The organism is Nocardia sp. NPDC051911 (assembly GCF_040681035.1).
Classification (GTDB): domain Bacteria; phylum Actinomycetota; class Actinomycetes; order Mycobacteriales; family Mycobacteriaceae; genus Nocardia; species Nocardia sichangensis.
On record NZ_JBFAXY010000013.1, the window covers coordinates 142827 to 200063 of the forward strand.

General features: G+C 67.9%; 49 protein-coding genes and 2 pseudogenes (1 of these 51 cut by a window edge). 33 read left to right on the top strand and 18 right to left on the bottom strand.

Going from position 1 to position 57237, the window contains the following annotated elements; genetic code table 11:
- A pseudogene (locus tag AB0L97_RS18420) lies at window positions 1-1509 on the bottom strand (hypothetical protein); the annotation flags it as partial.
- Window positions 1510-2021: 512 nt separating this feature from the next.
- Between AB0L97_RS18420 and infA the strand changes: the two are divergent.
- The 8 genes from infA to truA all read left to right on the top strand — a co-directional run bounded on the left by infA (window position 2022) and on the right by truA (window position 6896).
- A complete protein-coding gene (gene infA, locus AB0L97_RS18425) occupies window positions 2022-2243 on the top strand; it encodes a translation initiation factor IF-1 (RefSeq protein WP_003418601.1) in 222 nt (73 codons plus the stop codon).
- Between the two features lie 150 nt (window positions 2244-2393).
- Window positions 2394-2507, top strand: a complete 114-nt coding sequence (gene rpmJ, locus AB0L97_RS18430) for a 50S ribosomal protein L36 (protein ID WP_011207363.1) — start codon at window positions 2394-2396, stop codon at window positions 2505-2507.
- Window positions 2508-2755: 248 nt separating this feature from the next.
- Window positions 2756-3127 carry a 30S ribosomal protein S13 gene (rpsM, locus tag AB0L97_RS18435; protein WP_039795645.1) on the top strand — a complete coding sequence of 124 codons (372 nt, stop codon included), beginning with the start codon at window positions 2756-2758 and terminating at the stop codon, window positions 3125-3127.
- A gap of 9 nt (window positions 3128-3136) precedes the next feature.
- Window positions 3137-3550 (top strand): 30S ribosomal protein S11, encoded by a 414-nt coding sequence (gene rpsK, locus AB0L97_RS18440; protein WP_039795647.1) that lies wholly within the window; start codon window positions 3137-3139, stop codon window positions 3548-3550.
- A gap of 20 nt (window positions 3551-3570) precedes the next feature.
- A complete protein-coding gene (gene rpsD, locus AB0L97_RS18445) occupies window positions 3571-4176 on the top strand; it encodes a 30S ribosomal protein S4 (protein WP_355076205.1) in 606 nt (201 codons plus the stop codon).
- 107 nt (window positions 4177-4283) lie between these two features.
- Window positions 4284-5342, top strand: coding sequence for a DNA-directed RNA polymerase subunit alpha (locus tag AB0L97_RS18450; RefSeq protein ID WP_039796155.1), 1059 nt, complete (start codon window positions 4284-4286; stop codon window positions 5340-5342).
- 50 nt (window positions 5343-5392) lie between these two features.
- On the top strand, window positions 5393-5914 hold the full coding sequence (gene rplQ / locus AB0L97_RS18455) for a 50S ribosomal protein L17 (RefSeq protein ID WP_355076207.1): 522 nt from the start codon (window positions 5393-5395) through the stop codon (window positions 5912-5914).
- 106 nt (window positions 5915-6020) lie between these two features.
- Entirely contained in the window at window positions 6021-6896 is an 876-nt protein-coding gene (gene truA / locus AB0L97_RS18460; protein ID WP_364430877.1) for a tRNA pseudouridine(38-40) synthase TruA, read from the top strand.
- A 148-nt stretch (window positions 6897-7044) separates the two neighbouring features.
- Here the strand turns inward: truA and AB0L97_RS18465 are convergent.
- Window positions 7045-7476, bottom strand: a pseudogene (locus tag AB0L97_RS18465) (Hsp20/alpha crystallin family protein); the annotation flags it as partial.
- 173 nt (window positions 7477-7649) lie between these two features.
- Between AB0L97_RS18465 and AB0L97_RS18470 the strand changes: the two are divergent.
- From AB0L97_RS18470 to AB0L97_RS18490, 5 genes are all read left to right on the top strand, one after another.
- A complete protein-coding gene (locus AB0L97_RS18470) occupies window positions 7650-8483 on the top strand; it encodes an LLM class F420-dependent oxidoreductase (protein ID WP_355076209.1) in 834 nt (277 codons plus the stop codon).
- A gap of 285 nt (window positions 8484-8768) precedes the next feature.
- Window positions 8769-10172: an MFS transporter gene (locus tag AB0L97_RS18475; protein WP_355076211.1), complete on the top strand. Its 1404-nt coding sequence runs from the start codon at window positions 8769-8771 to the stop codon at window positions 10170-10172.
- A 46-nt stretch (window positions 10173-10218) separates the two neighbouring features.
- Window positions 10219-10878 carry a response regulator transcription factor gene (locus AB0L97_RS18480; RefSeq protein WP_195084845.1) on the top strand — a complete coding sequence of 220 codons (660 nt, stop codon included), beginning with the start codon at window positions 10219-10221 and terminating at the stop codon, window positions 10876-10878.
- Between the two features lie 28 nt (window positions 10879-10906).
- Window positions 10907-12328 carry a HAMP domain-containing sensor histidine kinase gene (locus AB0L97_RS18485; RefSeq protein WP_364430882.1) on the top strand — a complete coding sequence of 474 codons (1422 nt, stop codon included), beginning with the start codon at window positions 10907-10909 and terminating at the stop codon, window positions 12326-12328.
- Window positions 12325-13260: a TAXI family TRAP transporter solute-binding subunit gene (locus AB0L97_RS18490; RefSeq protein WP_364430885.1), complete on the top strand. Its 936-nt coding sequence runs from the start codon at window positions 12325-12327 to the stop codon at window positions 13258-13260. Before AB0L97_RS18485 ends, AB0L97_RS18490 begins: the two co-directional genes overlap by 4 nt.
- A 5-nt stretch (window positions 13261-13265) precedes the next feature.
- Here AB0L97_RS18490 and AB0L97_RS18495 read toward each other — a convergent pair whose 3' ends face one another.
- Complete coding sequence (locus tag AB0L97_RS18495; protein ID WP_355076219.1) at window positions 13266-13589, bottom strand: metal-sensitive transcriptional regulator; 324 nt, start codon at window positions 13587-13589, stop codon at window positions 13266-13268.
- Window positions 13590-13786: 197 nt separating this feature from the next.
- On the opposite strand from AB0L97_RS18495, the gene AB0L97_RS18500 reads away from it, so the two are divergent.
- Together AB0L97_RS18500 and AB0L97_RS18505 are read left to right on the top strand one after the other, a co-directional pair.
- Window positions 13787-14596, top strand: a complete 810-nt coding sequence (locus AB0L97_RS18500) for an S-methyl-5'-thioadenosine phosphorylase (protein ID WP_364430889.1) — start codon at window positions 13787-13789, stop codon at window positions 14594-14596.
- A 5-nt stretch (window positions 14597-14601) separates the two neighbouring features.
- The gene (locus AB0L97_RS18505) at window positions 14602-15591 is read left to right on the top strand and encodes an NAD-dependent epimerase/dehydratase family protein (protein ID WP_364430892.1); all 990 of its coding nucleotides are present in this window, start codon (window positions 14602-14604) and stop codon (window positions 15589-15591) included.
- Window position 15592: 1 nt separating this feature from the next.
- On the opposite strand, the gene AB0L97_RS18510 is transcribed toward AB0L97_RS18505, so the two are convergent.
- A complete protein-coding gene (locus tag AB0L97_RS18510) occupies window positions 15593-15778 on the bottom strand; it encodes a hypothetical protein (RefSeq protein ID WP_364430895.1) in 186 nt (61 codons plus the stop codon).
- 201 nt (window positions 15779-15979) lie between these two features.
- Between AB0L97_RS18510 and AB0L97_RS18515 the strand changes: the two genes are divergently transcribed.
- Window positions 15980-16540 (top strand): NAD(P)H-dependent oxidoreductase, encoded by a 561-nt coding sequence (locus AB0L97_RS18515; RefSeq protein ID WP_355076227.1) that lies wholly within the window; start codon window positions 15980-15982, stop codon window positions 16538-16540.
- 15 nt (window positions 16541-16555) lie between these two features.
- Here the strand turns inward: AB0L97_RS18515 and eccE are convergent, their stop codons facing one another.
- Window positions 16556-18199: a type VII secretion protein EccE gene (gene eccE, locus AB0L97_RS18520; RefSeq protein ID WP_364430899.1), complete on the bottom strand. Its 1644-nt coding sequence runs from the start codon at window positions 18197-18199 to the stop codon at window positions 16556-16558.
- Window positions 18200-18311: 112 nt separating this feature from the next.
- Here eccE and eccB point away from each other — a divergent pair, with 112 nt between their 5' ends.
- Together eccB and AB0L97_RS18530 are read left to right on the top strand one after the other, a co-directional pair.
- On the top strand, window positions 18312-19808 hold the full coding sequence (gene eccB, locus AB0L97_RS18525) for a type VII secretion protein EccB (RefSeq protein ID WP_364430902.1): 1497 nt from the start codon (window positions 18312-18314) through the stop codon (window positions 19806-19808).
- A gap of 640 nt (window positions 19809-20448) precedes the next feature.
- Entirely contained in the window at window positions 20449-20778 is a 330-nt protein-coding gene (locus AB0L97_RS18530) for a hypothetical protein (RefSeq protein ID WP_364430905.1), read from the top strand.
- Between the two features lie 1353 nt (window positions 20779-22131).
- On the opposite strand, the gene mycP is transcribed toward AB0L97_RS18530, so the two are convergent.
- A complete protein-coding gene (gene mycP / locus AB0L97_RS18535; protein ID WP_364430908.1) occupies window positions 22132-23607 on the bottom strand; it encodes a type VII secretion-associated serine protease mycosin in 1476 nt (491 codons plus the stop codon).
- Window positions 23608-23617: 10 nt separating this feature from the next.
- Window positions 23618-25084: a type VII secretion integral membrane protein EccD gene (eccD, locus tag AB0L97_RS18540; protein ID WP_364430911.1), complete on the bottom strand. Its 1467-nt coding sequence runs from the start codon at window positions 25082-25084 to the stop codon at window positions 23618-23620.
- A gap of 170 nt (window positions 25085-25254) precedes the next feature.
- Between eccD and eccCa the strand changes: the two genes are divergently transcribed.
- A complete protein-coding gene (gene eccCa / locus AB0L97_RS18545) occupies window positions 25255-29286 on the top strand; it encodes a type VII secretion protein EccCa (RefSeq protein ID WP_355076241.1) in 4032 nt (1343 codons plus the stop codon).
- Entirely contained in the window at window positions 29286-30713 is a 1428-nt protein-coding gene (locus AB0L97_RS18550) for a type VII secretion-associated protein (RefSeq protein WP_364430915.1), read from the top strand. The genes eccCa and AB0L97_RS18550 overlap by 1 nt, the downstream gene beginning before the upstream one ends.
- Before the next feature lie 101 nt (window positions 30714-30814).
- Here AB0L97_RS18550 and AB0L97_RS18555 read toward each other — a convergent pair whose 3' ends face one another.
- The 6 genes from AB0L97_RS18555 to AB0L97_RS18580 form a co-directional block, all read right to left on the bottom strand.
- Entirely contained in the window at window positions 30815-31117 is a 303-nt protein-coding gene (locus AB0L97_RS18555) for a WXG100 family type VII secretion target (RefSeq protein WP_355076245.1), read from the bottom strand.
- Between the two features lie 36 nt (window positions 31118-31153).
- Window positions 31154-31471, bottom strand: coding sequence for a WXG100 family type VII secretion target (locus tag AB0L97_RS18560; RefSeq protein ID WP_039795679.1), 318 nt, complete (start codon window positions 31469-31471; stop codon window positions 31154-31156).
- A gap of 410 nt (window positions 31472-31881) precedes the next feature.
- Complete coding sequence (locus tag AB0L97_RS18565; protein ID WP_364430920.1) at window positions 31882-33414, bottom strand: serine/threonine-protein kinase; 1533 nt, start codon at window positions 33412-33414, stop codon at window positions 31882-31884.
- Between the two features lie 82 nt (window positions 33415-33496).
- Window positions 33497-34726, bottom strand: a complete 1230-nt coding sequence (locus AB0L97_RS18570; RefSeq protein ID WP_364430923.1) for a hypothetical protein — start codon at window positions 34724-34726, stop codon at window positions 33497-33499.
- Window positions 34723-35922, bottom strand: coding sequence for a hypothetical protein (locus tag AB0L97_RS18575; protein ID WP_364430926.1), 1200 nt, complete (start codon window positions 35920-35922; stop codon window positions 34723-34725). Before AB0L97_RS18575 ends, AB0L97_RS18570 begins: the two co-directional genes overlap by 4 nt.
- Before the next feature lie 112 nt (window positions 35923-36034).
- Entirely contained in the window at window positions 36035-37240 is a 1206-nt protein-coding gene (locus tag AB0L97_RS18580) for a hypothetical protein (protein ID WP_364430928.1), read from the bottom strand.
- Between the two features lie 145 nt (window positions 37241-37385).
- Between AB0L97_RS18580 and AB0L97_RS18585 the strand changes: the two genes are divergently transcribed.
- Window positions 37386-38705 carry an FHA domain-containing protein gene (locus tag AB0L97_RS18585; RefSeq protein WP_364430930.1) on the top strand — a complete coding sequence of 440 codons (1320 nt, stop codon included), beginning with the start codon at window positions 37386-37388 and terminating at the stop codon, window positions 38703-38705.
- 7 nt (window positions 38706-38712) lie between these two features.
- On the opposite strand, the gene AB0L97_RS18590 is transcribed toward AB0L97_RS18585, so the two are convergent.
- The gene (locus AB0L97_RS18590) at window positions 38713-40158 is read right to left on the bottom strand and encodes a metallopeptidase (protein WP_355076255.1); all 1446 of its coding nucleotides are present in this window, start codon (window positions 40156-40158) and stop codon (window positions 38713-38715) included.
- A gap of 107 nt (window positions 40159-40265) precedes the next feature.
- Here AB0L97_RS18590 and AB0L97_RS18595 point away from each other — a divergent pair, with 107 nt between their 5' ends.
- From AB0L97_RS18595 to glmM, 5 genes are all read left to right on the top strand, one after another.
- Entirely contained in the window at window positions 40266-42758 is a 2493-nt protein-coding gene (locus AB0L97_RS18595; protein WP_364430935.1) for an FHA domain-containing protein, read from the top strand.
- 100 nt (window positions 42759-42858) lie between these two features.
- Entirely contained in the window at window positions 42859-44490 is a 1632-nt protein-coding gene (locus AB0L97_RS18600; RefSeq protein ID WP_364430938.1) for a hypothetical protein, read from the top strand.
- A gap of 174 nt (window positions 44491-44664) precedes the next feature.
- Window positions 44665-45108 carry a 50S ribosomal protein L13 gene (rplM, locus tag AB0L97_RS18605; RefSeq protein WP_067803768.1) on the top strand — a complete coding sequence of 148 codons (444 nt, stop codon included), beginning with the start codon at window positions 44665-44667 and terminating at the stop codon, window positions 45106-45108.
- Window positions 45105-45614: a 30S ribosomal protein S9 gene (rpsI, locus tag AB0L97_RS18610; protein ID WP_195080437.1), complete on the top strand. Its 510-nt coding sequence runs from the start codon at window positions 45105-45107 to the stop codon at window positions 45612-45614. The genes rplM and rpsI overlap by 4 nt, the downstream gene beginning before the upstream one ends.
- A gap of 216 nt (window positions 45615-45830) precedes the next feature.
- Entirely contained in the window at window positions 45831-47207 is a 1377-nt protein-coding gene (glmM, locus tag AB0L97_RS18615; RefSeq protein ID WP_364430942.1) for a phosphoglucosamine mutase, read from the top strand.
- A 28-nt stretch (window positions 47208-47235) separates the two neighbouring features.
- Here the strand turns inward: glmM and AB0L97_RS18620 are convergent, their stop codons facing one another.
- On the bottom strand, window positions 47236-48891 hold the full coding sequence (locus AB0L97_RS18620) for an ABC-F family ATP-binding cassette domain-containing protein (protein WP_364430945.1): 1656 nt from the start codon (window positions 48889-48891) through the stop codon (window positions 47236-47238).
- 147 nt (window positions 48892-49038) lie between these two features.
- On the opposite strand from AB0L97_RS18620, the gene AB0L97_RS18625 reads away from it, so the two are divergent.
- From AB0L97_RS18625 to AB0L97_RS18645, 5 genes are all read left to right on the top strand, one after another.
- Entirely contained in the window at window positions 49039-49230 is a 192-nt protein-coding gene (locus AB0L97_RS18625; RefSeq protein WP_039795694.1) for a PspC domain-containing protein, read from the top strand.
- A gap of 98 nt (window positions 49231-49328) precedes the next feature.
- A complete protein-coding gene (locus tag AB0L97_RS18630; protein WP_364430950.1) occupies window positions 49329-49637 on the top strand; it encodes a DUF6802 family protein in 309 nt (102 codons plus the stop codon).
- 128 nt (window positions 49638-49765) lie between these two features.
- A complete protein-coding gene (locus AB0L97_RS18635) occupies window positions 49766-50077 on the top strand; it encodes a hypothetical protein (RefSeq protein ID WP_355076269.1) in 312 nt (103 codons plus the stop codon).
- A 58-nt stretch (window positions 50078-50135) separates the two neighbouring features.
- Complete coding sequence (locus AB0L97_RS18640) at window positions 50136-51935, top strand: hypothetical protein (protein ID WP_364430953.1); 1800 nt, start codon at window positions 50136-50138, stop codon at window positions 51933-51935.
- Between the two features lie 47 nt (window positions 51936-51982).
- On the top strand, window positions 51983-52333 hold the full coding sequence (locus AB0L97_RS18645) for a hypothetical protein (protein WP_355076272.1): 351 nt from the start codon (window positions 51983-51985) through the stop codon (window positions 52331-52333).
- A 27-nt stretch (window positions 52334-52360) separates the two neighbouring features.
- On the opposite strand, the gene AB0L97_RS18650 is transcribed toward AB0L97_RS18645, so the two are convergent.
- Window positions 52361-53218, bottom strand: coding sequence for a hypothetical protein (locus AB0L97_RS18650; RefSeq protein ID WP_355076274.1), 858 nt, complete (start codon window positions 53216-53218; stop codon window positions 52361-52363).
- 36 nt (window positions 53219-53254) lie between these two features.
- On the opposite strand from AB0L97_RS18650, the gene glmS reads away from it, so the two are divergent.
- Window positions 53255-55138: a glutamine--fructose-6-phosphate transaminase (isomerizing) gene (gene glmS, locus AB0L97_RS18655; protein ID WP_356964722.1), complete on the top strand. Its 1884-nt coding sequence runs from the start codon at window positions 53255-53257 to the stop codon at window positions 55136-55138.
- A 57-nt stretch (window positions 55139-55195) separates the two neighbouring features.
- On the opposite strand, the gene AB0L97_RS18660 is transcribed toward glmS, so the two are convergent.
- Entirely contained in the window at window positions 55196-56383 is a 1188-nt protein-coding gene (locus tag AB0L97_RS18660; protein WP_364430959.1) for an MFS transporter, read from the bottom strand.
- Window positions 56384-56523: 140 nt separating this feature from the next.
- Between AB0L97_RS18660 and AB0L97_RS18665 the strand changes: the two genes are divergently transcribed.
- Window positions 56524-57006, top strand: a complete 483-nt coding sequence (locus AB0L97_RS18665; RefSeq protein ID WP_355076279.1) for a MarR family transcriptional regulator — start codon at window positions 56524-56526, stop codon at window positions 57004-57006.
- Window positions 57007-57177: 171 nt separating this feature from the next.
- Here the strand turns inward: AB0L97_RS18665 and AB0L97_RS18670 are convergent, their stop codons facing one another.
- Window positions 57178-57237 carry the final stretch of a cupredoxin family copper-binding protein gene (locus tag AB0L97_RS18670; protein ID WP_355076281.1) on the bottom strand. It continues 366 nt past the right edge of the window, so the window shows 60 of its 426 coding nt (coding positions 367-426); the start codon falls outside the window, past its right edge — the gene reads right to left on this strand; it ends in the stop codon at window positions 57178-57180.

Sequence of the window (57237 nt, forward strand, 5' to 3'; positions counted from 1 at the left end):
GTCCGGAGCGGATGGCACGCCGGTCGGTGCCTGAGCGTTCTGCCGCGCGGTGTGGTCGGCCGTGCTTCGGTCGGGAGTCGACGTCGCCGGGTCGATGGGCTGCTGCGGTGCGGGCTGTGCGCTTGTCGGTGTCGAGGAGTGTCCGCCCTGCCGCGCCGCCTGCTCCGGAGCGGATGGCACGCCGGTCGGTGCCTGAGCGTTCTGCCGCGCGGTGTGGTCGGCCCTGCGTCGGTCGGGAGTCGGCGTCGCCGGGTCGATGGGTGGCTGCGGTGCGGGTTGTGTGCTTGTCGGTGTCGAGGAGTGTCCGCCCTGCCGCGCCGCCTGGTCCGGAGCGGACGGAGGCGCGGCGGGATATCCGGCTCGAGGCGATCGCGCGGCCGGTTCGCGGCCGGTCGATGTCGAGGTAGGCCAGGTCTGGTTCGGACCGGCGGGTGGGGTCTCGCGAGACTCGCCGCGCTGAGTCGCCTCGTTTCCGGTCGGGCTCGGGCCGATCGGTGGGGTGGTCCGATTGGGCGGAGCCGAGTTCGGCCACAGGCTCGGAGCCACGGCCGACAGGGCGGCATCGAGGCGAGGGTTGCCGGTGGACGGCCATCCACCGTGCTTCGGCCCGAGCGGAGGTCGGCCGCCGACGCCCTGGCCCGGCGTGCTCTGGCCGTGCGATGGCGGGGCATGCTCGTCGTTCCGGGGCGGAGCGGGCCGGTCGTCGGCTGGTTGCCGGGGCGGCGGCGGGAGCTCCGGCCGGTCCGCCTGCTGTTCGCTCGACGCGGGCGGGTTCGCGGACCTGCTGCCCAGTGGCTGGAAACCGGGTGAGGGCTGCGACGGATTGCGCGTGGGCAGGCTGTGCTGCGGAGCGCCGGTGCGCTCCGGCGGCGCTTGCCACGAATTGTCCTGCGCCGGTGGAGTGCGGTCGTAGCCGGGCTGCTGCCAGGACCCCTGCGGGTGCTGGGCCGCCTGTGGGTGGGGCCAAGACTCTTGCGGCTGCTGCCAGGCCTGGTATGGCTGTTGCCGAGACTCTTGCGGCTGCTGCCAGGCCTCTTGCGGCTGCTGCCAGGCCTCTTGCGGCTGCTGCCGGAGGGACTCTTGCGGAAGCTGCTGCCGGGACTCCTGTGGCTGCTGCAGAGAATCTTGCGGCTGTTGCAGAGAATCTTGCGGCTGTTGCCAGGACTCCTGTGGCTGCTGCCACGACTCGTGCGGGGCACGAGCCGGTGCGGGCTCCTCCGGAACCGGCGCGGGCGCGCGACTCGCGTCGCCCTGCCGCTGATCCTCCTCGGCATTCCCCTCGTGCTTGTCGCGGCGCCAGCCCTTACGGCGCTTCTCCGGCCGTGCGGCATCCGGGCGTTCCGCCTCGGGCGCGCGGCCGCGCAAACGGCCGCGCCTGCGGCTGGGGAAGTCCTCGATGAGGTCGTCGTGCGGAAGGTTCTGTACCGGCGCTTCGTAGCCGCTCTGGCTGACGTCGCTCTCCGACAGCCACGGCGGCAGCATGGGCAGGCCGTCATTGCTACGGCTCACGACTGCGCCTCGCCGATGTTCGGCGTGCCGATCTCTCGCTCGCTGCGCTCGGTCACGACTGCCCTCGCTGCCCGCTCGGCTCGGTCGTGGCCAGGGACGCTCTGCCGTTGACTCGCTCGCTACGATTACTCACGGCCTCGCCTCCCTGCCGCTCGCTTCGGCCGTGACCGAGAGCGCCCACGCCGGTGGCTCGCACGCTGCGCCGGCTCACGCGTCCCCCTCGATCCGTTCGACCCAAATACCTGGACAGCGGCCAGTTTACGCGACAACCCGGTGCCGTCGCGGCGCAGCGTCCGAGGCCCGCCACGAGTGGGAAGACGGCTGCGAAACCGCTGGCGACACGGGTATACAGGGAGGCATTTTTGCCCGATCCGGAACGGATCGGTAAGCTGGAGCGGCGGTGCACCTAGGCGCCGCCTGTTTGTGTGCGAGCGGTTCGCTCCGGCGATCGGTCCCATTCGAGCAGAACCAGCAAACAAACCAGGTTGAGCGTAACCGGGATCGCGGAGGACATGGCGAAGAAAGACGGGGCCATCGAGGTCGAGGGTCGAGTTGTCGAGCCGCTGCCCAATGCGATGTTCCGGATCGAGCTCGAGAACGGACACAAGGTTCTCGCGCACATCAGCGGGAAGATGCGGCAGCACTACATTCGCATCCTCCCCGAGGACCGTGTGGTCGTCGAGCTCTCGCCCTACGACCTGTCGCGTGGCCGGATCGTATACCGCTACAAGTGATCGTGCCCGGCGCGATCGGCGTCGGTTGCGAGCCGGCAGTCCCGGCGTGAGCCGGGGCCGAGTCGAAAGACTCACACCAGAGCTTCCCCAGTCGCCGACTGGGGAAAAACTGTGTTCACACCCCTGTGAACCACAACAGATTGGACGGACGTGAAGGTTCAGCCGAGCGTCAAGAAGATCTGCGAGAAGTGCAAGGTGATCCGCCGTCACGGCCGGGTCATGGTGATCTGCGACAACCTGCGCCACAAGCAGCGCCAGGGCTGAGCGGAGGCGAGGGAGACCTCGCACCACCCGCCCGAGGCTTGCCGACGGCGAACGCTCGACGCGACACCAGCCAAGCACCGAACCGCAGTTCGGATTGGCAAGAAGAACTCCCAGCACCAGCCGCACGCTGCGGAAATCAGGGTTCGCCCTGGGCGTGCGCGCCTACCACCGGTTCGGAGGCCGGTGCCCCGCCAAGACGAGGGGACGGACAGGGAGCAGACCTCCGCAACGATTAAGGAAACTGCCAGATGGCACGTCTCATGGGCGTCGACCTCCCGCGCGAGAAGCGCATGGAGATCGCACTGACCTACATTTTCGGCATTGGCCGTACCCGCTCCAAGGAGATCCTCGAGGCCACCGGCGTCAGCCCGGACCTGCGCTCGAAGGATCTCAGCGACGACGATCTGACGAAGCTGCGTGACTACATCGAGGCTTCGGAGTTCAAGGTCGAGGGTGACCTGCGCCGCGAGGTGCAGGCCGATATTCGCCGCAAGATCGAGATCGGCTGCTACCAGGGCCTGCGCCACCGTCGTGGCCTGCCCGTGCGTGGCCAGCGCACCAAGACCAACGCGCGCACCCGCAAGGGCCCGAAGCGCACCGTCGCCGGCAAGAAGAAGTAGGGATAACCGATGCCTCCGAAGAGTCGGGCCGCGGGCCCGAAGAAGACCCAGAAGTCGCGTCGCAGGGACAAGAAGAACGTCCCGCACGGCAACGCGCACATCAAGAGCACGTTCAACAACACGATCGTGTCGATCACCGACCCGAACGGCAACGTCATCTCCTGGGCGTCGTCGGGTCATGTCGGCTTCAAGGGCTCGCGCAAGTCGACCCCGTTCGCCGCGCAGCTCGCCGCCGAGAACGCCGCCCGCAAGGCGCAGGAACACGGTGTCAAGAAGGTCGACGTGTTCGTGAAGGGCCCCGGTTCGGGCCGCGAGACCGCGATCCGCTCGCTGCAGGCCGCCGGCCTCGAGGTGGGCACGATCTCCGATGTCACCCCGCAGCCGCACAACGGCTGCCGTCCGCCCAAGCGGCGTCGCGTCTAGCGGGAAAGGAATAACGAACAATGGCTCGTTACACAGGCCCTATCACCCGCAAGTCGCGTCGTCTGCGCGTCGACCTCGTCGGCGGCGACCAGGCGTTCGAGCGTCGCCCCTACCCGCCCGGCCAGCACGGCCGCGCGCGGATCAAGGAGAGCGAGTACCTGCTCCAGCTGCAGGAGAAGCAGAAGGCCCGCTTCTCCTACGGCGTCATGGAGAAGCAGTTCCGCCGGTACTACGAAGAGGCCAACCGCCTCAAGGGCAAGACCGGTGACAACCTGCTGCGTCTGCTCGAGACCCGCCTGGACAACGTCGTGTACCGCGCCGGTCTGGCCCGTACCCGCCGTCAGGCTCGTCAGCTGGTCTCGCACGGCCACTTCCTGGTGAACAACAAGAAGGTCGACGTTCCCAGCTTCCAGGTCACCCAGTACGACATCATCGATGTCAAGGAGAAGTCGCTGGGCACCCTGCCGTTCCAGGTGGCGCGTGAGACCGTCGGCGACCGTCCGGTTCCGGGCTGGCTGCAGGTGCTCCCCGGCCGGCTGCGGATCCTGGTCCACCAGTTGCCCGAGCGCGCCCAGATCGATGTGCCGCTGCAGGAACAGCTGATCGTCGAGTACTACTCGAAGTAAGACTTGGCACAACGTGCCGCTGGTGCGTGGCCGCCCCGCTGGGCGGCCAGGCACAACCCCTGAGACGAGGCGTCAAATAGCGGGCGCCCAAAAGGAGGATGATCCACATGCTGATTTCACAGCGTCCGACGCTGACCGAAGAGGTCGTCGCCGAGAACCGCTCGAAGTTCACCATCGAACCGCTCGAGCCGGGCTTCGGTTATACCCTCGGCAACTCGCTGCGGCGTACCCTGCTGTCCTCGATTCCGGGGGCGGCGGTCACGAGCATCCGCATCGACGGCGTCCTGCACGAGTTCACCACCGTTCCGGGCGTGAAGGAGGATGTCACCGACATCATCCTGAACCTCAAGGGCCTGGTCGTGTCCTCCGAGGAGGACGAGCCGGTCACGATGTACGTGCGCAAGCAGGGTCCGGGCACCGTCACCGCCGGTGACATCGTCCCGCCCAGCGGCGTGGTGGTGCACAACCCGGACATGCACATCGCGACCCTGAACGACAAGGGCAAGCTGGAGATCGAGCTCGTCGTCGAGCGCGGTCGCGGCTACGTCCCGGCCGTGCAGAACAAGGCGTCCGGCGCGGAAATCGGCCGGATTCCGGTGGATTCGATCTACTCGCCGGTGCTGAAGGTGACCTACAAGGTCGAGGCGACCCGCGTCGAGCAGCGCACCGACTTCGACCGGCTCATCCTGGACGTGGAGACCAAGAACTCCATCAGCGCGCGGGACGCGCTCGCCTCGGCGGGCAAGACCCTGGTCGAGCTCTTCGGCCTGGCCCGTGAGCTGAACGTCGAAGCAGAGGGCATCGAGATCGGCCCCTCGCCGGCCGAGGCGGATCACATCGCCTCGTTCGGCCTGCCGATCGAGGATCTGGACCTCACCGTCCGGTCCTACAACTGCCTCAAGCGCGAGGGTGTGCACACCGTCGGCGAGCTGGTCGCCCGCACCGAGTCGGATCTGCTGGACATTCGCAACTTCGGTCAGAAGTCCATCGACGAGGTCAAGGTCAAGCTGCACGCGCTCGGCCTCTCGCTGAAGGACAGCCCCGCGTCGTTCGATCCGTCCAGCGTGGTCGGCTACGACGCGAGCACCGGCACGTGGAGCGACAGCGGCACGTTCAGCGACACCGACGGCGGCGAGCAGGACTACGCCGAGACCGAACAGCTCTAGGCCGCCGGGGTAGGCGCCCCGGCCCGGCCTCATACAAGGAGAACACCACAATGCCCAAGCCCAAGAAGGGTGCCCGCTTCGGCGGGTCGGCGTCGCACCAGAAGGCGATCTTCGCCAATCTGGCCACGGCGCTCTTCGAGCACGGCCGGATCACCACCACCGAGGCCAAGGCCAAGGCCGTGCGTCCCTACGCGGAGAAGCTGATCACCAAGGCGAAGGGCGGCACCCTGGCCGACCGTCGCGAGGTGCTGAAGGTGATCCGCAACAAGGATGTCGTGCACGAGCTCTTCGCGGAGATCGGCCCGTCGTTCGAGGGGCGCGAGGGTGGCTACACCCGCATCACCAAGACGCTGCCGCGCAAGGGTGACAACGCGCCGATGGCGATCATCGAGCTGGTTCGCGAGAAGACCGTGACCAACGAGGCCGATCGCGCCCGTCGCGTGGCCGCCTCGAAGAAGGCGGAGGAGGCTCCGGCCGCCGAGGTCGTCGAGGAGGAGGCCGACGAGGCCGTCGCCGAGACCGCCGAGGCTCCGGCTGCCGACGAGGCCGCCGAGGACAAGAAGGACGCCTGACGCTTCGCGTCGGAGTTCGCGCACGAGCCCGCCACCCGCACTGGGTCGGCGGGCTCGTTCGTTTCGACCAGAGGATCATGTGACCGTGGAGGAATCGGTGGGATCGATGTCGGGTCGACCGGGCGAGGACGCACCGGGCGTGCCCGGTATCGACGTGCCACGCACCCGGGTGCGGTTGGACATCGCCTATGACGGCACGGATTTCGTCGGCTGGGCGCGTCAGCCTGGTCTGCGCACCGTGCAGGGGGTGCTGGAGGACGCGCTGAGCAAGGTGTTCCGCGAGCCGATCCAGCTGACCGTGGCGGGCCGTACGGACGCGGGCGTGCACGCCGAGGGGCAGGTCACGCATTTCGACACCGCCGGTGAACTGGACGCGGCGAAACTGGTGCACCGGATGGCGCGCTTCCTGCCGAAGGACGTGCGGATCAGGCACGCGCGCCCGGCCGCGCCGGAGTTCGACGCCCGGTTCTCCGCCATCCGCCGCCATTACGCCTACCGGCTGACCACCGCGCCGTACGGTGCGGAGCCGCTCCAGGCCCGCAGCGTGGTCGCCTGCCGATCCGACGTCGATGTCGACGCGATGCGGGCGGCTTCGCGAAAGTTGATCGGGCTGCACAACTTCGCCGCCTTCTGCCGCCGCAGGGAGGGTGCGACGACGGTACGGGAGCTGCAGCGGTTCGACTGGGTGCGCGATGGTGACCTGCTGATCGCCTACGTCAGCGCGGACGCGTTCTGCTGGTCGATGGTCCGCAGTCTGGTCGGCGCGGTCCTCGCCGTCGGCGAAGGGCGGCGGACGCCGGAATGGGTGGCCGATCTGTTGCGGGAGACCGAGCGCTCCAGTTCGGTGACCGTCGCTCCCGCACATGGTTTGAGCTTGATAGGCGTGGACTACCCGGCCGACGAGGAACTCGCGGCCCGCAACGCGCAGACGCGGGAGATGCGGTCGGTTCCGGTACCTGGCGGAGGCTGCTGCGGCGAGTGAGAATGTCCGCGCACTACCCGCACCCGTGCTCGGGTGCGGGTAGCGGACGCGGTCACTTCGATGACCGCGGGTATTGCTGCTGCGACTGTGCCGACTGCTGAGCCTGCTCCTGCTGGGTCGGCGACATCGGTGTGGACCGGCCGGATTGCGCTTCGATGGTCCTCGGTTCGTGCGACGCCCCGGAAATCTGGATGCGGCGCGGCTTCGCACGCTCCGCGATGGGGATCGTCACCGACAGCACGCCGTTGTTGTAGGTCGCGCTGATGTTCTCGACGTCGACGTTCTCGCCGAGGGACATCTGGCGCATGAAGGTGCCCGCGAAACGTTCCGAGGCGATCCACTGGACGCCTTCTTCGCTCGGCACGGTGCGTTGCGCCCGCAAGGTGAGCGTGCCGTTGTCGACGCTGACGTCGATCGAGCCGGGGTCGACGCCGGGCAGATCCGCGTTCAGAACGTAGTGATCTCCCGCTTTGAACAGATCCATCGGCATGAATCGCGGTGCGCGACCGGTTCCGGCAGTCTCACCGAGCAGTTGGCGGGCAACGGTGTCGATGTCATGGAATGGATCGAATCGAAGCACAGCAATCACCTCCATCTCCTAGTGGTGGCGCCGGCCAGGCGCCGGGCGCCGATAGCTGTGCAATAGCCACAGTAGCCCTCGGTAATCGGGACGGCATCGACCCGACGGGGCCGTCCTGGCAGTGCACGGGCCCGGCCGGAATAGCGCCCTCCTGGCGTGTGTTGGGTCGGGACATGGCATTCGACAGTCTCGGACGGTTCGGAGTGTGGCGGGCGTACAACGGGTTCAGCCCGGAAGACGCGCGAGAATTGGAGCGGCTCGGATACGGCGCGCTCTGGCTGGGGGCTTCGCCTCCGGCGGATCTGGCGACGGTCGAACCGCTGCTGGAGGCGACCGAAACGATCACCGTCGCCACCAGCATCGTGAACATCTGGGCGGCGCCCGCGAAGGAGGTGGCCGACTCGTTCCACCGGATCGAGGCCCGCTTCCCGGGCCGGTTCCTGCTCGGCATCGGTGCGGGACACCCGGAGCACACCGGTGAGTACCGCAAGCCGTACGACGCGCTTGTCGAGTATCTCGACGACCTCGACGCCGCGGGAGTACCCGCCGAACGTCGCGCGGTGGCCGCACTCGGCCCGCGCGTGCTGAAGCTGGCCGCCGAGCGGTCGCTGGGCGCGCTGCCCTATTTCGTGCCCGCGGCGCACACCGCGAAGGCCCGCGAGATCGTCGGCCCGGACGCGCTGCTGGCGACCGAGCACAAGGTGGTGCTGACCGACGACGCCGGCACGGCGCACGCGGTCGCCGATGAGACCGTCAAGTTCTATGTCGGCCTGACCAACTACGCGTCGAACCTGCGCCGATTCGGTTTCACCGACGCCGACCTCACCGTGCCGCCGAGCGAGGCGCTGTTCGACGCCGTCATCGCGCACGGCACGCCGGAGCGGATCGCCGCCCAGCTGTCCGAACACGCCGACGCGGGCGCCGACCACGTCGCGGTGCAGATCCTCGGCGACAACTACCTCCCGGCTCTGCGCACCCTCGCTCCGCTGCTCACCGGGCGATCCTGACCGCCCGTCTCCGGCCCCCGGCGCTGTGTACCTTTACTGCGCTGTTGACCGCGGGATCCTGACCGCCCGTCTCCGGCCCTTGGCGCTGTGTACCTTTGCTGCGCTGTTGACCGCGGGATCCTGACCGCCCGTCTCCGGCCCCCGGCGCTGCGCCGGGGGCCGGGTTTTGTTTCCGGCGATCGTCCTAAGGGACTGTTAGGAAGCTTCGAGAGCCATTTCGCGCGCGTGTGACTGTCGACACACTGATCTGCGACGACGTGATGAGGCGTCGGAGAAGGAGATGTTGTGACTACGACACAGCCCGTCGGCGAGCGCCGGGTGGTCGCGAATGTTCTGCGCGGATCCATCGGCAATCTCGTCGAGTGGTACGACTGGTATGTCTACGCCGCGTTCAGCGTGTACTTCGCGAAGACGTTCTTCCCGAAGGACGATCCGACCGCGCAACTGTTGTCCACCGCCGCCGTGTTCGCGGTCGGCTTCCTGATGCGCCCGATCGGCGGGTGGGCACTGGGTCGGTACGCCGATCGGTTCGGCAGGCGCTCGGCCCTGACCCTGTCGGTGACCGTGATGGCCGCCGGTTCGCTGATGATCGCGGCGACGCCGGGTTACCAGACCATCGGCCTGGCCGCTCCGGCTCTGTTGCTGGTCGCCCGGCTGCTGCAGGGGTTGTCGGTCGGCGGTGAATACGCCACCAGTGCGACGTATCTGTCCGAGGTGGCCTCGGCGGGCAGGCGCGGGTTCTACTCGAGCTTCCAATACGTGACCTTGGTGGCAGGACAGCTCGTCGCGCTCGGGGTGCAAATCGTGCTGCAACAGTTCCTCGACGCCGGCCAGATGAACGCCTGGGGCTGGCGGATCCCGTTCGTGATCGGCGCCGCCGGTGCGCTGATCGTGATGTGGTTGCGGCGCGGCATGGACGAGTCCGAGCAGTTCCGCGCCGAATCCGGACAGCGGCCGAAGAAGACCGCGGCGACGGCCGCCGAGGTGCGGGAATCGCGTGGCTCCCTGCGGATCCTGTTGCAGTACCCCCGCGAATGCCTGCTGGTCGTCGGGTTGACGCTGGGCGGAACGGTCGCGTTCTACACGTACACGACCTACATGCAGAAGTTCATGATCAACACCTCCGGCATCTCCAAGTCGACCGTGGCGTGGATCAACTTCATCGCGCTGCTGGTCTTCGTGGTGCTGCAACCGCTGGCGGGGGCGCTGTCGGACCGGATCGGCCGACGCAAGCTGCTCATCTTCTTCGGCGTGGCGGGCACCTTACTGACCGTGCCGATCATGACGGTGCTCGCACGCACCACCAATCCGGTCGCCGCGTGGGGTCTGATGATGGCGGCGCTGGTGATCATCACGGGATACACCTCGATCAACGCGATCGTGAAGGCCGAGCTGTTCCCGACGAAGATCCGCGCGCTCGGCGTAGGGCTGCCCTATGCCTTGACCGTCGCGATCTTCGGCGGCACCGCCGAGACGATCGCGCTCGCGCTGAAGAAGGGCGGCCACGAGTCGCTGTACTTCTGGTATGTCGCAGGCTGCATCGCCGTCTCGCTGATCACCTACTACTTCATGCGGGAGACCTCGGCCTCGTCGGCGATCGACGCGGCCGAGCCCACCGCGAGCGCCGACACCGGGTCCGGCGCCGCGGGGGCCGAGCCGGGTCGGCCGATGGTCACCGTGCGTGACTGACCGACCGGCACACGCGCCGGTCCGCCCACTGTGGGAGGATCGGCGCGTGCGGCTTGCGGTGGTCGAGGACGACGACGGCGTGGGAGACGCGCTGGTCGAGGCGCTCAACGCCCGTGGCTACCGCGCCGAACGCAAGCGCCGCGGCGCGGATCTGCTGATCGCGCACCGCGACTACGACGCGGTGATTCTGGATCTCGGACTGCCCGACGGCGACGGTCTGCAGGTGTTGCGGCGACTGCGCGAGGTGAGTTCGGTTCCGGTGCTGATCCTGACCGCGCGCAGTGACGAACGCTCGATCGTGCGAGGCTTGCGCGGTGGCGCCGATGACTATCTGGTGAAGCCGCCGCGCATCGCGGAACTCGTCGCGCGGCTGGAGACGGTCACCAGGCGGGCGGCCGCGGCGGCGCGACAGGCGCAGTCGGTGATCGTCACCGGTGACGTGCGGGTCGATCTCGGCGCCCGCGTTGTCGAGGTGGCCGGGGAGCCGGTATCGCTGACTCAGAAGGAATTCGAGCTGGTCGAGGCGCTGGTGGAACGGCCGGGGGCCGCGGTGAGCCGTCAGCAGTTGATGGACCGCATCTGGGGTGACGCCTTCGTCGCGGTCTCGCGTTCGCTGGACGTGCACATGACGGGCTTGCGGGCGAAACTCAACCGGCCCGGCCTGATCACCACCATCCGCGGGTACGGGTATCGGTGGGGGCAGTGAGCGCGGTCCGGCGGGCCGGAGGTGTGCCATGCGGCGTCGCTTGCTGGTCGCGCTGACACTGTTCGCGGCCATCGCGGTGCTGGCGTTCGCGGTCCCGCTGTCGCTGACCATCGCCACCAGCCGCACCCAGCAGCTGGTGCTCGCGCGCTCGGGGGACGCCGACCGCTTCGCCACCCTCGCCGACGACGCGGTCACCGCGGGGGACAGCCGTGCGCTGGCCGACGAGGTGCTGCGCTATCACGAGCTGTACGGCGAGAACGTGCTCGTGGTCGACGCCAGGGGTGCGCCGACGGTGAACGCGGGCGCGGACATGGACGATCCCGGCATCGTCGCGGCGGTGGCGGCCGCGCGCCGCAATCAGCGTCCGCACGCGGTGGACAAGCTGACGCCGTGGGGCGCGCCGAGCATGCTGGTCGCGCGGCCGGTCGGCACCGGCGTGCAGGTGAACGGGGCCGTGGTGATCGAGGCGTCGACGGCCCGTGCTCGCGGTGATATCGCGCGGGACTGGGCGGTGATCGTGCTCGGCGGCGTGGTCGCGATGGCGCTGTTCGTGCTGCTGGCGGTGACGATCGGCCGCTGGGTGCTGCGGCCGCTCGCGGCGCTGTCGCACGGTGTGGCGGAGTTGACCGCGACGCTGCCCAAGCCGCGCGCCGACACCGTCGCGCCGGTATCGATCGCGGGCCGCTACGGCGGGCCGCCGGAGATGCGGGCGCTGGCCGAGTCGTTCGACGCGATGGCGCTGGCCGTGGCCGATTCGGCGGACGCGCAGCGCCAGCTGGTCGCCGACACCGCACACGCGATGCGCAATCCACTGGCCGCCCTGACCATTCGCCTCGATTCCCTGGAACCAGCGATCCCGGCGAGCGCGGCGAGCATCTTCCACAACGCTGGCGCCGAGGTGGAGCGGCTCACCGCGTTGCTCGACGGCTTGCTCAGCTTGGCCGTCGCCGAGACCCCGGCGGCATTCGACGTCGCCCGCACGGCCGAGGGCGACGACCAGTGCGACGCCGTGCAAGTGATCGCCGACCGATTCGACGCCTGGTGCTCGGCATTCGAGGCGGCCGGACAGCGATTGCGCGTGGCGGCCGTGGCCGGGCCCGCCGACGTCGCGGTCCCGGCCGACGTGCTCGCGCAGATGCTCGACGTACCGCTGAGCAACGCGACACGCTATGCGGGCGCGGGCGCGAACATCGATCTGGTCGTCGCGACCGAGCCGGGCTGGGTCACGGTGACCGTCCGCGACGACGGCAGCGGTGTTCCTCCCGCTGAGCTCGACAAGCTGACCACCCGTTTCTTCCGCGGTTCGGCCGCGGGGGCCGGTGGCTCCGGGCTGGGCCTGCCGATCGCCGCCGCATTGGCGCAGGCGCGCGGCGGCGTGCTCACCGTGGCCGCGGTGCGTCCGCATGGTCTGGCGGTCTCGGTGCGCCTACCCGAGGCGGAGGCCCGATGACCGGCCGGGAGCCGATCGTCCGGCGCGGCGTCGGTCGGCGCGGCTTCCTCGCGTTGGCCGTCGCGGCGGGGCTCGCGGGTTGTGGGCCGGGCGGCCGGGGCGCCACCGCGCGGCTGGCGTCCGGCGAGGTCGGCGGCTTCTATCACGCCTTCGCGGGGTTGCTCGGCCTCGCCGCCGAAAACGCCGGGGGTGTGCGGATCGAGCGGGTCACCACCTCGGGTTCGCAGGACAATCTGGCGTTGCTGGCGCGCGGTGAGGTCGATGCCGCGCTCGCGCTCGCGGATTCGGTGCGCGACAGCGCCGATCAGGTGTTCGCGCTGGGCCGGGTTTACGAGAACTACCTGCAGTTGGTCGTGCGGGCGGACAGCCCGATCGGTTCGGTCGCGGATCTGCGGGGAACGCGGGTGAGTCTGGGCGCGGAGGGATCGGGCGCGGCCTTGACCGGCGCACGGATATTGCGCGTCGCGGGGCTCGACCCGAGCGCCGACGTCGCGATCGCCCATCGCCCCTTGGCGCAAGCGGTGGCCGCCCTGACCGCTGGCGACGTGGACGCGCTGTTGTGGGCGGGCGGCGTGCCGACGGCACGGCTCGCGGTGCCGAGCCGGATGCGGCTCGTGGACATGGGCGAACTGGCCGCGCCGATGCGGGACCGGTTCGGGCCGGTATACGACCGGGTGGCGATCCCCGCGGATGCCTATCCGGGCGGGGTCTCGGTGCACACCATCGGGGTGGCGAATCTCTTGCTGGCCGCGGGCAGTATGTCCGAGGAGGTGGCCGCGGCCATCGTCGAACTACTGGTGTGGCACGCCGACGCGCTGGTGCCCACCGAGGCGGCGGGCACCCAATTCCTCGACGGCCGGTCGCTGATCAGCACCGGCCCGATTCCGCTGCACCCGGGAGCTGCCGCGGTCTATCGCCGCTGGCACGGATAGTTCCGTCAGGACCTGACCAAGCGGGCGATGGCGTCGGTCGCTTCCTTGATCTTGGCCTCGGCCTCCGGGCCACCCGCGACGGCCGCGTCCACGACGCAGTGGCTGATGTGATCCTCCAGCAGGCCCATCGCGACCGCTTGCAGGGCTTTGGTCATGGCGGACACCTGAGTGAGGATGTCGATGCAGTACTTCTCCTCCTCGACCATCCGCTGCAGACCGCGCGCTTGACCCTCGATGCGCCGCAGCCGCTTGAGGTAGTCGTCCTTGGCGGTGATGTAGCCGTGCGCGGCGTGGTCGGCCGCCGTGTGGTCGTGGGGGGAAGCTGCCACCGATGTCTCCTCGCTGCCTGCCGGTCGCCGGAACCGGATCAATACCCCCCTAGGGTACAGTTCCGGGGGCGTCTTGTCAGGTCGGGCCGCATGGTGCGGCAGACCCCGCCCGGTCGGAACGGTCCGTGTTCCGCCGGAAAGCAGGGTAACGCGGATCCCGGCGCGCGACGGCCACCCGGGGACGAGACAATTGAGGTATGAGTTCGCACCCCCGGCCCGCGCTCGCCGTCATCGGCGGCAGCGGCTTCTACGATTTCTTCGACAACGAGGCGACCATCGTCGAGGTCGACACCCCCTATGGTGCACCGAGCGCGGGCATCGCCGTCGGAGAGGTGGAGGGGCGGCCGGTGGCGTTCCTGCCGCGCCACGGCAAGAACCACGAATTCGCGCCGCACACCTTGCCCTACCGGGCCAATCTGTGGGCCCTGCGTTCGCTGGGCGTGCGCCGTATCTTCGCGCCTTGTGCCGTCGGCAGCCTGCGGGCGGACTGGGGCCCCGGCACGGTCGCGGTGCCCGATCAGCTGGTCGACCGGACCTCCGGTCGTCCGCAGACCTACTTCGACGGCGGCGGCATCCACGTGTCCTTCGCCGACCCGTACTGCGAGGAACTGCGGGCCGCGGCCATCAAGGCCGAGTCCGACGAACTGCACATGATGCACGCGGCCACGATGGTCGTGGTCGAGGGTCCGCGCTTCTCCACCCGCGCCGAGAGCCGGTGGTTCGCCGCCCAGGGCTGGGAGCTGGTGAACATGACCGGCCACCCGGAGGCGGTGCTCGCCCGCGAACTCGAGATGTGCTACGCCGCCGTCGCCCTCGTCACCGATCTGGACGCCGGTCTGGAGGAGGGCGAGGGGGTGCGCGCCGTCGACGTCTTCGCCGAGTTCAAGCGAAACCTCGTGCCCTTCAAGGAGCTCGTCCGCCGCGCGGTGGCCGCGGTCGACGGCACCGACACCTGCGACAAGTGCCGTGTCCACGCGGACGTGTCGCTGCCGTTCGAATTGCCCTGAGTCCGATGCGGGTGCTGGTCACCGGAGCGGCCGGGTTCCTCGGCGGGCACCTGCGCCGTGCGCTGCTCGCCACGGGACACCAGGTGACCGGGGTGGACCTGCTTCGCGACCACGGGCCGGACGCACGACCACCGGAAGAGATCGAGCGGGTGGACGTGCGCGACGCCGAAGGGCTCGCACCCCTCTTGGACGGAGTGGACGTGGTCTGCCACTTCGCGGGTGTCACCGCGGGCGCGCTGGCCGCCGACTTCGCCTCGCACAACGATGTCGGGACCGCCGTGCTGCTCGGTGCCATGGAGCGGGCGCGAGTCGGCCGCTTGGTGCTCGCCTCGTCCGTCGCGGTCTACGGCGAAGGCCGCTATCGCGGCGTGCAGAGCGGCCCGTTCTTCCCCAACCTGCGTCGCAGGGCCGACCTCGACCGAGGCATGTTCGATCATCGCGCTCCGCACACCGGCGAGATCTTGACGTGGGAGCCGGTCGGCGAGGACGCGCCACTGCGTCCGCGCGGTCCCTATGCGGCGAGCAAAGTCGCGCAAGAGAATTACGCGCTCGCCTGGGGATTGGCGACCGGTGGTGCGGTGACCGCCCTGCGAATGCACAACGTGTACGGCGCGGGAGCGCGGGCCGGGCTGGTGGGGTGGTTGCACGCCGAGCTGGCACAGGGCCGCGCGCCGCAGGTGTTCGAAGACGGCGGACAGATCCGGGATTTCGTGCACGTGCGCGACGCGGTCGCGGCCACCGTCGCGGCGGTCGAGCGTTCGCTGCCCGGTTTCGTCGCGCTGAACATCGCCTCGGGGCAGCCGATCACGGTGTGGGAAGTGGCCTCGATCATGTCGCGCGCCCGCAGTGGCCCCGCGCCGGTGGTAACCGGCCGATACCGCATCGGCGACGTCCGGCATTTCGTCGCGGACCCGGAAAAGGCGAGACGGGTATTGGATTTCACCGCCTCGGTGGCGCCGGCGCAGGGTCTGGCCGAGTTCGCGGCCACCGACTGAATCAGGCACCCGGATCGCCGGATGCGGCTCGGTGCGGCGCGAATGCCTCCGCGTGGGCGTTCGACCATTGCTCGAAGTTGCGCGGAGGCCGACCGGTCACCTGCTCGACGGTCGGACAGAGCGTCGCCTCATCCAGCCTGCCCGCCACGAAGAAACCGAGAAACGCGTCGACGTACTCCCGCGGCATGGTGGCGGCCAGCTGCCTCGGTCTCGTCGTCGAGTTCGCGCGCCACCAGTGGTCGGTTCAGCACCGTGGCGAGTGCCGCGACCTGCTCCGCCGGTCGCGGGGTATCCGGTGTTCCTGGTATCGGGCACTCGTGAACGGCGGGAGATGCTCTGGAGCGCGCCGGTACGCGGGGGCGGGAGGAGTCCGAGTTAGGCTCGCGCGGTGGATACCCCGTTGCGGCTCGAGGTCATCGTGGCCAGTGTGCGTCCGGAGCGGTTCGCGCCGGTGGTCGCGGACTGGTTTCTACGTACCGTGCGCGCTCGTCCCGAATTCGATGTCGGCGTGATCGATCTCGCGCATACGCCGTTGCCGGTCGAACTCACCGACAACGAGGAGACCGCGGCCTATCGCACGCGATTGCGGGACGCGGACGCGTTCGTCGTCGTCACTTCGGAGTACAACCACGGTTATCCGGCATCGCTGAAGACGGCGTTCGACACCGCGAAGCACGAGTGGCGCGCGAAGCCCATCGCTTTCGTCTCCTACGGCGGCCTTTCCGGTGGCTTGCGCGCGGTGGAGCAGTTGCGGCAAGTGGTCGCCGAGATCCATATGGTGTCGGTTCGCGAGACGGTCAGTTTCCACCAGGCAAAGAAGCGGTTCGACGAGACAGGCGACACCCGCGACGGGGCGGCCATCGACGCCGCGGAACGAATGTTGCGTCAATTGGCCTGGTGGGCACGTACTTTGCGAGCAGCTCGGACGGCCGATCCGTACCCCGGTTAGCGCTATCGCGCTCGCTTACTGCGGTTGCATCGCGCGTCGGCCGCGCGGCTGACCGATGTAGGTCGCCTCGCTCGGGATGGACACCAGCGTCAGGTCGACCTGTGCCGTGCCGGTGCGCAGCACCACGTGGTTGCCGATCGCGCCGGGCTGGTGGATGGCCAGGTCGGGGCGGGCGGCGGGCCAGCCCATCGGATCGCCCGTGACGTAGATGGTGGTGACGCCCGCGTGCGGGGCAGGCGCGAGCACCCCGTCCACCACCGTGGCGGTGAATCCCGCGTCGGACTGGTGGGTTTCGATCGCGATGGTCAGGCGCTCCGGATTGCCGATGGTGGTGACCAGGTTCTCCCAGGCCCGTGCTCGGTCGGTGCGGATGAGGATCCGTTCGCCGACCGCGAGCGCCCGGAAAACCAGCTGCTGCGCCAGGTACAGCTCGCCGGCGACATACACCGTGGAGATGCCCGCGCCGACGATGCGAGCCGCCACGCCGTTGCCTTCGTCATCGGAACCGATCAGCTGGCCGCAGCCGGAGGAGGGCAGGTGCAGATCGTCGACGATGTCGATCAGGTGCTCGATCATCGGAATGGTGTCGTCCACGCCGGGAACCGCGAGCGGCAGGTGGGCCAGCAGCCCGTCGCGGTGGCGTCCGTTCATCGAGATCATGCCCGGCAGCTCGGAGCGTTCGGGCAGTTCCCGTGCGGTCAGCCGCCAGGCGGCGCCGATGCTCACCGAGTCGGCGGAACTGCCGGGGCGCAACCGAACCGCCACCGTCGTGCCGCGTGATGGGGCCACCCAGAGCTGTGCGAGCAGGTCCGATTCGAGTCGCTTGGGATCCAAGGCGCTGCCGATGTTCACGCTGTTGCCGATTTCCGCGTAGCGCCAGCTGTGTTCGAGCGTGCGCGGATCGTAGCCGCCGGTGATCTGCAGGACCGCCTTGCGGATCTCGGGCGCGGTGAGGATGCGCGCGTTGCAGTCGGCATCCTCGAGCGTGCGCATGATGCGCTGGGTGGCGATGGTGACCGCGCGCGACGCGCCTTCGGCTCCGCCGCCGCGCCGGTCGGTGGCCTCCGGGCAGGCCACCGCGTCGAAACCGATCGCCAGCCACACCGTGCGGTGCGCGGTGGCGGGCAGCGGGCCCAGCAGCGATTCGTAGATCTTGCCCGCGGGCGTGCCGGAACGGCTGCGATGCCCGTGGCTGATGATGTCGATGCCGCTGAGCAGGATGTCGTGCTGGTTCAAGCATTTCGCCAGCTCCGCCAGCGGAAGCAGGTGCGAGGCGTGCACCGTGGTGCGGGCGATCCTGGTCAGCCCGCCGGGGGGAGGCAGTACCTCGACCACCGTCACCACGCGGCTGCCGTCCCAGTACAGGCCGAGCGAGCGACCATCGGCGCCGCGGAAATCGACGGTGTCGCCGAGTTCGTAGTCCCGGTGCGTGAGATAGCGCCACCAGGTCGCGATCCAGTCCAGCACAGTGCGTCCGGCGACCGGAATCAGCGGAATGAGCGCGACGACCACCGCCACGCCGAGCGTGGGAAGCCCCGGCAAACCGGCGAACAGTGCGACGACCGCGGCGATCAGCCCGATGATCTGGGCGATCAGCAGGTTCCGCATCGAGACGCGCCCGAAAAGCGGTCGTGGTCCCGCACCGGCCGGTTCCGCCATCGTCGTCCCCCAAGTACCCGATATCGGCCGGTTCGCCGCGGCCGAGCTGAACAACAGTCCCCGGGAACTGTACTGTGTTCGGCGAACGCGAGCACTGTTCGGGGGAGGAATAATGGCTTCGAAACCCACCACTCGCTGGCAGGTCAGCGGTTACCGCTTTCTGGTCCGGCGGATGGAGCACGCCTTGGTGCGCAGGGATGTGCGAATGCTGCACGACCCCATGCGTTCCCAGTCCCGCGCGTACGCGGCCGGTCTGATCCTGGCGTGTGTCGCACTGGCCGGATGCGGCGTGCTCGCGTTGCTGCGCCCGCAGGGCAAAGTCGGCGATGACAACAAGATCCTGATCGGCAAGGATTCCGGCGCCGTCTACGCGGTGATCGATAACGTGGTGCACCCGTCTCTCAACCTCGCCTCGGCCCGCCTGGCCGTGGGTGAGGCCGCCAAGCCCGCGACCGTGAAGGAGTCCGAACTCGGGAAGAAGCCGCGCGGCCAATTGATCGGCATCCCAGGCGCTCCCAGCTCGCTGCCCTTCGACAAGGAGGGGAAGGGGCGCGCGTGGACGGTGTGCGATTCGTTGAAGACCGACGGCACCGATGACCGCAGCACCTCCGTTCTCGTCGGCGACCTGGAACTCGGCGACAAGGCGTCGGCGATGGGCAAGGACAAGGCGCTGCTGGTGAAGGGCAAGGAAGCGACCTATCTGATCTGGAACAAATCGCGGGCTCGCGTGGATGTGAACGACCCAGCCGTCGCGGGTCCGCTCGGGATCCGGGGCATGACACCGCGCCCGATCAGTGAGGGCCTGCTGAACGCTATTCCTGAGGTGAATGCGATCGTGCCACCGACGATTGCCGATCCGGGCGGCCAGCCGTCCGGCTATTCGATCAACGGTCTGAAGATCGGCACGGTCGTACAGGTCACCGGCAAGTCGAACCAATATTTCGTCATTCTGCACAATGGCCTGCAGCCCATCAGCCCGTTCACTGCCGATGTGATCCGGGCTTCGCAGCGGAATCCAGATCACGGCACCGTCATTGGCGATTACGAGCAGCAGCACGCGCCGATATCGAACGCGTTGAAGGTCGACACTTATCCCGACGTCGCCCCGATGGTGATCCAACCCAAGGCACGGCCGATCAGCTGTATGTCGTGGAGGCCGATACCGGGTGTCGAGGGTAATGTTGACGTCGCGCTGCGTGCGGAGCTATCCGTCATCGATGGCAGCGATCTACCGATGAACAGCAGCGCTAGGCTGGTTCCCCTCGCGCAGGCGGACGGGAAAGGCGACAACGTCGACTCTGTGTACTTCAAACCGGGCTCCGGGGCCTTCGTCCAGAGCACCGGCATCGAACCGGACAGCCGCCGCAAGGACGGCATGTTTTACATCGCCGATACAGGTGTGCGCTTCGGTATCAGGGATGCCGAGGCGGTCAAAGCGCTCGGCATGAGTACGGAGTCTGGAGTGCGCCAGCCGGAACCGGCTCCATGGCCCATCGTCGGCCTGCTCGCCTCCGGCCCAACCCTCAGCCGCCAGAACGCGATGGTGGCCCACGACGGCGTTGCGCCAGACACGAATCCGGCGAAAGAGCTGATAAAGAGCCAAAATTGAGCCCCAGCACCACCGCCGCGTCCGCGCCTGCAAGGCCAGCATGACACCGGGTGGGGGCAGCTTCCAGCGGAGCTACAAGGGAACGGTCTGCGTCGAAGACGGTTAGTGGCTGCCGATTCAACCCACACCCCGGCTTGTAAATACTTCTGCGTCTGGATGATACGTCCGCGTTCTGACAGACAGCCGTCGGTGGGGACAGTCTGCTCTATGCCTTCGGCGCTGCATCCGCTACGGCTGTAGGACAACGGCGTTAGAGGCGCTAGATATGGAGAAGCGGGGCCCGCCTCCCAGTTTGTGACCTGGCGGGTGGACCCACGATGATCCCGGATGTGGCGATGATTGCCAACGAAGATGCAGTCGCCAGTCCCTTGCCTCCCGGCATCGGTCGCTCGAAAATTTTCAGAACTGATGGAACTGATCTTCGATTGGGCGCGTCTATAGACAGTGAAGGGCAAAGATGTGAGATGGAGGAGCTGTTGCAAAGCGGTCCTGATCTGCACATGCACGGCCGGCTTCGGTTCGCGAAATCGGCAGGCGCACGCAGGTTGAGCCGCACACATGTGACGGCCCCGAAGTCCTGCATCCAAGCCTAGGAGGTTGAGGAGTCTGTACTCCTCAAAGCCTCAGGATCCGCACGAAGATGCGGATTGCATCGCGCACCGAGCGTGATGTCGTTGCAGTTAACAACAGGAGGGGAAAGTCACGTGTCGTATACTCGCCAGTCGATCGCCGCAGGCGCGATTTTGCTCGCTGCCTTTGGCGTTGGTGCGGTCGGCGCATCGCCGATAGCCGTAGCATCTCCGTTTCCGATGTCATCAAAGAGGCGCCATCACCAGCGCAGCTGTCTCGTGAAGAGCAAGAGGCGATAGACAACAAGAATGCCGGGCGTCCGTATGACCAGGCGGCGTACAACCGTGCTATGCAAAAAATAAAGCAGGCCGAGAAGTATAACGGTGACCGTAACAAGTAGAAGCGGAACCGTCGATGAGATTTAACCCCAAGGAGAAGTCATGGCAGGATCTCACTATCAAATAAGTCACTTTTCGCAGTCCAACCCAGCTGGTCAGGGGCAGGGAGATGTTGCGAAGTTGCTCCGTACCGTCGCGGCCTCGATCGAGCAGCTCGGAGACGTTTCGGTTCAAGATCTCGTCTTACACAACGAGATTACTTCCGACGGTGTTTGGCCTTCGATAACCGTGTATTACAGCAGCAAGTAGAGCCCCGTAGATTGTTGGCAGCGCGGCATCGGAAGGGTGACGTCCTGAAGAGAGGCGCGCTTAGGGCTGGTTATAGTAGAGGAAGAAAATGCAAAGCATCTTGAAGAAAGTGACGCTGGTTCTCTTAATCGCCGCAGGCGCCGGTGCATTGAGTACGCTAAACAGTGGTTCGGCGCTGGCGAAAGAGCAGACATTCGAGAATGAGCTTCAGTGTGATGTCTATCTTCGACAGACGAATCAGATGAAGTGGAACCATTGTAGCCTGGACGCGCGGACTGGAAGATACTATATCGAACCGCAAACGATGGCTCAGTAAACAAAACTTCCCCAAGGGCTCGCGATCGGCTGCGTCCCTTGGGGAAGCGTCGCTGACCGCGTCGGTCTTTATTTTCAGTTCCGTTACGAATCTTCTCGTGTGATGCCGAATCTGCGTCGGATGGGGAAGATCCGAGCATTCCCAAGATCGGCAATGATGTAACAGCGCCACTTCCAACGAGTGTGACGTTGCGTGCGCGATTATTCGGCGGTGGTGCAGCCGATGGAATCGGAAGCTCAAGACTTCTGGCTGCCGCTGGTGGTTTCGGCGGCAATGCGCCGACTACCTCAGCGGTCAGCGCCCGTACTGGATCCACAGCGCCATAGCCGACGTAGGGACTCCATCCCTCCGCGGGGGCATGGGCGGTGGCCTCGATGCGCTTGATGACCTCCAGCGCGCTCAACTCTGGGAAACGCGCTCGCACCAGGGCGGCTATTTCGTCGTTGTAGCCGCACAGCAGCTGCTGGACGGCGGGCCTGGGTAGGGGTTTCGCATGAATAGAAGAGTTTCGGCACTGGCATCGTTCGCTGCGTCAGTTGCCGTTGTCGGAGGAGTCGTGCGCTCAATGCAGGGCAGGCGTACGCGGACCCGATCGCCAAGTACTGCAGCCCAGACGCATGTGAGAAGGAAGCAGCGAAGCGAAACGCCGAATACCGGCGTAGTAACGAGGGTTCGACTGCGCCCGGGGTTACTGCGAGCCTTGGGAATGGGTGGAGACCAAGTCGTGGGGCTTGTTCTGGAGGGCCCAACTCTTATCCGTGATCACGCCCGGTGATGCGTGTCCAGCGGGTCACTCGTCTTCGCGGACGCCGAATCGGCGGCGGATCGGAAACGAGGCGAGCATGCCCAGCACCAGTAGTACCGCAACGCTGCCGCTGCCGATCAGCGCTACATTTCGTGCACGATGGTCGGGCGGTGGGGTCGGCGAAGGAACCCGCAATTGCACACTCGAAGCTGCTGCGGGGCGCTTTGGCGGGAGCGTTTCCGGTACTTCGGCGGTTAAGGCGGCGACCGGATCGACAGCGCCGTAGCCGATGTATGGATTCCAGCCCTCCGCAGGGGCATGGGCGGTCGCCTCGATGCGCTTGATGACCTCCAGTGCACTCAGCTCCGGGAAGCGGGCTCGCACCAGGGCAGCCACCCCTGAAACCAACGGGGTCGCAAAACTGGTGCCCTGAATCGGCCCGAGTCTCCCCGATTGCTGGACGCTGCCGAGTTGAACTGCGGTTCCTTTGCTGTTCGGATCGTTGAACAGTGGATCGAGGGAGGTGATGTTCTCGCCGGGCGCCGCCACACCAAGCCATGGTCCGGGCACTGTGAACGTCGACGGCTGCCCGTTCCCGTTGATGGAACCGACAGCGAGCACGTAGTCGTCATAGCGGGCCGGCGACACGTTCAGATCTACCTTGCCCCACGGGTCCCCTGCGGGGTCGAGAGGATCGATGACCGCGTTGCTGCCCTTGCAACTGTCGCCGCCATCGCTGCCGTTGCTGCTGTTGCCGGCTGCTACGACGATAACTACGTCCTTCTCGATCGCGGCATACCGGACCGCAGCACCCAACTCGGTGTCTTCGAAAGGCTCCGAAGTCGGCTTGCACGCGACTTCGGAGATATTGATGACGGTAGCTCCCATGTCCGCCGCGCGGCGGATCGCCGACGCCATGGTGCGAGTGGTGCCGTATCCCTGGGGTAGCGCATCGGGCCCTTTGTCCCGATTTGCTCCTTCCTTCTGGTACAGCTTGCTGGTCTGGCGGATAGTGAGGATTCGCGCCTCGGGGGCGACCCCGGAGAAGCCCTGACCGTCGACCTCTGTCGCGGCGATCAGCCCCGCGACCAACGTCCCATGCGCATCGCAATCCTCGGTTCCGTCGCTATTGCTCACATAGTCGCCGCCCGCGATCAACCCCGGCAGGCGCGGATGGCGCGCGACACCGGTGTCGATGACTGCCACGAGTTGACCTGCGCCCTTGGAAAATCGCCAGGCGTGCTGCAAGTCGAGGGAGCGTTGTGCGTCCGGGGTCGAGGGTCCGTTGCCGCCCGAACCGGTACTGACGCACGGAGTATTGGACGCCCGCTCGGTCTTGTCCGGCGGAGCGGCCGGTTCGCCAGGTGGCGGTGCCGTGTTCGGGCTCACGGTGGGCTTCTCGGCGTGCGCATCCGGAATTCCGGCAGTCGCACCGACGGAGACGCTGAGCGCCAACACGCAGACCGCCGTGCTCAACCGAACCGCTCGGAAACAACTGTCGACCCGCTGTTTCGAACTCATCGCTCCGAGCTCACAGCCCGCGAACGATGGCGTAGAGGTCCGCCACCCAGAAGACCAATGGCAGGACCGTGGCGACGAATGTGTACTCGAGCAGTTCGACGCCGCGCCGCATCGGTGGGGTGGCCGACTGGTTCGGGATGATGATGCCGAGGATCAGCGCCGCGATCAGGACCACCATCGCCGCGCCGAACACGGCCAGCGGCTGGTGCATCGCGAAACCGGCGCCGACCAACATGATCAGCACGATGCCCGCGCCACCGGAGATGAGAACGACGGCCTGTTCCGCGCCCGCGTAGGTGCGGCTGCGGAACATCAGCACCACGGCGCAGACCAGGGCGAGCGCGATGCCCGGCCAGTACGGGTCGTCGGACGCCGGGTCGGTGGCGCCGAGCGCGCCGACGACGGTGACCAGCGTGGTCGCCGCCACCAGGCCCGCGAGGTACATGCGGGCGCGTTCCGACTTCACTCGCAGCACCTCCATGGTCGGCAGCGCGCGGTGATCGTCCGGGTCGTCCTCGGTCGGATCGATGGGTGTGCCCGGCGAAGGCACCGGTGGCAGTGGCAATTTCGCCAGCAGCATGGAGACTCGCGGGGCCAGGGACAGGCCGCCGAGCCCGAGCGCCGCCGCGCCTGCGCCGATCGCCCGCTCCGGCTGGTCGGTGAGCAGGCCGACCAGCGCCGCGGGCACCGCGTAGGTGGCGAGCGCGGCCCCGCCGATGAACAACGCGAGCCCGACGCCGGTGACCCGCCACGCCAGAATCGCCGTCGCCCCGGCCAGGACCGATCCGAGCAGGATGTGCGCCCAGCCGTAATCGTCCGGCACGTAGAGCATTCCCGCGCTGAACGCCGCGGGCAGCGCGCAGCCGCCGAGCACAAGCGCGGTGCCGTTGTCGCCGTACATCCTGCTCAGCACCATCGCGGTGACGACGAGCAGGATCGCGACCACCAGCGCGATCGAACCGCCGACCCCGATCGGCAGCGAGCCGGGGGACAGCAGCAGCCCGAGACAGCCGACGATCATGGTGAGCGCCGCGAGCACCGAGCCGGTGATCCGCGCGACCCGAGGGGTCCAGCTGCGGTAATGGTCGGCGTCGGCGATCGCGACGTTGTACATGATGTCGTCGAACAGCGGTGTCGGCGCGGTGTGCGAAGCGCTCTCCAGCATCAGCAGTTCGCCGTCGCGGACGCCGTGCTCGCCGAGGCTGAGCGAGTTGGAGAACGGCGGATGGCCGATCCGGGCGAGCACCCACTCCGCGGGCTCGTAACGCTCGCCCTCGTTGTCGAAGTCGTTGGAGCGGCTGTGCTGGGCGACCATGTCGACCACGCTCGGAATCACCAGCGCGACCGGCACGTCGACCGGTATGGCCATGTCGACCTGAGTGTGCTTGGCCAGAATCGTCACCCGGGCGAGGTCGGGGGCGCGGACGATCCCGCGCGAGGATTCTTCGTCGATGTGGTCAAGTCGCGCGTGCGTCAAGCTTCCCCCAACTCGGTCTTCTACCTCGTGATTCCACGACTCGGCGGGCCGGGGGCGAGCTTGCGAACCCTCGGTCCGGGCAGCAGAATGCTGGTCGAACTGTACGACATGTCGGCTGTGACCTCTACACTGAGGCCGAATCACAGCTGGCCGAAGGGGGAATCTCGTCGATGAGCACTGTCCGCTTCCAGCGCCGTGCGCGCCGCGAGATGCCAAGGACGCCCGGCGGCGAGGTCACGCTGCAACCCCCGCCCGAAATCCCCCGGGTCACACCGGGAAACCTCGTCCTGAAGCTCATGCCCGCCGTGATGGTGATCGGCATGGTCGGCATGATGGCCCTGATGTTCACCCAGGGCGGCGGCATCGCCTCCAACCCGATGAGCATGATGTTCCCGCTCATGATGGTGTTCTCGATGGTCGGCATGTTCGCGGGCCAGGGTGGGGGCAAGGGGCAGAAGGCCGCCGAGGCCAACGAGGATCGCAAGGACTATCTGCGCTACCTCGACCAGGTGCGCAAGGACGTCGACGAGACCGCCGCTCAGCAGCGCGCTTCCGTCGAATGGAGCCACCCGGAGCCGGAACTGGTCTGGATGCTCGCGGGCACCAGCCGCATGTGGGAACGCCGCGCGGGGGACAAGGACTTCTGCCACGCGCGCATCGGTCTCGGCGGCCAGCGCCTTGCCACCAGACTGGTCGCTCCTGAGACCGGTCCGGTCGAGGAGCTCGAGCCGATCGCCGCGGTCTCGCTGCGCCGCTTCGTGCGCGCCCATTCGACCGTGCCCGATCTGCCGACCGCCATCGCGGTCAAGGGCTTCGCCACCATCGCGCTGGACGGCGACCGCGGCCAGGCGCGCGACATGACCCGAGCGATGCTGGTGCAGCTGTGCATGTTCCAGGCTCCCGACCAGGTGCTCGTCGCGGTCGTCTGTGGGCCGGACACCGCGCCGGAGTGGGAGTGGACCAAGTGGCTCCCGCACACCCAGCACCCCGACGCGCAGGACGGCATCGGTACCCAGCGCATGTTCTACGGCTCGATCCGGGAGGCGATGGCGGGGTTGCATCCGTTGCTCGGCAACCGGGTCCGATACTCGCGCAACCAGCCCGCCAACGCGAACATGGTGCATATCGTCATCGTGGTCGACGGCGGTCTGCTCGAGGCCGAGGACGATCAGTTGCGCGAATCCGGCTACGAGGGCGTCACCATCATCGACCTGTGCGGCTACGCGCCGCGCCTGGCGGTGTCGCGCGGCATCAAGATGATCGTCGAGAACGGCGAGTGCGTCGGCCGCGGCGCGACCGGCAATCAGGAGCGGTTCGCGCTGATCGACCGAATCAGCCCCGAGCAGGCGCAGCAGGTGGCGCGCAGGCTGGCCCCGTACCGTGCCGCCACCCAGCGCAGCAGCGACGTGGAAACCGATGACGCCGACGTGATCTCGACGTGGGCGCAGCTGATGGGCCTCGGTGACATCGGCACTTTCAACCCGGAGCACGCGTGGCGGCCGCGCTACGGACGGGAACGCCTGCGCGTCCCGTTCGGTGTGGGCGCCGATGGCCTTCCGGTGGAACTGGACATCAAGGAGGCCGCCGAGAACGGCATGGGCCCGCACGGCCTGTGCATCGGCGCCACCGGCTCCGGTAAGTCGGAGTTCCTGCGCACCCTCGTGCTCAGCTTGCTGGCCACGCACTCGCCCGACCAGTTGAACCTGGTGCTGGTCGACTTCAAAGGCGGCGCGACGTTCCTCGGTTTGGAGGGCGTTCCGCACGTCGCCGCCGTCATCACCAACTTGGAGGAAGAGGCCGATCTCGTCGACCGCATGAAGGACGCCCTGGCCGGTGAGATGAACCGCCGCCAGGAAGTGCTGCGCGCGGCTGGCAACTTCGCCAACGTCTTGGAGTACGAGAAGGCCAGGGCCGCGGGCGCCGACCTGGACCCGCTGCCCGCACTGTTCGTGGTGCTCGACGAGTTCTCCGAACTGCTCACTCAGCACCCGGATTTCGCGGAGTTGTTCGTCATGATCGGCCGCCTCGGCCGCTCGCTGCACGTGCATCTGCTGCTCGCCTCGCAGCGACTGGAGGAAGGCAAGCTCAAGGGCCTGGAATCCCACCTGTCCTATCGGATCGGCCTGAAAACGTTCTCCGCCAACGAATCTCGTCAGGTGCTCGGTGTGCCGGACGCCTACAACCTGCCGAACAATCCCGGTGGCGGCTACCTGAAGGCCGACTCCGGAGAGATCCAGCGTTTCCAGGCTTCCTATGTCTCCGGCGCGTATGTCGGCGGTGGCTCGCAGCGTGACATGACCGTTGCCACGCAGTCCGGTGAAATCGATGTCAGGGCGCGCGCGTTCACCGCTACCCATGTCGACTTCCGGGCGGCGGACCGCGTTCCGCTGCCGCCCGAACCGAGCCTGGAACCGGAACAGGACGAGGACGGCGAGCAGCTGTCCAACCTGAACATGCTGGTCGCGCGGATCCGCGGCCACGGCCGCCCGGCGCACGAGATCTGGCTGCCGCCGCTGGACGAGGCGCCGACGCTCGACCAGCTCGTCCCGCGCTCCGTTCTCACCGGCGAATACTCCCCGGTGTCCACGCTGCGTGCCCCGATCGGCATCGTCGACCGCCCGTACGACCAGCGTCGCGACCCGATGGTCATCGACCTGTCCGGCGCCCGCGGCAATGTCGCCATCGTCGGTGGCCCGCAGTCCGGCAAGTCGACGGCGCTGCGCACACTCATCATGGCGATGTCGTTGACGCACACCGCCGAACAGGTGCAGTTCTACTGCCTCGACTTCGGTGGCGGCACCCTGGCGAGCCTGCAAGGGCTGCCGCACGTCGGCTCGGTGGCCAGCCGGTTGGACGAGGACCAGGTCCGCCGCACCATCGCGGAGATGACCACCATCGTCCGGCAGCGCGAGGCGCGCTTCCGCCAGCTCGGCATCGAATCGATGACCGATTTCCGCAGGCTGCGCGCGATGGACCCGGCGGCCAGCCCGGGCGCCGCGGGCGCGCACGAGGATCCGTTCGGCGACGTCTTCCTGGTGATCGACGGTTTCAGCTCGATCCGCCAGGACTTCGAGATGCTCGAGCAGACCATCATGAACCTCGCCGTGCAGGGTCTGTCCTACGGTGTGCACGTGGTCATCGCGCTGAACCGCTGGGCGGAGGCGCGGCCCGCGCTCAAGGATCAGATCGGCACCAGGATCGAGTTGCGCCTCGGTGATCCGATGGACTCCGATCTGGGCCGCAAGTTCGCCTCACTGGTTCCCCAGGGGCGACCGGGCCGCGGTATGACCCCGGAGTGCCTGCACATGCTGACCGGCTTGCCCCGCATCGACGGCAGCTCCGACCCGACCGACCTCACCCAGGCCGTCGCGGACGCGGTCGCCGCCATCGCCAGGCTGACGCCGGGCCGGCACGCGCCGCAGGTCCGCATGCTGCCCGAACAGCTCCCGCGCGAGCAGCTGCTGTATCTGGCGGGCGATTGGCCCGCCCAGGTCGACCCGAATGCGAAGTGCCTGCGAATCCCGTTCGGCATCAATGAGTCCGAGCTCGCGCCGGTCTACATCGACTTCGTGGAGAGCCCGCACTTCATCATCATCGGCGACACCGAATCGGGAAAGACGACGCTGCTGCGCTCGCTGATCGAGGGCATCGCCGCGTCGAACACCCCCGATCAGGCTCGCTTCATCATCGGCGACTACCGCCGCGGCATGCTCGGACTGGTTCCGGAGGGCTATCTCGCGGGCTATGGTTCCACGGCGCCGCAGTTCACCCAGAACATGAACGACCTGGCCGCGTATGTCGGCAAGCGCACGCCGGGCTCGGACGTCACGCCGCAGCAGTTGCGGGATCGTTCGTGGTGGAGCGGACCGGAGTTGTACGTCATCATCGACGATTACGATCTGGTCGCCACCTCCGCGGGCAACCCGGTCCAGGCGCTGCTCGAACATCTGCCACACGCCCGAGACCTCGGCTTCCACGTGATCATCGCCCGGCGCTCGGGTGGTGCGAGCAGGGCGATGTTCGAGGCGACGTTGGCTCGAATGCGTGATCTGGGCTCGGCGGGCCTGATCCTGAGCTGCAGCAAGGACGAGGGCGTCCTGATGGGCACCAAGCGACCGAGCCCGATGCCGCCGGGCCGAGGCACCTACGTCACCCGTAATGTCGAGGGCCTGGTCCAGACGGCGTGGATGCCGTTGCCCTGATGTCCGAGGTCGAGCTCGTCGTCACCGAGGCGCGTATCTGGGCGCGTGGCGCCGACACGCACTGGGACGCGCCGCCGTCGGTGGTCCTGGGCAGCAATGGCTTCGACCTCGTCGTGGGGCAATCGCTGAGCCCGCCTACCCACGTCGGTTCGGTGGTGCAATTCGTGCCCGCCGATGCCATAGCTTTGCCACCCCGCACACCCTCGGTGGTGGACGCGATGAGCGCCGTTTTCGCGAGTGCGCTCGAGCATCTTCGTGTCGATACTCCGTGTGCCCGGATGACGTTGGTCTGCCCGACCGAATGGGGCGCGGCCCGTCGTGGCGTGCTCGCTCAGGCGGCACGCCGTGTGGCCTCGGATGTCGTGTTCGAGGACATCGCGGTCCGTTCGGTCGCGTCGGACGAGGGCACCAGCCACAGTCGGCGAACGCTGGTACTGGAGTTCGGCACGCTGGCCACCACGGCGTCGGCGGTCATCCGAAGCCATCGCGGCGTGCATATCGAATCCTGTGAGCACGAGCCGACACTCGCGTTGGCCGAGATCGAGAGCGGATCCGCGGGCTTCGCCGCTCTGTGCAACCTGATCACTCGGTTGCTCGACAGCGGCCCGATCGACCTCGTGCAAGTGGCGGCTCTCAGTGATACCAGAAAACTGGACTTGCTCCGTGAGGCGGTCCAGCAGTCCATAGGTGCCGATGTCGAGCTGCGTGCGGTCGCCGGTCCCGATCTCGTCCGGGGGCGGCGGACCGAGGCACGCGAAGTCCACGCCGCGCAGACACAGTGGATGCGACCGCTTCGCGAGCGTGCCGCGACACGACAGCCTCGATATGGCGCCGCGCGTATCGCGATCGCCGCGATCGCGGCCGTGGTGGTCGTCGCGTTGACGATCGTCGGTGCGGTTGTCTTGTCCGGTCGCCGCGGCGAAGAGACGGTAGCGGCGCCCAGCACGGAAGCGGCGTCGCCGACCGCCGCACCGCCGCCGGTCGGCCCGCCGGCCGAGGCGGCACCGGAGGCCTTCGGCCGAATCCGATTCCGTGTCCCGCCCGGCTGGCGTATTGCCCAGTCGCCTGACACGGGGCGCGCTCGTGTCGATCTGGTACCCGATGATGCTGTGCGGCAACGAATTACGGTAATGCAGGCGCCGCTGACTGCGTCCTCCAGTTACGCGCAGGTCGCGGCGAAGCTGGAAGCGCAGATCGCGCAGCGTCCGCCAGGGGTGCTGACCGACTTGCAGCAGGATGTGATGTTCGGTGGCCGTTCCGGCTTGGCCTACCTGGAACATCCCGGAGACGGATCAACCGTTCGCTGGCATGTTCTGTTGGAGTTCGGAATTCAGCTGAGTATCGGTTGCCAGTACGCAGGAGACGAATGGGGGCAATTGGAAGCCCCGTGCTCGCATTTCGGGGATACGGTCCGCGTCGTGCCGTGAGGGGCGCGGGCACGCATACCTAGCCGACTCCACTGCGGCGCAAAACGATTCGAGCCCCCGGCACCGAAGTACCGGGGGCTCGAATCAGCCGAGACGGGATCTCAGAAGAGGCCCGCCAGCGCGGTGTCGGTACCCTGCAGGTCCGAGTTGCCACTGCTGACCAGCTTGCCCGCGCTTTCCAGCGTGGTGTTCAGCTGGGTGACCTGCGTGTTCCACTGGGCCTGCAGCGACGCGAACGCGTCGTTCGCGTCACCCTTCCAGTAGTTGGTCACGAAGTCGGTGACCTGCTTGTGGAAATCTTCGAGCATGGTCATGACGCTGCGCGCTTCGGACACGATGGCCTGGGCGCCCGCCTCGACCTCGCCGAAGTTCGAAGCAATCCGACCGGGATCGTTCGCTACCATGGGGAGCTCCTTGTTGTCTGTGGTTCGGCTATCGGATCAGGGAAGGTCCAGGCTGGAGGCCTGCGCGGCCACCTGCTGGGCGAACTGCTGGTCCTGATCGGCGAACTTCCGTCCGGCGTGGGCGAGCTTGTCCGACGTCTGGTCCAGCTGGTCGTTCAGCTTCCGCGCCTGGGCGAAGTAGCTGTCCATGAACGTGTCGAACGCCTGACGAGCCGCACCGCTCCAGGTGGCGGTGGTCTGATCCGACTTGCTGTTCAGTGCGGTGATCGCGGTTTGCAGATCCTGGTGCCGCTGCCGGCAGTTGTCCACAAACTTCGAGATCGCCTCTTCGCTCGCTTCGAGCTGTCCTGCCATTTCGGCTCCTTTCGGTTCCCGTCTCGGCCAACGGCGGAAGCCTCAGTTGGCCTGTACATCTGATTGGACGCGGTGCGGGTCTGATCGGTTCCATCCGACTCGAGAAAGTTCGGCATCGCCCCACGGGATCAGGGCCCTGCGCCCCTCAGCCCGGCTCGTCCGTAGATTTCGGCGGCCGCGCACGGGCCTGCTCGGAAGACCACGATGCGATCCGGGTCTGCATGACTTGTAACGCCAGCGCTCGGCTCCCCTCCTTCCCCCTGCTCGCTGCTGTAATGATCGGCGAGTGGGCTGGCTGCGGTACACCTTACCGAACGCCTAAGTCCGCCGCTACCAGCAGAATGACGAAATCCGGTGGTCGCGCGAACCGAAAACCCTACGAAGGCTTGGATTCAGCGGACGCGACCGAATCACTTCACGCGATTGCGCAGCACCGGCACCAGACGGTCGAGCAACGTCTGCTGGGACGACTCGCTCCAGTCGCGGACCGCGGCGACGGCCGCGGGATCGTCCAGCGGAATCACCGTGGCACGGGTGCCCGCCACTTGGTACGGAAGGCCGAGCAGACCGCCGCCGCCGGCCTTTTCGTCGCTGCGCACGGCCAGCACGTAGCCGTCCGCCGCTACTTCCAGCCGGTTGGTTCCGGTCAGTTCGCGAGGCGATGCCTCGTCGCCCGCGCGCCGGTAGTTGAGGTTGTAGACGAATCCGAGATTCTGCAGGAACTCGGTTTGCGGGGTGCCGCCGAGGAAGATCGAGACCTGCGAGCCGCGCGGCACGTCGACCATCGTGATCGTCTTGCCCCGGAATACCGGGTTGTCCGCTCGCGCCCGGTCCAGCGGCGACAGCGCTGCCGTGCTGCTCGGCGTGGCGACAGCGGGATCGGGTGCTTGCCCCTCGCGATTAGAGGCCCAAATGCCGATCCCCGCGGCGAGTGCGACGGCCACTACGCCCGCGGCCGCCGCGAGCGGCCAGTTCTTGCGCGCGGGTCGTGCGGCGCTCCCTTGACCGGAGATGGCCACTCGGGAGTCGGTCCCAGGCCGCGGATCGAATACCTGGATGGGATAGGTCGGGGAGGTGTTGGTGGCGACGGGGTTGTAGCCGGGAATGAGGGCGCTCGCCGCCGCATCGGTGAATTCGCGGCAGCTGTTGAATCTTTCGGCCGGGTTCTTCGCCATGGCGCGGGCGAAAACGTGGTCGATGGCGGGCGGCAGGCCGGGGTTGACGGCGGTGGCCAGCGGCGGGGGCTCGTGAAGATGCCCCATCATCACCAGCGCGGGTTGGGTTCCCGGGTAAGGGTTGCGCGCGGTGAGCAATTTGAAGAACGAGCACGCGAGGCTGTAGACGTCGGCGCGGTGGTCGAGCGGGCTGCCGGTGAGCTGCTCGGGCGGGGCGTAGGCGATGGTCGCGACGAAACTACCGGTCTGCGTGAGTTCGGTGGTGTCATCATTGGCTTTCGCCACGCCGAAATCGGTGAGCAGCACGCGCTCTTCCTCGCCGGCGGCAGGCGCGGACAGCAGGAAATTCGCCGGTTTCACATCGCGATGCAGCAAGCCCTTGCGGTGCGCGTAGTCGAGTCCTTTGCCGACTTCGGTCGTGATACGCAGTGCGCGAAGCGGATTCATCGCATGCGGGTCGCGAGCCAGTTCGGCGGCGGCATCGGTGCCGTCCACGTATTGCATGGCGATCCACAACTGGCCGTGTTCTTCACCGCGGTTGTAGACCGAGACGATGTTCGGATGATCCAGTCCGGCGGCGAGATTGGCTTCACGCTCGAAGCGGGTACGGAACTCGTAGTCGCGGCTGAGTTCGCCGCCGAGCACCTTCAACGCGTCGGTCCTGGGCAGACTGGGATGTTTGGCCAGATACACCGTGCCCATGCCGCCCGCGCCGAGCACCCGCATGATGCGGTACCCGCCGACAATGGTCCCGGGGCTAATCGCCATGTGCACGATCTCCTGACTCCACGCGGGCCGCTGGCGTTCGCCACGCAGCATACTCGACCGAATTCGCGACGAAAGTGCCGCATTATCGGCTGTTCGCGAAAACGGAATACTGTGCGGCGGCGCGCTGTTGCGCGTCCAGCAGTTGATTCGCCGCGACGAATCCGACGTATTCCTTATACGCGACGACGCAGGTGAATCGCCTGTCGTCGAAAACTCCGCTCCGGTTCTCCACGCACGCCGAATCGGGCAGGTGCTGCGGGGGATCGGCCGGACCCGCAACCACTGTAGGGGTGATGCGTTCCGCGGCGATCCGCCGGGCCGTTTCCTGGTTCGGCGTGCGGATCACCAATGTGTCTCCGGAGACGGCGAATTTCTCGGCCCCCATCGCCGTGAAACGTTGTTTCGCGTAATCGAGGTCTTCGGCGTATTGCATGATGCCGCGCAGGCCGAACAAGGCGTGCGAATCGTCGTAGCTGGGCGATTGGACGCCGGCCGGATTCAGGGTGCGGCTCAGCAGATGATCGGGATCCCAAGGCAACCGCAGCATCTCCTCCTCGGTCAGCGGAGCCAGCTGATCGAGCAGCGGAAGCTGAACGTCGTACGCCTTTTCCGCGAGAGTGACGAGGGCGTTGCGGTCGGGAGCGTTGGCCGAGACGAGGAACGCCACCACGTAGGAGCCGTGCGCGAGCATCGCGCGCAGGAAGGGCGAGCCGGGACGCCAGTGCGCTCGCGCCTGCGGCCGGCGCGGCAGCGTGACCGGCTCGTTCTGGTCGCGGTAGGCGCCGAGATCGGCGTCGTAGAACTCGTTCGCGGCCTGACGTGCGCGGTCCGGGTCGGGAAACTGCATGACGATCGTGCCGATCGTGGTGGAATTGGGCCGGGGCTTGGTCGGCCACCCGGAGGCGATCAGGCTGACATTCTGATCCGATCCGTTGGTGTGGAACCCGTACATCATGCGGTTGCGTTCCGCGATCGGTCGCATGTCCTCCTGGCGACCGAGTTCCCCGGGCAGCGTTCCCTTGCTGATACTCGACGGCGTCCAGCTGTACTTCATCCTGGGATCGATGTCGTAGGCCGAGGCGACGTGATCGGCCAGCCGCATGGCGGCGACCTTTCCCATGTCGATGAACAGTGGTTGATAGTCGTCGTCGTGCGCGTTCGGCGGCTCGGTGGGGTAGTTGCCGGTGTCGAGACCGCGAATATCGATCTCACCCGGCCGCGCGGTTCCCGCGAGCGTCGAACCACAGCCGGTGACGATCGTGGCGGCCAGCGTGCACGCGAGAGCGACAGCGGCGGTGCGGAATCCTGTCATGCGGCATTCACCAACAATGCGTACTGGGCGGAGATGCGTTGCTGTGCGTCGAGCAGCTGATGCGACCAGGCGAACGCGGCGTAGCGGTCGTAGGACACCGAACAATAGAACCGGACGACGACCGTCTTGTTGCCGATGTACTCCTTGCACTGGGCAGCGGGAAGGCCCTTCGGTGACTCGGCTCCGCGGAATTTCTTCGTGAGTCCGCCGAGTTCCTCGCGTAGTCGTGCGGCCGAGTCGTCGTCGCGCGCGCGGAACAGATGGGTCCCGTCGGCGGCGTACCGATCCACTCCCGCCGCTTCGATGATCCGGCGGTCGTCGGCCGAATCGATGGTGAAGTGCAGCGCGCCGCGCTCGGTGTACGCGCCGGGCGGGTCGATCCAGGAGTCTTCCCTGGGACGCGGCAGCGCCCGGTTCAGCATGCCGTCGATATCGATCGGCAATGTCATCAGCTGGTCGACGGGCGTGGGCGTGAACCGGCCGATCGCCGGGACCACGGTGTCCAGGCTCTTCTCGACCAGGGCGAGCAGTTCGGCGAGGTCGACTTTCTCCAGGTAGACCTTCACATAGTCGTAGACCCAGGTGTAGACGACGAATTTACCCGTGGCGAACCATGATCCGATCGACTGATCCGTGGGCTGCCAATGCGCGTGCGCGGCAGGGTACTTGGCGATCTGGACGGGCGTGTTGCGGTTGTTGGCCTCGAAGTCGACGCGTTCCAGGGCCGCCGCCGCGGCCGCCGCCTTCTGCTCGTCCGGGAAGATCATGACGGCGTTGACCAGGTCGGTGCCCCGGTTGTCCGGCGCATTGCCCGCGTTGCTGAAGAATCCCGCGACGAAATCCGGCGCCGCCTCGGCGAACCGGGAGACGTCCATGATCCGCCCGAGCGCGTTCTTCGGCTCGATGAACACCTTGGACAAGGACGGATTCTGGAAGACGAACCCGGGGTCGATGTCCGAGGGCGGCGGGAGGAAGTTCGCGAGCCGCTCCGCCTCGATCATGCGCGCCTGCTCGGGATTCTTCGCTGTTCCGTACGCGCGCGGCGTCGTCGCGTAATTGCCCACGTCGAGCTGCGCCAGATCGACGGGCTGCGCGGACTTGTCCGTTCCGGCCGCCGGGTCGCCGCACGCGCCGCCCCCGAGGGCTACGGCGCAGGCCAGCACCAGGGCACCGGCGGTTCGGATCGGTCTCGACATCGCGCCGTGCTGCACTCTTCCCTCCCCTGACTGCGGTAGTTGCGCCGGATCCTACTTCGGCCCACCCGCGGCCGAGGATCGCGAAAGCGCTGGACGCCTACCGCCGTCGATCTCAGAAACTGTTCGCCAGCAGCGCGTACTCCGCGGCGACCTTCTGTCGCACGTCCGGTTCCTTATCACTGGTGACGACTCCGACGTACCGTTTGTACGCGACGTAACACCGGTATTTGTACTCGCGGTCCGGGTCGCCCTTGCTGTTGAGTTGCAGGCACTTGGCGCCGGGGACATCCTTGGGAGCGCCCAGCGGGTCGTAGTGCGCGCCTTCGCTGTCCAGCAGGCCGGTGACCAGTTTCTGGGCGGCGGCCGCGTCTCGGGTGCGAGCGACGTAACTGTCGTCGAGCAGGCCGATGTGGTCCACGCCGGCTTCCTCGACCAGGCGCAGGTGGACCGACTCGTCATCGGCGCGGTGCACCGTGTGAAAGCCGCCGTAGACGGCGAAGGTCGCCGGATCCGGCACGCGGTTCTTGCGGTCGGCGACCGCGACGCGGGCGAGCAGGCCGTCGGGATCGGACTTCAGGGTGTCGAGCTTGTTCACCGGGGTCGGGGTGAATTTGTCCAGCTGCGCGACCTGGGCGGCCAAGGTCTTGTCGACCCACTTCACCAGGTCGTCGCCATCCGCCGTCGGACGCTGGATGAACAAGGAGATGACGAATTCCTTGTACGCCATGAAGGTGCCGACGTTGGGAACGCCGGGCCGCCAGTGGATGTAGGAGTCCGGATACTTCGTGGACGACAGTTTGCGATTGTCCGGCGAAACGGCGATGTCGACGTCCTCGAGTTCACGGGCGGCGAGCTTCGCGGTGGCCTCGTCGGGGAAGCGGAACAACGCGTTCGTGACCGCGGTGGCCTGCGGGGCCGGATTGGACTGGCCGGCCGGATCGGGACGGTCGGCGCCGCTGGCGGCGTATCCCACGACCAGCTTGCGATTGTCGAAGACCGGCCTGGACACCTTGGCCACGAAGTCGAGCGCCTGCTCGGCGTCCTTGACGACGGTGCTGCCGCGGCCGAATTTCAGCGTGGAGTCGATGCGCACGGTCGGAGCCACGGCGTCGGACATCCGCATGCCTTCCAGCAGCGCGCCTTTGCCCGCCGAATCCTGGTTGTACTCGTGCTTGTCGACGGGATAGGTGCCGACTTCCAGCTTGCGCACATCGATCTCACCCGCGGTCGGCGTGCCGTGCACACCCGCGCAACCGGCCAGCATCCCCGCCAGTGCCAGGCAAGACGCGGTGAGCGCGATCCGTTGCGTCCGAACCATCTCAGGCCCCTCGTTCCTCCCGTTGCTGACACTGAAGTTACCCGACGGACGCCGGGTAGGGGGACCGATGGTCGTCGTATTGCAATACCCTTGTCGGTGTGGCGACGACCTTGCACTGCAATCCCGGTGGAGGCCGATACCGTTGATGGATCGGCAGGTCGAGGTCGTCGTCGGCAGCCACGCCGTGGCCAGGGTCGCGGGCGCGGTCGTCGTCGTCGCGCACCGCAGGCCGGGCAGGCCCACCCCGGACTCGACCGCCGTCGTCGCTTTGGAATCACTGGCCGAACTGGTGCGCGACGCGACCGATCGGGAGCCGGGTGGCCCCGGCGCTCTGGTTGCCCGGCACGCGACGCGCTGGCTGATGAAACAGGCCGAGCAGATCAGCCCGGGCGAGCCGATCGACTTCGGCATTCTGTCCACCGCCGAGCACGGGGGCGTGGCGATCTTCTTGCACGGGGCGATCACCGCCGTGCTGGCCGGTGACGGCGTGCTCGAGCGATACCGTGGCAGCGACGCCGCCTTCACGGTGGATCGGGTCGCGGCGGTTCCGGCGCGGGCGGCGGCGCTGTTCGTCGACGACGCGAAGGGCCGCATCCCGGATCTGCCACCCGAGCGCGGCATCGGCAGGCTGGTCGAGGGCATCGCGCAGGCAGGTGGCGCGATCGTCTGGACGGATGGCTCCCGCACGGGCCTGCCGACGAACGGCGGAGAGTCCGGCTTCGCCGGCGCGCACCACCGCCCGGAGACGCATCCGGTGCCGACGGCGCGCGTCGAATACGAGCCGTCCGCCGAATCGCAACGGCAGGAGCCGCGACCGCCGCGATACCCGACGGCGCCGTCGACCGCGATGCTCGATGCCCAGACCGAGCAGACGCCGATCGACCCGCACCACGCGCCGACGCAGCTGGGCGGCACCAATCCCGCGCCGCGGCCCGACCCGGAGCTGCAGCGCCGGCTCGAGGCGACCGCGAAGGCCACCGCGCTGACGGTCAAGGTGATGGGATTCAAATGCGCGCGAGCGCATCCCAGCGATCCTCGGGCGGCGTTCTGCACCGTCTGCGGTATGCCGGTCGACCAGACCCAAGCGCTGATCGAAGTGGTCCGCCCGCCGCTGGGCATGCTGATCCTCGACGACGGCATGACCTACATGCTCGCCGCGGACGCGGTGATCGGTCGCGATCCGGAGCGCTCGCCCGCCGCGGAGAGCGGGCTCGTCCCGCTGCGGGTCGACGACGCCTCCGGTGGCATGTCCAGGGCGCACGCCGAAATCCGATTGGTGAACTGGGATGTGACGGTGGTGGACTGCGGCTCGACCAACGGAACCCGCACTCGCCTGCCGGGCTACCGCGACTGGGTGCGCCTGGCGCCACGCCAGTCCATGGCGCTCATGCCGGGCACCGAGATCATGCTCGGCAACCGCGTGCTGCGCTTCGAACTGGCCGCGCCGCCGCCGTTCGGCCGCTGAGCCCGCGCTACGAATAGCGCGCGGCGCACACGCTTTCGCCGTTCAGGACACCGGCGCGAAAGGCCTCGACTCGTGAGAAACCACTCGGGACGGTCTTGCCCTGGGCGTCGCTCGCGGCCAGGCCATCGGTGAGCAGCCCCGAGACCGCCTCGTCCAGATCGCCTGCGGCGAGCTTGATATCGCCCTGATCCACCGGCCGCCCGGACTCGGCGAGTTTGCCGGTGACCACTCCGGACAGACAGGCCGCGCGCAGGCCGGTCTTGGCCCCGACCAGACTCTGACCACGGCTCTGCTGGACGGCCAAGGTGTATCGGGAGATGAACACGATGTAGCCGTTGTAGTCGCCGGTTACCTTGAGCGGCAGCGGGTCGTCCGCGCCGGACGTCGAGGTACCGCGCTCGGCGAGTCCGGGAATATCGGTGGCGATCGTGTTCGCGGCGGGGCAGTACGACACCGGTTCGGTCACGACGCCGTCGGGGCAATTGATCTTCGCCCGTGAGTAGTCGTATGTCGGCTCGTGGTCGATCGGCAGAATGGCTTCGAGTGCTTTGGTGAGTTCGACCAGGGTCTGTTTCGTGATGGGGTACTCGCCGCGCCCGTTGTCGTCGCTGAAGCTCTGCGGCAGATTGGCGCGGCGCTGGTCGATCTCGTCCTGGTCGATGCCCTTGCATGCCTTGGGACCGTCGGTGAAACCGATCTGCACGGCGGTGACCCGTTCGAAGGCGGAGCCGTGCACGCTCTCCGGATCGTCCGGGTCGGAGTCGCGGATGGCGACAGTGGCGGCGAGCACGGTGTTGAGGCCGTCGGAGGTGTTGATCGTGAAGTGCTTTGCCTTGCCCTCTGCCACGTGCCGCATGAACGCGCCCGCGAAGCAATCCGCCTGCTGCTCCTTGACGATCACCGGGTCCTTCGCGCCGACGATCTTGGCCATGGTCTGCACCGCGTGCCCGTACTCGTGCGCGAGCACCATCACCACCGACATCTTCCCGAAGGTCTCCTCCATGGTGGGAAGCAGCACCGACCGATCCCAGCCGATGGAATTGTCCAGGCGGCAGAAGGCGGCGTTCACCAAGCGATAGGTGCTCTCCTTACAGAACTCGACCGACTCGGGACGCCCGGCCTTCGCGCTCCAGGACAGCAGCTTCTCGACCGGCTTGAACTCGCCTTGGAACTCCTTGCCGAATTCGCCGCGCCAGTAGGTCTGGATGTCGTCGACGGCGTTGAGCGCCAGGGTGTCCACGGCGCCGCCGTCGCCGTTGGTCGCGGTCAGCGTGCTGTCCGGGACGCCGGTGCGGGGGCCGCTGGGGCCGCTCGTGGTGGGCAGCCCGGCAACCTTGAACGGATCGTCGTAGACGGAGACGGCCCGGCCGTCGACCACTCGAATACAGCCGCCGACCAGCACCAGAATGCTGAGCAGCGTCGCAACCAGCGCGGTCGCTCGGACTCTCGGCAAGGCTCCCCCTAGTCGGCCGCTAGATCGTTCACATCGGTCGCCGGATCGGGGCATTTGGCGCATCGGGGGCACCGCCGATGTCCGGGTGATGGAATAGTATCCGCTGCATGTCTTCACCGGGGGCGCAGACCATCACCGTGCGCCATGATGGAAACGAACGAGTATTCGATTCGAGCCAGCAGGTCACGATGGGCCGCGCGCCGGAGGTGACGCTTTTCGTCGACAGCCCGCTCGTCTCGCGAGTGCACGCGACGCTGGCCTGGCAGGGCAGCGCCTGGGTGTTGACCGACAACAAGAGCACCAACGGGGTTTTCGTGGACGCGCGCAGGCTGACCCAGCCGGTGTCGATCGACCGCCCCACGCAGGTCCGGCTGGGTGACGCGATCAGCGGCCCGCTGTTGCACCTGCTGCCCGCGACCCCGCAACCCCCGCAACGTCCTTCCGTGCGCCCGCCGCAACCGGCTCCGATGCCGCAGCCGGGACCGCCGCCGCACGGGGTCCGGCGGCCCGTGCAGCAGTTCCAGCATCCGCACTATCCGCCGCCCCAGGACGCACCGGCGCCCGCGGTGAACATCAACATGACGACCAGGGCGGACACCTCGAACATGCCGCCGGTCCGGGCCAGGGCGAGCACCGCGCCCATCGCCCGCGCCGACCGGATCCCGCAGACCGGCCTGAGCATCGGCCGCACTACCGACAACCAGATCGTCGTCAACGATCCGCTGGCCTCGCGCAAGCACGCCCGCCTGGTTGCCTCCGCCGAGGGGCTGGCCATCGAGGACCTCGGCTCGGCGAACGGCACGTTCGTCAACGGGCACCGCCAGCAACGGGCGGTGCTGCGCGAGCGGGACATCATCACCATCGGCAACGTCGACTTCGTCGTCCAGCAGGGCACACTGGTGCACCGGCAGAAGCCGGTCGCCGAGCAGGGCCTCGCGGTGCACGGGGTCGGCTTCACCGTCGAGGGCAACAAGCAACTGCTCGTCGACGTGAACATGTCGGCCAGCCGCGGCACCCTGACCGCGCTGATCGGCCCGTCCGGAGCGGGCAAATCCACGCTGTCGCGCCTGATCGCGGGCACCACCCGGCCTTCGGGCGGCGTGGTCACCTTCGAAGGCCGCAACCTGCACGCCGAGTACGAGGCGCTGCGTTCCCGGATCGGCATGGTGCCGCAGGACGACGTGCTGCACCGCCAGCTCACAGTGCGCCAGGCGCTCGGTTTCGCGGCCGAGCTGCGGCTGCCGAGGGACAACAGCAAGCAGGACCGGCAGCAGGTCATCGACGGTGTGCTGCAAGAGCTCTCGCTCACCGAGCACGCCGACACCAGGGTCGACCGCCTTTCCGGCGGTCAGCGCAAGCGCGCCTCGGTGGCGCTGGAACTGCTGACCGGCCCGTCGCTGCTCATCCTGGACGAACCGACCTCGGGCCTTGACCCGGCATTGGACCGCCAGGTCATGGTGATGCTGCGCGAACTGGCCGACGCGGGCCGCGTGGTGATCGTGGTGACCCACTCGGTGGCGCACTTGGACATGTGCGATCAGGTGCTGCTGCTCGCCCCCGGCGGGAAGACCGCCTACTGCGGCAATCCGGCCGGTGTCGGCGCGACGCTGGGCACCAGCGACTGGGCGGAGATCTTCGCCGACGTCGCGGCCAACCCGGACCAGGCGTTCGCCGCGTATCGCTCCCGGCAGGCGTTCGCGGCGCCACCCCCGCCGCCTGCGCAACCGTACGGGCCCGCGGGCAGTCCGCCGCAATCCAGCCGCGGCAAACAGTTCTCGACCCTGGCGCGCAGGCAGGTCCGCCTGATCCTGGCCGACCGCGGATATCTGACGTTCCTGGTGTTGCTGCCGTTCATCCTCGGCGGCCTGTCGCTGGTGGTGCCGGGGAAGAACGGTTTCCAGCGCGGTGCGCTGAGAGCGCTGCCGGACGGCACATTCGTGCCCGAAGGCGGAAGTGAGACACAGCAGTTGCTCGTGGTGCTGATCCTGGGCGCCTGCTTCATGGGCTCAACGCTCACGGTGCGCGACCTGGTCGGCGAACGGACGATCTTCCATCGCGAGCGCGCCGTGGGGTTGCTGCCCTCTGCGTATCTGATGGCGAAGATCGCGGTGTTCAGCTTCACCGCGCTGCTGCAATCGGCGGTGCTGGTCGGCATCGTCCTCGCGGGCAAGAAGCGTCCTGGTCAGGGCGCGGTGCTGGCGTCCGGCAGCGCGGAGCTGTACATCGATATCGCACTGACCGCGATCTGCTGTGTGGTCGTCGGATTGCTGCTCTCGTCGCTGGCCAAGTCGAACGAGCAGGTGATGCCGCTGCTGGTGGTGGCCATCATGTGCCAGCTGGTGATGGCGGGCGGCCTGATCCCGGTCACCGGCCGGGTGGTGCTCGAGCAGGTGTCCTGGCTGTTCCCCGCTCGCTGGGGATACGCGACGGGCGCGTCGACGGTGAACATCCGCGACCTGTTCCTCAACGCGCAGGCCGACACGCTCTGGCAGCACAAGGCGGAGATCTGGGCGTTGGACGTCGGCGTGCTGTTGCTGATCACCGTGGTGCTCGCGGTCATGACCTGGCGCCGGTTGCGACTGAAGAAGTCGGCCGCGTGACGCGGTCCGGACGGTCCGGCTACGCCCCGGTGCGCGGAGGCGGCGCCCAGCGGCGTGGGACGGCAACGACGAGCATCTCGGCCGCGAACCGGGCACACTTATGCCTGTGACGGTGCGAGTAGGGGCAGTGCATCTCGGCTGGGATGTGGTGTCCGTGGCGGCCGGTGGCGGTGGCGTTCCCATCCGCCCCGTGCAGGTGGAGGGCATGTGGACGCCGCCGGCCTATCTGCTGGCGGATTCGTCGGGCCGGTTGCACACGGCAGGCGTGGAACGCAACAGACCCGATCTCGGGATGGCGATCGCCGACGTGCGCGACATCCTCGGGCATCCGCAGATCGTGGTCGCCGGCGCGACATGGCCCGCGGAGTTGGTGTTCCGCGCGCGCCTGTACAACCCGCTCGCCGAGATCGGCAAGCACTTGCGCGGCAAACCGGATCTGGTGGCCTTGCCCTACCCGGACAGCTGGCCGGACGAGAAGATCGATGTCTACGCCTCGATGGTGGAACAGCTCGATGTCGTCGTGGAACCGCTGCCGGAGAGCGTCGCGCTGTCCGGCTACGTCCGCGCCCTCGGACTGGTGCACCCGCCGGACCGGTCCAGGCCGAACGGCGTCGGCGCGACGGGTGTGTACTCCGACGGCCGCGGCATGCTGGTGGTCGCGGTGCACGGCGACGACGAGCAGCCCACCGAGTCGGTCGACGTTCCGGTGGACGCGGAGGCCATGCGTGACGCCAGGTCGGCGGACGACGTCGTGATCGAGGTCATGGCGGCGGCCCGTTCGATCGGCGCGGACACCTCGACGGTCCTGCTGTCGGGCAACGTGCGCTTCAACGACGCGTTGCGCCTGGCCTTCCAGAACCATCTCGGACACCGCCTGCACGTGGCCGATCATCCGATGCACGCCCTCGTCCTCGGCGCGGCGCACCTGCTGGTGAGCGATCCGGAGGCGGACGAGCCGGAGCCCGCGGGCAGGCACACCGAACCCGCGCCCGCTCCGCAGCGCCCGGTGGACGCGCAGTACCCCCCGCAGCAGGCGGACGCGGGTCAGCGGTCGGCGCGGCCGGTGCCCGGTGTGCAGTACGGCCCGGGATACCCGACCCAACCCGAAGAGGCGACGACCAGGATCGGTCGCGACGAAGTGCCGCGGGGCCTGCCGCCGAATCTCGCCGAGCTGGGTAGCCGCTTCACCCGGCCGCCGAGCGCGCCGGACGAGCAGCAAGACGGCGGTCGTCCGCCCGGTGGGCCGGTGCCGCCCCTCGACCCGCGTCCGCCCTATCCGGGCGGGCCGGAGTCGTACCCCGGTCAGCAGCGTCAGGGGCCATGGCAGGACTCGGGCGCCGACTCCGACGACGAGGACCGGCACCCCAAGGGCAAGCTGTGGAACAAGATGAAGGGCAACTTGTTCGGGGCCAACACCGTCGTCGGGGCGGTGGCGCTGGCCGTGGTCGCGCTTCCCTCCGGGAATCATGGCGTGGAGCTGACCGCGCAGCCGGTCGTCCTCGACACGGCATCGGTCGTCGCGGAGGAAGGGGTCGATGGCGAGCCGGTCGGCTGTCCGACCGCGCCCGATGCGATCATCCAGCCCAAACCAGGGGTCACCGCCGCACGGGGCAACCAGCGGGAAGCGCGGGAACGGGCCGCCGAGTGCGGACGGCCCGATGTCGATACTCTGCGCTATCTGGTCCCCGGCCCGCCGGGCGCCATCGACCTGGGCCCGCCGATCGAGATCTGACGCGATTTCTTCCCGCGATACCCCACTGGTATCGTTGCTCGCTGGCGTGTGGAACGTCCGGCCGACTCCTGGTGATCGTCCGGATGTCCACCGAGTCCCGGGTCTCCACCGGCCGCCGGGAACACCTCGACCGCACGCTCGGCTGGCAACACCGACGACAGACAGGGAAGCACTGTGCCTACGTACAGCCCCAAGGCGGGTGACGTGACCCGTAAGTGGTACGTCATCGACGCCACTGACGTAGTGCTCGGCCGTCTCGCCGTCCAGGCAGCGAATCTGCTGCGTGGCAAGACGAAGCCGACCTACGCCCCGAACGTCGATGGTGGCGATTTCGTCATCATCATCAACGCCGACAAGGTCGCCATCAGCGGCAACAAGCGGCAGGACAAGCTGATCCACCACCACTCCGGGCACCCGGGCGGCCTCAAGTCGCGGACCGTCGGTCAGGTGTTGGAGAGCCGCCCCGATCGGCTCGTGGAGAAGGCCGTCAAGGGCATGATCCCGAAGAACAAGCTCGGCAACGCGATCGCGGGCAAGCTGAAGGTGTACGCGGGCCCGACGCACCCGCACGCCGCCCAGCAGCCCATTCCGTTCGAGATCAAGCAGGTGGCCCAGTGACCGCTCCCGAGGAATTCAACGAGGAATACGTCGAGGAATTCGACGCCGCCGAGGCTGTCGAGGACGGTGCGGGCTACGAGGACTCCGAGGCCTCGGCGTCCTACGCTCCGATCGTGATCGACCGCCCGGTGCAGACGGTCGGCCGCCGCAAGGAGGCCGTCGTGCGCGTGCGCCTGCTGCCCGGCTCCGGCAACTTCGTGCTCAACGGCCGCACCATCGAGGACTACTTCCCGAACAAGGTGCACCAGCAGCTGGTCAAGTCGCCGCTGGTGACCGTCGAGCGCACCGAGTCCTTCGACGTGCACGCCCGCCTGGTCGGCGGCGGCCCGTCCGGCCAGGCAGGCGCTCTGCGGCTGGCCATCGCCCGTGCGCTGATCGAGGTCACCCCGGAGGATCGTCCCGCGCTCAAGCGGGCCGGCTTCCTGACCCGTGACCCGCGCGCCACCGAGCGCAAGAAGTACGGTCTGAAGAAGGCGCGCAAGGCGCCGCAGTACTCGAAGCGCTGATTTCGGCAACGTCGGCCCACCGCATCCGGCACCCTCTCGGTGCCGGACGCGGTACGGTCGACGCGGCAGCTGTACGAGAGCAGGCTCCAGCGAACAGCTGGTCGCCTGCTCTCGCGCTGTATGAAGATGCGGCGTTAGCGGGGCCTTCGTGGTGCACGGGCCGGTGCCTCCCGGGCCGGCGCGCCCACGCCACAGATCACCAATGAGGGGCGAGGTATGGGACGGTTGTTCGGCACCGACGGAGTCCGCGGGCTTGCCAACGAGTCACTGAGTCCGGAGCTGGCGTTGCGCGTTTCCGGCGCGGCCGCGCAGATCCTGAGCCGGGGCAAGAAGCGCGCGCTCGCGGTGGTCGGGCGCGACCCGCGGGCCAGCGGGGAGATGCTCGAGGCCGCGGTGACCGCGGGGCTGACCGCGGCGGGAGTGGACGTGCTGTCGGTGGGGGTGCTGCCGACACCGGCCGTGGCCTACCTCACCGGTTTGTACGACGCCTGTCTGGGCGTGATGATCTCCGCCTCGCACAACCCGATGCCCGACAACGGGATCAAGATCTTCGCCGCGGGCGGGCACAAACTCGACGACGCGATCGAGGACCGGATCGAGGCGCTCATGGCCGCGGAGACGCAGTTCCGGCCGACCGGCGCGGGCATCGGCCGGGTCCGCAGCGCGGCGGGCGCGCGCGATCACGGGCTGGCCGTCCCAGATCAATACAGCCTCGCGGGCACCCACGAACGCTATGTGGAACATCTGGTGGAGGCGACGGGCCAGGACCTATCCGGGCTGACCGTCGTGGTCGACTGCGCGCACGGCGCCGCCGCGGAAGTCGGACCCGCCGCCTACCGTGAGGCCGGTGCGACGGTGATCGCCATCAACGCCGAGCCGGACGGGCTGAACATCAACGACGGCTGCGGCTCGACCCATCTCGAGCAGGTACGGGCCGCGGTGGTGGAGCACGGCGCCGATCTCGGTCTCGCGCACGACGGCGACGCCGACCGCTGCCTGGCCGTGGACGCCTACGGCAATGTGGTGGACGGGGACGCGATCCTCGCGATCCTGGCCCTCGCCATGCACGAGGCGGGCGAGCTGGCCGAAGACACTTTGGTCGCCACCGTGATGAGCAACCTCGGCCTGCACATCGCGATGCGGACGGCCGGAATCACCGTGCGCACCACCGCCGTCGGCGACCGTTATGTGCTCGAGGAGTTGCGGCGCGGCGGCTTCACGCTGGGCGGCGAGCAGTCGGGGCATGTGGTGTTCCCGCGACACGGCACCACCGGCGACGGCATTCTCACCGGCCTGCGCTTGATGGCGCGGATGGCGCAGTCCCGGCGCAGCCTGGCCGACTTGGCGAGCGTGCTGAGCACCGTGCCGCAGATTCTGGTGAACGTGCCGGTCAATGACAAATCCGTGGTCGCGCGCGCACCCGAGATCCGCGAAGCCGTGCTGGAGGCGGAGCGGATACTCGGCGACTCCGGGCGCGTGCTGCTTCGACCCAGCGGCACGGAGGAATTGGTGCGGGTGATGGTGGAGGCCACCGACCCGGCGCAGGCGCGTCAGCTGGCGGACGATCTGGCGAAGCGGGTCGCAGGGGTATAGAGGGTTGAGGTCGTGCCGCGGCCGTGGGTCAGTGGGTTTCGGTGAGTACGCCCGCGTTCATGTGCCAGCGGCGGGTCGCGCGGACGGTGTCGAGCATGCGGCGGTCGTGAGTGACGAGCAGGAGTGTGCCGGTGAAGGACTCTACGGCCTGCTCCAGTTGTTCGATGGCGGGGAGGTCCAAGTGATTGGTCGGCTCGTCGAGCACGAGCAGGTTCACGCCCCGGGCTTGGAGCAGGGCGAGGGCGGCGCGGGTGCGTTCGCCGGGGGACAGCGTGTCGCACGGCCGCAGCACGTGTGGGCCACGCAGGCCGAATTTCGCCAGTAGCGTGCGCACTTCGGCCTCCGGCCAGTCCGGCAGTTCGCCGCCGAAAGTGGCGGCCAGGGCCGCGGTCCCGCGGAACAGCCCGCGCGCTTGGTCGACCTCGCCGACCTCGACGCCGGAGCCCAGGCTCGCCGTCCCGGTGTCGGGCTGGAGCTGTCCCAGCAACAGGGCGAGCAGCGTCGACTTCCCGGAGCCGTTCGCCCCGGTCAGCACGATGCGGTCGGCCCAGTCGACCTGGGTGGTGATCGGGCCGAGCGTGAAGTCGCCACGGGTGACGGCCGCCTGGGACAGGGTCGCCACCACCGAGCCGCTGCGCGGGGCCGCGGCGATGCTCATGCGCAGTTCCCATTCTTTGCGGGGTTCTTCCACCACCTCGAGCCGTTCGATGCGGCGCTGCGTCTGCCTGGCCTTGGCGGCCTGCTTCTCGGTGGACTCGGCCCGCATCTTGCGGCCCGCCTTGTCCGAGTCCACCTTCCTGGGATCACGCGCCTTGCGGCGGGCGGTGCGGACACCGTGTTCGAGCCAGTTGCGCTGCATCTGCGCGCGGGCCTCCAAGCCCGCCTTGGTGTCGGCGTAGTCCTCGTACGCCTCGCGCGCGTGCTGCCGGGCGATCTCGCGCTCCATCAGGTACGACTCGTAGCCGCCGTCGTACGACCCGACCTGTTGCTGCGCGAGATCCAGCTCGACGACGCGGTTCACCGTGCGCGCCAGGAACTCCCGGTCGTGGCTGATCACCATCAATGGGACCCGCACACCGGCGACGAACTGTTCCAGCCGGCTCAGGCCGTCCAGGTCCAGGTCGTTGGTCGGCTCGTCCAGCAGCAGGATGTCGAAGCGGGACAGCAGGACCGAGGCCAGCCCGGCCCGCGCGGCCTGACCGCCGGACAAACCGGTCATGGGTGTATCCAGGCCGCTGGACAGACTGTCCGCGAGGCCGAGATCCGCGGCGACCTCGTGGGCGCGCTGGTCCAGATCGGCCCCACCGAGGGCGAGCCAGCGTTCCAGCGCGGGGGAGTACTCGTCCGGCCCGCCGTCGGCGAGGCGCTCGGCCGCGGCGTCCATAACTCGCTGCGCCTCGGTGACTCCCGTTCGGCGACCGAGGAATTCGAAGACGGTCTCGCCTTCGACCCGTTGTGCCTCCTGGGCCAGATAACCGACTGTCGCGTCCGGGGGACTGAGCGTGATGCTGCCCGTCGGTGCGTGCCGGTCGGCGAGCATGCGCAGCAGCGTCGACTTGCCCGCGCCGTTCACACCGACCAGTCCGATCACGTCGCCCGGCGCGAGGGTCAGATCCAAGTCGGCGAACAGCGTGCGCTCGCCGTGACCGGCCGACAGGCCGCGGGCATGCAGAGTGGTGCTCACCAGCACGAGTCTGCCGTGCTCGGGGTCGGACCCTGAGGTCGACCCCGGGAGAAATCAGGGTCGGTATCGGCCGCCGGGCCGATGGCGGGGCCCGCGACGACGGGCACAGTGGAGGACGTAGCGATCACCGCACGAGAGGGAAGACCAATGACCGCCCCCACCCGCCGTTTCACCCGCTCCACCCACGACAAGTGGATCGCAGGCGTCTGCGGTGGCATCGCCGAGTATCTCGGCTGGAACGCCAACGTCGTCCGTCTGCTGTTCGTGGTGTCGTGCCTGCTGCCCGGCCCGCAGTTCGTCATCTACTTGGTGCTGTGGCTGTTGATGCCGAAGAAGTGAACTCGCGGGGCTGCGTCGAGCCCGCGCGGGTGACAGGATGGAACGATGCCGCTCGAGCGGCATCGCACCACCGGTACGAGTCCTGCTGAGGAGGGGTCATGATCACCTCGAGCGAATTCCCAGGCCTGGATATACCCGGTATCGACGCGTCTTCGTCGCTCGACGGCCTGGGCGCGATCGAATTGCACCACCCGACGCAGGGCATCGACGGCGACGGCTCGCTCGACACCGTCACCACCACGGGTGCCGACGCGATGCAGGTCTGGACCGACTACGACCACGACGGCTTCGCCGACCACGTCACCGTGGTGGAGAAGGGCGGCGACTACGCCGCATGGGAATTCCAGCGCCACCCCGACGGCACCTCCGAATGGGTCCGCACCGACCGAGGCAGAATCGGAAGCTGACCGAATCCGCGGGGGCGAAAATTCGAGGGAACCGAGTGTCGGCGTGTTGCGTCGAAGGAAGTAGGGCGGCATTCGGCGCGAACGCGATTCGCGTCGGCGCAACGACACTACGAGGACGGAGGGGAGTCGTGGGCGGGTCGGAAATGGTCGGTGTGCGGACGGGGGAACTCGGTGCGCTCGGCAGCGACTATCGCAGATCGGCGGACGTCGTCCGCGACCAGGCGAAGGGAGTCGCCGATCACCTGTTCGGCAGCGGTGACGAGGCGGGCCGGAATTACGCGCCGCAGGGGATCGCGGTGCATCAGGGCCTCGAACGGGTCGGTGCGTGGCTGCGGAACTGGAGTGAGGCCACCACCGCGACCGCCGACGCGCTCGGGGCCGCCGTGGTGGCCTACGCCGAAACCGACCAGCAGCGCGCTTCCGAGACGAACAAGACATGAGACCGCCGAATGACCCGTGCTCGCACCGGCGACGCCAGACATTCGAGGAGTCGGAATCATGACGGTTTCCTGGCAGGGCAAGGCGATCGACACCCTCTTGGACGAGGGCAGCGCGGGGTTGCAGTACTGGATCGAGTTCACGCCGCTGTACGAGGCGGCGTTCGGCGACAACGAGAGACGCGTCGGCGTCGGCAAGCTGCTGGCGATGTACGACGAGCAGCGCGGCACCCGGTTGGACAGACTGGAGCAGACGGGCGAGGCGCTGAAAGCCGCACTGTCGGAAGTGGATCGGCAATGGGACGCGCAGCAGGGCTACACCCGTCGGCTGCCCGGCCTGTGGCAGGGTACGGCGGCCGCCGCCGCGCTCGACATGCTCGGCAAACAGTCGGTCCTGGCCGACGAGGACCGGCAGCACGTCAAGACCGCCGTCACCGTGATCGCCGATATGGCGGGTTCGCTGCGGTCGGCGGTGGCCGCGAAGGCGTTCGCCACCCGAGAGTTGCTCGCGGGACCGGTGGGCGGCAGGAAGGTCGTCGAGATCGACGGTAAGACCCCGGCGGAGGTGAAGGTCATCGTCGACGTGCACAACGCGCGGGAATGGATCGACGCCGACCAAGTCCGCGAGCTGGGCCGCATCTTCCCCGCACTCGCCGTGCCGGAGGACAAGATCAACACAAGCGTGCTCGGCTTCATCAACTCCGACAGCGAGAACATGCTCACCGGCGCGTACGGCGACCGAGTGCGCAGCGTCACCGGTGAGTGGCTGACCAAGACGTTCAAGCCGGACTTCGACCGCAAACTGTCGTCCTATATCGACGTCTGTACCGAGGTCGATCGACTGTTCAAAGACCAGTACAAGAACCTGGCCGATGCGCTGACGCAGGTGGCCGAGCATGGCTACCCGCGCCCGGAAGGTCCGTCGGAACCACAACCGGGGACACTGGTCGACCAGGACAAACCCGAGGTGACCAGTGCTCCCGGCCCGCCAGGCCTGCCCGCCGCCACGGTCCCGGCGAGCACGACACCGAGCACAGTCCCCGCGTCGACCACACCGACCACGCCGGACAACCCGTCCACGCCGAGTATTCCGTCCACGCCGAGTATTCCGTCCACGCCGAGTATTCCGACCACACCGAGTATCCCGACCGCCCCCGCGCCCAGGATGCCCGCACTGGACGGACTTGCCGCGCTCAGCCAAGTGGCGCGGGAATTCGCGCCGCTGGCAACCGGCCTCGGTCAAGCGGTGGAGCAGGGCGTGTCCGCGTTGAGCGGAATCATCAAAAGCGGAGTCGACGACGCGATCGAAAAGTTCATGCACAGCATCGATCCGCAGAAGGCCGAAGCCGACGACCGGGATGACGAAGGTCGGGACCGAAAGCCGCGCGCTGAGGCGGAATTCGATATCGGAGGTAAGCATGTGCAGTTCGAGATGGGGCCGGACGGCCGGTTGAAACTCGTCCTCTCCGATACCACCGGTGCGGAGCAGGAGTTCACCGTCGAGCTGAACGAGCACGGCATACCGGTCATCTCGACGATCGAGCCGGACACCGACAACGCGCAGCCCCCGGCGCCTGAGCCTCTTACGCCGGAGTCTCGGAACGAGGAGTCTCCGGCACCGGAACCTCAGGAAGAAGAGAAAACGCCTGCTCCAGGTTCGGAACCGGACACCGAGGACGATCGGCCAGGGCTGCCGAGCGGAACCTTGCCGCGCACCCGGCGCGAAGAGGATGGCGAGCACTACCCGAAGCCGATGCCGGAGCAGGGCGAGCGGGTACCGGACGTTCCAGTGGACAGTGGCGCGGAACTCGCCGAAGCCGGGCCGCTGGACGCGGGGTTCGCCGAGGCGGGTCCATTGTGAGCCCGTCCGGGACGAGGCCGCACACCGCATGAGCGAGGAGGCGCAGCATGGTCGACTACGCCGAGGAAGCGAGGCAACTCGCCGCCGAGAACCAGCGCCGCATGTCGCTGTTGCTCGACGAGATCCAGGCGATCAACGAGCAGACCGCGGCGACCGGCCGGGAAATCGCCGACCGGCTGACCGCCGAGATGGACGAGTTCTGGGTGACGCACGCCGCCGACCTGGACAAGGCCGCCGCCGAGGCGGAGGAGCGGCAGCGACTGCAAGAGGAAGCACAAGAGCAGCGCGCGGCCATCGCACGGTCGATGGCCGCCCGCCGGGCCAATCACACGGTGACGCCGGTCGATGAAGAGGACGAGGAGGCCAAGTTCTACCAACGCAAGAGCTGGCTGATCTGACCGACGCTCCGCGGGGCGGTCGGTCGGCTACCGCCGCAGCAGCGCGGCGAGCTGGCCGACCTTCAGCTTCGGCGGCTCCTTCTCCTGCGGCGCCGCGGGGTCGACGACGGTGGTGTGCGGGATGACCTCGTCGGGATCAGTGAAGGCGCGATAGGTCTTGTCGCCCGCCAGCGTGGCGAGCAGGTAACCGGCCAGCAGGGCGCGCGTGGTGCGGGAGGTCTTCGATTCGTGCTTGCCCGCACCCACGGCGGCGAGGACGCGCCGCCCCTCGATGATGCCGTTGTGCGAGGCCTTGTCGATGGCGCGCAAGGTCGCCGGGCCGCCCCAGGCGGTGGCCAGTGGGATGGCGTTCGAGCTGACCGAGGTGATGTCGGTCGCGCCGGCCAGGATCAACGCCGGAACGTCCAGCTCCGGGGCGACGGCTTCGGCGGCTGGCGCCGTCGGCGCGGGGAACAACGCCGCGACCGTGGCGACGTCGCGGCGGCCTGCGGCGATGACCGCGGCGCCCGCTCCCATGCCGTGCCCGGCCAGAGCCAGGCGCTCCGGATGCACGCTGATCTCGCCGTCCCCGAGCCGCACACCGGTGCAGATGTCGAGCGTGGTGAGCAAATCGGCGGCCAACCCCAGATGTGACGGAATCGGTCCGCGCTCGGTGTCGGGCGCGGCGGCCACTATTCCCCAGGAAGCGAGGTGTTCGAGCAGCGTGCGGTAGTGGTTCGCCCCGGTCAACCAGCCATGTCCGAAGGCGACGGCAGGTAGGTTCCGCCCGGTCTCGGGCGTGAACACCACCCCCGGCTGGCCGGCGATGGCCAGATTGCCACGCAACACGCGGTGTGGTCCCCGGCTGGTCAGGGTGCTCAATAGCGATTTCACAGACGCCGACACGACGTGAACGTTATCCGATAAGTAGTGTGGTGAGCCATGTGCGGAATCGTGGGGTACGTCGGGTACCGAGACGCGCTCGGCGTCGTCGTTGACGCGTTGCGCCGCATGGAATATCGCGGATACGACTCCGCGGGTGTGGCGATCCTGGATGGCGCGGGCACGCTGGCGGTGGAACGCAAGGCGGGCCGCCTGGCCAACCTGGAGGCCCAGCTCGCCGAAACCGGGATCGATCGCTTCGTGGGCACCACGGGCATCGGGCACACCCGCTGGGCCACGCACGGCGCGCCGACCGACCGCAACGCACACCCGCATCGGGACCACACCGGCAAGGTCGCCGTCGTACACAACGGCATCATCGAGAACTTCGCCCCGCTGCGCCGCGAACTGGAGGACGCCGGGGTCGAGCTGAACAGCGACACCGACACCGAGGTCGCGGTGCACCTGGTGGCCCGCGCGTACGCCCATGGCCCGACCGCAGGCGACTTCGCGGCCAGCGCGCTGTCCGTCCTGCGCCGTCTGGAGGGCGCGTTCACGCTGGTCTTCACGCATGCCGACCATCCGGACACGATCGTGGCGGCGCGCCGCTCCACCCCGCTGGTGGTGGGCGTGGGCAAGGGCGAGATGTTCATCGCCTCGGATGTCACGGCGTTCATCGAGCACACCCGCGAGGCGGTCGAGCTCGGTCAGGACCAAGCCGTGGTGATCACCCTGGACAGCTACCGGGTCACCGACTTCGCCGGCGAGGACGCGAGCTCGCGCACCCGCCCGTTCACGATCGACTGGGACCTGGCCGCCGCCGAGAAGGGCGGCCACGACTACTTCATGCTCAAGGAGATCGAGGAGCAGCCCGCCGCGGTCGCGGACACCTTGATGGGGCATTTCAGCACCGACCACGACGGCGCGGGCCGGATCGTGCTGGACGAGCAGCGCCTCGCCGACCAGGAACTGCGCGATTTCGACAAGGTTTTCGTCGTGGCGTGCGGCAGCGCCTATCACTCCGGCCTGCTGGCGAAGTACGCCATCGAGCACTGGACGCGGCTGCCCGTCGAGGTGGAGCTGGCCAGCGAGTTCCGCTACCGCGATCCGGTGCTGGACCGCTCCACGCTGGTGGTGGCGATCTCCCAGTCCGGCGAGACCGCCGACACGCTGGAGGCGGTGCGGCACGCGAAGGAACAGAAGGCGCGCGTCCTCGCGATCTGCAACACCAACGGCGCGCAGATCCCTCGCGAGTCCGACGCGGTGCTCTACACCAGGGCCGGGCCGGAGATCGGCGTCGCCTCCACCAAGGCGTTCCTGGCGCAGGTGACGGCGAATTACCTGGTCGGGCTCGCCTTGGCGCAGGCGCGCGGCACCAAGTACCCGGACGAGGTGGCCCGCGAATTCACCGAACTCGAGGCGATGCCGAAGCTGGTGGAGCGCGTGCTCGAGACCGCGCCGCAGGTGCGGGCCATCGCGCGGGAGCTGGCGCAGGTGCCGACCGTGTTGTTCCTGGGCAGGCACGTCGGTTACCCGGTGGCCTTGGAGGGCGCGCTCAAGCTCAAGGAACTGGCCTACATGCACGCCGAGGGGTTCGCGGCAGGTGAGCTCAAGCATGGTCCGATCGCCCTGATCGAGGACGGCCTGCCGGTGATCGTGGTGATGCCCTCGCCGAAGGGCCGCGCGGTGTTGCACTCGAAGCTGCTGAGCAACATCCGGGAGATCCAGGCTCGCGGCGCGCGCACCATCGTGATCGCGGAGGAGGGCGACGACACGGTGCGTCCGTTCGCCGACGACCTCATCGAGATCCCGAGCGCACCGACGCTGTTCCAGCCGCTGTTGTCGACGGTCCCGTTGCAGATCTTCGCCGCCGAGGTGGCGCAGGCGCGCGGCTACGACGTCGACAAGCCGCGCAACCTGGCCAAATCCGTCACCGTGGAATAGTTCGGCGGCCGCGCACTTCGCAGTGCGCGGCCGCTGTTCCGCCGGGACGACCGGCGGCTATGCCGGCACGGTAGCCAGGGGCTCCGCCGGGACGGTGGGTGTCCCGCGACGCTCGAGCTGCCCGGACAGGATCGCGAGCAGTAGCGCCACCAGCACCAGACCGACGCCGACCCAGTTGGGTGCGGTGTAGCCGTAGCCTGCGGCGATCACCACGCCACCGAGCCAGGCCGACACCGCGTTGCCGAGGTTGAACGCGCCGATGTTCACCGCCGACGCGAGGGTCGGTGCGCCCGCGGCCTGGTCGAGGACGCGCTTCTGCAACGGCGGCACGGTCGCGAAGCCCAGTGCGCCGATCAACACCACCGTGACGGCGGCGGCTATCTTGTCGTGCGCGGTGACGGTGAACAGCGCGAGAACGAGCGCGAGCCCGCCGAGTGTGAGATACAGCATCGGCATCAGATGGCGGTCGGCGAACTTGCCGCCGATCAGATTGCCCGCGAAGAAGCCGAGGCCGAAGAGCACCAGCAGCCAGGTGACCGAACTCTCCGCATAGCCGGTGACCTCGGTCATCATCGGCGCGAGATAGGTGATCGCGGCGAAGACCCCGCCGAAGCCGAGCACCGTCATCGCCATCGCCAGCAGCACCTGGGGATTGCGGAACACCGCCAGTTCGGTGCGCAGCGCGGCGTTCGCCGCGGCGGGCTGTTCCGGGACCAGCGCCGCGACGCCGAGCAGGCCGATCAACCCGACCAGTGCGACGAACACGAAGGTCAGCCGCCAGCCGAAGTGCTGGCCGAGCAGCGTCCCCAGCGGTACGCCGACCACCGTGGCGACGGTGAGCCCGGTGAACATGATCGCGATCGCACCGGCGCGCCGATCGGCGCTGACCAGGGTTCCGGCGACGACCGCGCCGATCCCGAAGAACGCGCCATGGGCCAGCGACGCGACGATCCGTCCGGTCAGCATCAGCGCGAAGGTCGGTGCCGCGGCGGACAGGAGGTTGCCGACGACGAGCAGCGTCAGCATGCCGAGCAGCATCCGTTTGCGCGACAGCCGGGTACCCAGCCCGGTCATCAGCGGCGCACCCGCCACGACGCCGAGCGCGTAGCCGGTGACCAGCAGGCCCGCGGTGGGGATGGACACCGAGTAGCTGCTCGCGATGTCTGGTAGCAGTCCGACAACGACGAATTCCGTCGTCCCGATTCCGAATGCCCCGAGGGTCAGGGCGAGGAGTGCGAAGGGCATGAACGAAGCCTCCACGTGACGTTTGCTTCAAACTATTACAGGCGTAAACAATAATTGCATACGCTCTTTAATTGCAAGCGCGGGCTATTGTGATCCCTGGCTATCCTGGAGACACGAACCCCGACGCCGAAGGAACGCCGATGACCGCGGATGCTGCCCTGACCGGCCTCGCCGATGGTTGGTACGCACTCTCGCTACTGCACGACCGGATCGAGGCGCACATCGAGCGGGCCCTGCAATCCGGGCACGACCTGAGCGTTCGCGAGTACTCCCTGCTGGTCGTGCTGAGCCGCCAGCACGACGGGCCGGGCGGGCACCTGCGGATGAACCAGGTGGCCGAGGCCGTGGTGCTGAGCCAGAGCGCGACCACCCGACTGGTTTCCCGGCTGGAAGATCGCGGCCTGCTCCAGCGTTACCTCTGCCCCGACGACCGTCGCGGCATCTACACCGATGTCACCCCGGCGGGCTTGGACCTGCTGGAACAGGCGCGGCCCACGCACGACGCCGCCCTGGCCGGAGCACTCGGGCAGGCGGCCGCCAACCCCGAACTCGCTCCGCTCGTGGCCGCGGTCGAAGCACTGAACACCCACGGCGCACGGCACCGCGACTACCGTCCGGTGTGAGTGCGGGACGGCTCGGCGATCAATGAGTGCGGAGTCGAGGTCCGGGCTTTTCTCCGGGATGCTTCGTCGGAGGTTTTCGCGGTTTCTCGGCTGGACCTCGCCGAGGCCACGTCCGGAGCGCTTCGCCGGTGGAATGCCCCCGGTAAGCCCGAAGGGTCCGTACCCTGCGGTTTACTGCACGGTGACCGAGCCGCGCATCTCCGGGTGCAGCGAGCAGAGATAGCGGTAGGT

What these genes read in the sequence shown, in the direction of transcription:
- rplQ (WP_355076207.1), top strand. Translation starts at nt 5,393, where the DNA reads ATGCCCAAGCCCAAGAAGGGTGCCCGCTTCGGCGGGTCGGCGTCGCAC.
- glmM (WP_364430942.1), top strand. Translation starts at nt 45,831, where the DNA reads ATGGGACGGTTGTTCGGCACCGACGGAGTCCGCGGGCTTGCCAACGAG.
- AB0L97_RS18665 (WP_355076279.1), top strand. Translation starts at nt 56,524, where the DNA reads ATGACCGCGGATGCTGCCCTGACCGGCCTCGCCGATGGTTGGTACGCA.
- AB0L97_RS18600 (WP_364430938.1), top strand. Translation starts at nt 42,859, where the DNA reads ATGCCTGTGACGGTGCGAGTAGGGGCAGTGCATCTCGGCTGGGATGTG.
- AB0L97_RS18550 (WP_364430915.1), top strand. Translation starts at nt 29,286, where the DNA reads ATGTCCGAGGTCGAGCTCGTCGTCACCGAGGCGCGTATCTGGGCGCGT.
- infA (WP_003418601.1), top strand. Translation starts at nt 2,022, where the DNA reads ATGGCGAAGAAAGACGGGGCCATCGAGGTCGAGGGTCGAGTTGTCGAG.
- AB0L97_RS18570 (WP_364430923.1), bottom strand. Translation starts at nt 34,726, where the DNA reads ATGACAGGATTCCGCACCGCCGCTGTCGCTCTCGCGTGCACGCTGGCC.
- AB0L97_RS18450 (WP_039796155.1), top strand. Translation starts at nt 4,284, where the DNA reads ATGCTGATTTCACAGCGTCCGACGCTGACCGAAGAGGTCGTCGCCGAG.
- AB0L97_RS18505 (WP_364430892.1), top strand. Translation starts at nt 14,602, where the DNA reads ATGCGGGTGCTGGTCACCGGAGCGGCCGGGTTCCTCGGCGGGCACCTG.
- AB0L97_RS18470 (WP_355076209.1), top strand. Translation starts at nt 7,650, where the DNA reads ATGGCATTCGACAGTCTCGGACGGTTCGGAGTGTGGCGGGCGTACAAC.
- AB0L97_RS18485 (WP_364430882.1), top strand. Translation starts at nt 10,907, where the DNA reads ATGCGGCGTCGCTTGCTGGTCGCGCTGACACTGTTCGCGGCCATCGCG.
- rpsD (WP_355076205.1), top strand. Translation starts at nt 3,571, where the DNA reads ATGGCTCGTTACACAGGCCCTATCACCCGCAAGTCGCGTCGTCTGCGC.
- AB0L97_RS18595 (WP_364430935.1), top strand. Translation starts at nt 40,266, where the DNA reads ATGTCTTCACCGGGGGCGCAGACCATCACCGTGCGCCATGATGGAAAC.
- AB0L97_RS18580 (WP_364430928.1), bottom strand. Translation starts at nt 37,240, where the DNA reads ATGGTTCGGACGCAACGGATCGCGCTCACCGCGTCTTGCCTGGCACTG.
- AB0L97_RS18565 (WP_364430920.1), bottom strand. Translation starts at nt 33,414, where the DNA reads ATGGCGATTAGCCCCGGGACCATTGTCGGCGGGTACCGCATCATGCGG.
- AB0L97_RS18490 (WP_364430885.1), top strand. Translation starts at nt 12,325, where the DNA reads ATGACCGGCCGGGAGCCGATCGTCCGGCGCGGCGTCGGTCGGCGCGGC.
- AB0L97_RS18510 (WP_364430895.1), bottom strand. Translation starts at nt 15,778, where the DNA reads ATGCCGCGGGAGTACGTCGACGCGTTTCTCGGTTTCTTCGTGGCGGGC.
- AB0L97_RS18555 (WP_355076245.1), bottom strand. Translation starts at nt 31,117, where the DNA reads ATGGTAGCGAACGATCCCGGTCGGATTGCTTCGAACTTCGGCGAGGTC.
- AB0L97_RS18625 (WP_039795694.1), top strand. Translation starts at nt 49,039, where the DNA reads ATGACCGCCCCCACCCGCCGTTTCACCCGCTCCACCCACGACAAGTGG.
- mycP (WP_364430908.1), bottom strand. Translation starts at nt 23,607, where the DNA reads ATGAGTTCGAAACAGCGGGTCGACAGTTGTTTCCGAGCGGTTCGGTTG.
- truA (WP_364430877.1), top strand. Translation starts at nt 6,021, where the DNA reads ATGTCGGGTCGACCGGGCGAGGACGCACCGGGCGTGCCCGGTATCGAC.
- AB0L97_RS18500 (WP_364430889.1), top strand. Translation starts at nt 13,787, where the DNA reads ATGAGTTCGCACCCCCGGCCCGCGCTCGCCGTCATCGGCGGCAGCGGC.
- rpsK (WP_039795647.1), top strand. Translation starts at nt 3,137, where the DNA reads ATGCCTCCGAAGAGTCGGGCCGCGGGCCCGAAGAAGACCCAGAAGTCG.
- AB0L97_RS18585 (WP_364430930.1), top strand. Translation starts at nt 37,386, where the DNA reads ATGGATCGGCAGGTCGAGGTCGTCGTCGGCAGCCACGCCGTGGCCAGG.
- AB0L97_RS18560 (WP_039795679.1), bottom strand. Translation starts at nt 31,471, where the DNA reads ATGGCAGGACAGCTCGAAGCGAGCGAAGAGGCGATCTCGAAGTTTGTG.
- eccE (WP_364430899.1), bottom strand. Translation starts at nt 18,199, where the DNA reads ATGGCGGAACCGGCCGGTGCGGGACCACGACCGCTTTTCGGGCGCGTC.
- eccB (WP_364430902.1), top strand. Translation starts at nt 18,312, where the DNA reads ATGGCTTCGAAACCCACCACTCGCTGGCAGGTCAGCGGTTACCGCTTT.
- AB0L97_RS18660 (WP_364430959.1), bottom strand. Translation starts at nt 56,383, where the DNA reads ATGCCCTTCGCACTCCTCGCCCTGACCCTCGGGGCATTCGGAATCGGG.
- AB0L97_RS18630 (WP_364430950.1), top strand. Translation starts at nt 49,329, where the DNA reads ATGATCACCTCGAGCGAATTCCCAGGCCTGGATATACCCGGTATCGAC.
- AB0L97_RS18640 (WP_364430953.1), top strand. Translation starts at nt 50,136, where the DNA reads ATGACGGTTTCCTGGCAGGGCAAGGCGATCGACACCCTCTTGGACGAG.
- AB0L97_RS18575 (WP_364430926.1), bottom strand. Translation starts at nt 35,922, where the DNA reads ATGTCGAGACCGATCCGAACCGCCGGTGCCCTGGTGCTGGCCTGCGCC.
- AB0L97_RS18530 (WP_364430905.1), top strand. Translation starts at nt 20,449, where the DNA reads ATGCGGATTGCATCGCGCACCGAGCGTGATGTCGTTGCAGTTAACAAC.
- AB0L97_RS18645 (WP_355076272.1), top strand. Translation starts at nt 51,983, where the DNA reads ATGGTCGACTACGCCGAGGAAGCGAGGCAACTCGCCGCCGAGAACCAG.
- eccCa (WP_355076241.1), top strand. Translation starts at nt 25,255, where the DNA reads ATGAGCACTGTCCGCTTCCAGCGCCGTGCGCGCCGCGAGATGCCAAGG.
- glmS (WP_356964722.1), top strand. Translation starts at nt 53,255, where the DNA reads ATGTGCGGAATCGTGGGGTACGTCGGGTACCGAGACGCGCTCGGCGTC.
- rpsM (WP_039795645.1), top strand. Translation starts at nt 2,756, where the DNA reads ATGGCACGTCTCATGGGCGTCGACCTCCCGCGCGAGAAGCGCATGGAG.